52 protein-coding genes, 3 tRNA genes and 1 pseudogene (2 of these 56 only partly in view) are annotated in these 55,739 nt (G+C 69.9%); 32 read left to right on the top strand and 24 right to left on the bottom strand.

Annotated elements, in window-relative coordinates; all coding sequences use genetic code 11:
* Nucleotides 1-1,679, top strand: the 3' portion of a protein-coding gene (gene ppdK / locus ACFWP5_RS01760; protein WP_384148848.1) for a pyruvate, phosphate dikinase. The gene continues 1,042 nt to the left of window position 1, outside the view; 1,679 of the gene's 2,721 nt are visible here — the last part of the coding sequence; its start codon lies beyond the left edge, outside the window; its stop codon occupies nt 1,677-1,679.
* A 132-nt stretch (nt 1,680-1,811) separates the two neighbouring features.
* Here ppdK and ACFWP5_RS01755 read toward each other — a convergent pair whose 3' ends face one another.
* From ACFWP5_RS01755 to ACFWP5_RS01740, 4 genes are all read right to left on the bottom strand, one after another.
* Nucleotides 1,812-2,252: a hypothetical protein gene (locus tag ACFWP5_RS01755; RefSeq protein WP_384148846.1), complete on the bottom strand. Its 441-nt coding sequence runs from the start codon at nt 2,250-2,252 to the stop codon at nt 1,812-1,814.
* A 224-nt stretch (nt 2,253-2,476) separates the two neighbouring features.
* Complete coding sequence (locus tag ACFWP5_RS01750; RefSeq protein WP_384148844.1) at nt 2,477-3,247, bottom strand: GntR family transcriptional regulator; 771 nt, start codon at nt 3,245-3,247, stop codon at nt 2,477-2,479.
* A gap of 34 nt (nt 3,248-3,281) precedes the next feature.
* A complete protein-coding gene (locus tag ACFWP5_RS01745; protein WP_384148842.1) occupies nt 3,282-3,698 on the bottom strand; it encodes a TIGR03668 family PPOX class F420-dependent oxidoreductase in 417 nt (138 codons plus the stop codon).
* A gap of 141 nt (nt 3,699-3,839) precedes the next feature.
* The gene (locus ACFWP5_RS01740; protein ID WP_384148840.1) at nt 3,840-4,304 is read right to left on the bottom strand and encodes an excalibur calcium-binding domain-containing protein; all 465 of its coding nucleotides are present in this window, start codon (nt 4,302-4,304) and stop codon (nt 3,840-3,842) included.
* A 211-nt stretch (nt 4,305-4,515) separates the two neighbouring features.
* Between ACFWP5_RS01740 and ACFWP5_RS01735 the strand changes: the two genes are divergently transcribed.
* The gene (locus ACFWP5_RS01735; protein ID WP_384148838.1) at nt 4,516-5,442 is read left to right on the top strand and encodes an oxidoreductase; all 927 of its coding nucleotides are present in this window, start codon (nt 4,516-4,518) and stop codon (nt 5,440-5,442) included.
* Between the two features lie 34 nt (nt 5,443-5,476).
* On the opposite strand, the gene ACFWP5_RS01730 is transcribed toward ACFWP5_RS01735, so the two are convergent.
* From ACFWP5_RS01730 to ACFWP5_RS01715, 4 genes are all read right to left on the bottom strand, one after another.
* Nucleotides 5,477-6,274 (bottom strand): SDR family NAD(P)-dependent oxidoreductase, encoded by a 798-nt coding sequence (locus ACFWP5_RS01730; RefSeq protein WP_384148836.1) that lies wholly within the window; start codon nt 6,272-6,274, stop codon nt 5,477-5,479.
* A gap of 70 nt (nt 6,275-6,344) precedes the next feature.
* A complete protein-coding gene (locus ACFWP5_RS01725; protein ID WP_384148834.1) occupies nt 6,345-6,929 on the bottom strand; it encodes a TetR/AcrR family transcriptional regulator in 585 nt (194 codons plus the stop codon).
* A 68-nt stretch (nt 6,930-6,997) separates the two neighbouring features.
* Nucleotides 6,998-8,137, bottom strand: coding sequence for an LLM class flavin-dependent oxidoreductase (locus tag ACFWP5_RS01720; RefSeq protein ID WP_384148832.1), 1,140 nt, complete (start codon nt 8,135-8,137; stop codon nt 6,998-7,000).
* Between the two features lie 217 nt (nt 8,138-8,354).
* On the bottom strand, nt 8,355-9,275 hold the full coding sequence (locus ACFWP5_RS01715; RefSeq protein ID WP_384148830.1) for a LysR family transcriptional regulator: 921 nt from the start codon (nt 9,273-9,275) through the stop codon (nt 8,355-8,357).
* Nucleotides 9,276-9,440: 165 nt separating this feature from the next.
* On the opposite strand from ACFWP5_RS01715, the gene ACFWP5_RS01710 reads away from it, so the two are divergent.
* Nucleotides 9,441-10,841 (top strand): M20 family metallopeptidase, encoded by a 1,401-nt coding sequence (locus ACFWP5_RS01710; protein ID WP_384148828.1) that lies wholly within the window; start codon nt 9,441-9,443, stop codon nt 10,839-10,841.
* A gap of 96 nt (nt 10,842-10,937) precedes the next feature.
* Nucleotides 10,938-12,254: an MFS transporter gene (locus ACFWP5_RS01705; protein ID WP_384148826.1), complete on the top strand. Its 1,317-nt coding sequence runs from the start codon at nt 10,938-10,940 to the stop codon at nt 12,252-12,254.
* Nucleotides 12,255-12,279: 25 nt separating this feature from the next.
* On the opposite strand, the gene nirD is transcribed toward ACFWP5_RS01705, so the two are convergent.
* Together nirD and nirB are read right to left on the bottom strand one after the other, a co-directional pair.
* The gene (gene nirD, locus ACFWP5_RS01700) at nt 12,280-12,630 is read right to left on the bottom strand and encodes a nitrite reductase small subunit NirD (RefSeq protein ID WP_384148824.1); all 351 of its coding nucleotides are present in this window, start codon (nt 12,628-12,630) and stop codon (nt 12,280-12,282) included.
* The gene (nirB, locus tag ACFWP5_RS01695) at nt 12,627-15,278 is read right to left on the bottom strand and encodes a nitrite reductase large subunit NirB (protein WP_384148822.1); all 2,652 of its coding nucleotides are present in this window, start codon (nt 15,276-15,278) and stop codon (nt 12,627-12,629) included. Before nirB ends, nirD begins: the two co-directional genes overlap by 4 nt.
* 306 nt (nt 15,279-15,584) lie before the next feature.
* On the opposite strand from nirB, the gene ACFWP5_RS01690 reads away from it, so the two are divergent.
* The 4 genes from ACFWP5_RS01690 (at nt 15,585) to ACFWP5_RS01675 (ending at nt 18,677) form a co-directional block, all read left to right on the top strand.
* On the top strand, nt 15,585-16,142 hold the full coding sequence (locus ACFWP5_RS01690; protein ID WP_384148820.1) for a hypothetical protein: 558 nt from the start codon (nt 15,585-15,587) through the stop codon (nt 16,140-16,142).
* Between the two features lie 9 nt (nt 16,143-16,151).
* Nucleotides 16,152-17,513, top strand: coding sequence for a sensor histidine kinase (locus ACFWP5_RS01685; protein WP_384148818.1), 1,362 nt, complete (start codon nt 16,152-16,154; stop codon nt 17,511-17,513).
* A 50-nt stretch (nt 17,514-17,563) separates the two neighbouring features.
* Entirely contained in the window at nt 17,564-18,211 is a 648-nt protein-coding gene (locus ACFWP5_RS01680) for a LuxR C-terminal-related transcriptional regulator (RefSeq protein WP_384148816.1), read from the top strand.
* Nucleotides 18,212-18,293: 82 nt separating this feature from the next.
* Entirely contained in the window at nt 18,294-18,677 is a 384-nt protein-coding gene (locus tag ACFWP5_RS01675) for a hypothetical protein (RefSeq protein WP_384148814.1), read from the top strand.
* Nucleotides 18,678-18,706: 29 nt separating this feature from the next.
* On the opposite strand, the gene ACFWP5_RS01670 is transcribed toward ACFWP5_RS01675, so the two are convergent.
* Both ACFWP5_RS01670 and ACFWP5_RS01665 read right to left on the bottom strand, forming a co-directional pair.
* Nucleotides 18,707-19,330: a class F sortase gene (locus tag ACFWP5_RS01670; RefSeq protein WP_384148812.1), complete on the bottom strand. Its 624-nt coding sequence runs from the start codon at nt 19,328-19,330 to the stop codon at nt 18,707-18,709.
* 114 nt (nt 19,331-19,444) lie between these two features.
* Nucleotides 19,445-19,963, bottom strand: coding sequence for a hypothetical protein (locus tag ACFWP5_RS01665; RefSeq protein ID WP_384148810.1), 519 nt, complete (start codon nt 19,961-19,963; stop codon nt 19,445-19,447).
* A gap of 297 nt (nt 19,964-20,260) precedes the next feature.
* On the opposite strand from ACFWP5_RS01665, the gene ACFWP5_RS01660 reads away from it, so the two are divergent.
* The 5 genes from ACFWP5_RS01660 to ACFWP5_RS01640 all read left to right on the top strand — a co-directional run bounded on the left by ACFWP5_RS01660 (nt 20,261) and on the right by ACFWP5_RS01640 (nt 25,862).
* Nucleotides 20,261-20,860 carry an NADPH-dependent FMN reductase gene (locus tag ACFWP5_RS01660; RefSeq protein WP_384148808.1) on the top strand — a complete coding sequence of 200 codons (600 nt, stop codon included), beginning with the start codon at nt 20,261-20,263 and terminating at the stop codon, nt 20,858-20,860.
* A gap of 76 nt (nt 20,861-20,936) precedes the next feature.
* The gene (locus ACFWP5_RS01655) at nt 20,937-22,076 is read left to right on the top strand and encodes a hemopexin repeat-containing protein (protein WP_384148806.1); all 1,140 of its coding nucleotides are present in this window, start codon (nt 20,937-20,939) and stop codon (nt 22,074-22,076) included.
* A gap of 80 nt (nt 22,077-22,156) precedes the next feature.
* The gene (locus ACFWP5_RS01650; RefSeq protein ID WP_384148804.1) at nt 22,157-23,620 is read left to right on the top strand and encodes a hypothetical protein; all 1,464 of its coding nucleotides are present in this window, start codon (nt 22,157-22,159) and stop codon (nt 23,618-23,620) included.
* Nucleotides 23,621-23,634: 14 nt separating this feature from the next.
* Nucleotides 23,635-25,236 carry a hypothetical protein gene (locus ACFWP5_RS01645; protein ID WP_384148802.1) on the top strand — a complete coding sequence of 534 codons (1,602 nt, stop codon included), beginning with the start codon at nt 23,635-23,637 and terminating at the stop codon, nt 25,234-25,236.
* Nucleotides 25,230-25,862, top strand: a complete 633-nt coding sequence (locus ACFWP5_RS01640) for a hypothetical protein (protein WP_384148800.1) — start codon at nt 25,230-25,232, stop codon at nt 25,860-25,862. The genes ACFWP5_RS01645 and ACFWP5_RS01640 overlap by 7 nt, the downstream gene beginning before the upstream one ends.
* On the opposite strand, the gene ACFWP5_RS01635 is transcribed toward ACFWP5_RS01640, so the two are convergent.
* Entirely contained in the window at nt 25,859-26,614 is a 756-nt protein-coding gene (locus tag ACFWP5_RS01635) for a TetR/AcrR family transcriptional regulator (protein ID WP_384148797.1), read from the bottom strand. The genes ACFWP5_RS01640 and ACFWP5_RS01635 overlap by 4 nt on opposite strands.
* Nucleotides 26,615-26,764: 150 nt before the next feature.
* Between ACFWP5_RS01635 and ACFWP5_RS01630 the strand changes: the two genes are divergently transcribed.
* Together ACFWP5_RS01630 and ACFWP5_RS01625 are read left to right on the top strand one after the other, a co-directional pair.
* The gene (locus ACFWP5_RS01630; protein WP_384149067.1) at nt 26,765-28,276 is read left to right on the top strand and encodes an MFS transporter; all 1,512 of its coding nucleotides are present in this window, start codon (nt 26,765-26,767) and stop codon (nt 28,274-28,276) included.
* Between the two features lie 527 nt (nt 28,277-28,803).
* Complete coding sequence (locus tag ACFWP5_RS01625; protein ID WP_384148795.1) at nt 28,804-30,072, top strand: MFS transporter; 1,269 nt, start codon at nt 28,804-28,806, stop codon at nt 30,070-30,072.
* Nucleotides 30,073-30,282: 210 nt separating this feature from the next.
* Here the strand turns inward: ACFWP5_RS01625 and ACFWP5_RS01620 are convergent, their stop codons facing one another.
* From ACFWP5_RS01620 to ACFWP5_RS01610, 3 genes and pseudogenes are all read right to left on the bottom strand, one after another.
* Nucleotides 30,283-30,408: a hypothetical protein gene (locus tag ACFWP5_RS01620; protein ID WP_384148793.1), complete on the bottom strand. Its 126-nt coding sequence runs from the start codon at nt 30,406-30,408 to the stop codon at nt 30,283-30,285.
* A gap of 176 nt (nt 30,409-30,584) precedes the next feature.
* A pseudogene (locus ACFWP5_RS01615) lies at nt 30,585-30,710 on the bottom strand (GNAT family N-acetyltransferase); the annotation flags it as partial.
* A gap of 26 nt (nt 30,711-30,736) precedes the next feature.
* On the bottom strand, nt 30,737-32,380 hold the full coding sequence (locus tag ACFWP5_RS01610; protein WP_384148791.1) for a M4 family metallopeptidase: 1,644 nt from the start codon (nt 32,378-32,380) through the stop codon (nt 30,737-30,739).
* Between the two features lie 191 nt (nt 32,381-32,571).
* Here ACFWP5_RS01610 and ACFWP5_RS01605 point away from each other — a divergent pair, with 191 nt between their 5' ends.
* Entirely contained in the window at nt 32,572-32,988 is a 417-nt protein-coding gene (locus ACFWP5_RS01605; protein WP_384148789.1) for a gamma-glutamylcyclotransferase family protein, read from the top strand.
* An 18-nt stretch (nt 32,989-33,006) separates the two neighbouring features.
* On the opposite strand, the gene ACFWP5_RS01600 is transcribed toward ACFWP5_RS01605, so the two are convergent.
* Nucleotides 33,007-33,693, bottom strand: a complete 687-nt coding sequence (locus ACFWP5_RS01600) for a vancomycin high temperature exclusion protein (RefSeq protein ID WP_384148787.1) — start codon at nt 33,691-33,693, stop codon at nt 33,007-33,009.
* Nucleotides 33,694-33,915: 222 nt separating this feature from the next.
* Here ACFWP5_RS01600 and ACFWP5_RS01595 point away from each other — a divergent pair, with 222 nt between their 5' ends.
* The 5 genes from ACFWP5_RS01595 to ACFWP5_RS01575 all read left to right on the top strand — a co-directional run bounded on the left by ACFWP5_RS01595 (nt 33,916) and on the right by ACFWP5_RS01575 (nt 40,964).
* A complete protein-coding gene (locus tag ACFWP5_RS01595) occupies nt 33,916-34,779 on the top strand; it encodes a sirohydrochlorin chelatase (protein ID WP_384148785.1) in 864 nt (287 codons plus the stop codon).
* 147 nt (nt 34,780-34,926) lie between these two features.
* Nucleotides 34,927-36,261 (top strand): deoxyguanosinetriphosphate triphosphohydrolase, encoded by a 1,335-nt coding sequence (locus ACFWP5_RS01590; RefSeq protein WP_384148783.1) that lies wholly within the window; start codon nt 34,927-34,929, stop codon nt 36,259-36,261.
* 93 nt (nt 36,262-36,354) lie between these two features.
* The gene (locus ACFWP5_RS01585; protein ID WP_384148781.1) at nt 36,355-37,620 is read left to right on the top strand and encodes an NAD(P)/FAD-dependent oxidoreductase; all 1,266 of its coding nucleotides are present in this window, start codon (nt 36,355-36,357) and stop codon (nt 37,618-37,620) included.
* Between the two features lie 47 nt (nt 37,621-37,667).
* Nucleotides 37,668-39,572, top strand: a complete 1,905-nt coding sequence (gene dnaG, locus ACFWP5_RS01580) for a DNA primase (RefSeq protein ID WP_384148779.1) — start codon at nt 37,668-37,670, stop codon at nt 39,570-39,572.
* Between the two features lie 81 nt (nt 39,573-39,653).
* Entirely contained in the window at nt 39,654-40,964 is a 1,311-nt protein-coding gene (locus ACFWP5_RS01575) for an RNA polymerase sigma factor (protein ID WP_384148777.1), read from the top strand.
* Nucleotides 40,965-41,216: 252 nt separating this feature from the next.
* Here ACFWP5_RS01575 and ACFWP5_RS01570 read toward each other — a convergent pair whose 3' ends face one another.
* From ACFWP5_RS01570 to ACFWP5_RS01555, 4 genes are all read right to left on the bottom strand, one after another.
* Entirely contained in the window at nt 41,217-43,145 is a 1,929-nt protein-coding gene (locus tag ACFWP5_RS01570; RefSeq protein ID WP_384148775.1) for an ABC transporter ATP-binding protein, read from the bottom strand.
* Nucleotides 43,145-44,878: an ABC transporter ATP-binding protein gene (locus ACFWP5_RS01565; protein ID WP_384148773.1), complete on the bottom strand. Its 1,734-nt coding sequence runs from the start codon at nt 44,876-44,878 to the stop codon at nt 43,145-43,147. Before ACFWP5_RS01565 ends, ACFWP5_RS01570 begins: the two co-directional genes overlap by 1 nt.
* Nucleotides 44,879-45,005: 127 nt before the next feature.
* Nucleotides 45,006-46,463: an FGGY-family carbohydrate kinase gene (locus ACFWP5_RS01560; protein ID WP_384148771.1), complete on the bottom strand. Its 1,458-nt coding sequence runs from the start codon at nt 46,461-46,463 to the stop codon at nt 45,006-45,008.
* A gap of 51 nt (nt 46,464-46,514) precedes the next feature.
* Nucleotides 46,515-46,820, bottom strand: a complete 306-nt coding sequence (locus ACFWP5_RS01555) for a hypothetical protein (protein WP_020684218.1) — start codon at nt 46,818-46,820, stop codon at nt 46,515-46,517.
* A gap of 157 nt (nt 46,821-46,977) precedes the next feature.
* Between ACFWP5_RS01555 and ACFWP5_RS01550 the strand changes: the two genes are divergently transcribed.
* The 8 genes from ACFWP5_RS01550 (at nt 46,978) to ACFWP5_RS01515 (ending at nt 51,601) form a co-directional block, all read left to right on the top strand.
* Nucleotides 46,978-47,050: transfer RNA gene (locus ACFWP5_RS01550), tRNA-Asn, on the top strand.
* Nucleotides 47,051-47,056: 6 nt separating this feature from the next.
* Nucleotides 47,057-47,129 (top strand) — tRNA-Asn (locus ACFWP5_RS01545).
* Nucleotides 47,130-47,307: 178 nt separating this feature from the next.
* Nucleotides 47,308-47,384: transfer RNA gene (locus ACFWP5_RS01540), tRNA-Ile, on the top strand.
* Nucleotides 47,385-47,598: 214 nt separating this feature from the next.
* Complete coding sequence (locus ACFWP5_RS01535; protein WP_384148769.1) at nt 47,599-48,237, top strand: sensor histidine kinase; 639 nt, start codon at nt 47,599-47,601, stop codon at nt 48,235-48,237.
* Nucleotides 48,238-48,448: 211 nt separating this feature from the next.
* Entirely contained in the window at nt 48,449-49,138 is a 690-nt protein-coding gene (locus ACFWP5_RS01530; protein WP_384148767.1) for a DedA family protein, read from the top strand.
* 76 nt (nt 49,139-49,214) lie between these two features.
* A complete protein-coding gene (locus tag ACFWP5_RS01525; protein WP_384148765.1) occupies nt 49,215-50,051 on the top strand; it encodes an undecaprenyl-diphosphate phosphatase in 837 nt (278 codons plus the stop codon).
* Between the two features lie 242 nt (nt 50,052-50,293).
* A complete protein-coding gene (locus ACFWP5_RS01520; RefSeq protein ID WP_384148763.1) occupies nt 50,294-50,671 on the top strand; it encodes a BlaI/MecI/CopY family transcriptional regulator in 378 nt (125 codons plus the stop codon).
* Between the two features lie 3 nt (nt 50,672-50,674).
* Nucleotides 50,675-51,601: a M56 family metallopeptidase gene (locus tag ACFWP5_RS01515; RefSeq protein WP_384148761.1), complete on the top strand. Its 927-nt coding sequence runs from the start codon at nt 50,675-50,677 to the stop codon at nt 51,599-51,601.
* Nucleotides 51,602-51,622: 21 nt separating this feature from the next.
* On the opposite strand, the gene ACFWP5_RS01510 is transcribed toward ACFWP5_RS01515, so the two are convergent.
* The 3 genes from ACFWP5_RS01510 to ACFWP5_RS01500 are packed head-to-tail and all read right to left on the bottom strand — an operon-like array spanning nt 51,623 to nt 54,231.
* Nucleotides 51,623-52,825, bottom strand: coding sequence for an MFS transporter (locus ACFWP5_RS01510; RefSeq protein WP_384148759.1), 1,203 nt, complete (start codon nt 52,823-52,825; stop codon nt 51,623-51,625).
* Nucleotides 52,826-52,855: 30 nt separating this feature from the next.
* Nucleotides 52,856-53,407, bottom strand: coding sequence for a Chromate resistance protein ChrB (locus ACFWP5_RS01505; RefSeq protein WP_384148757.1), 552 nt, complete (start codon nt 53,405-53,407; stop codon nt 52,856-52,858).
* Nucleotides 53,408-53,442: 35 nt separating this feature from the next.
* Nucleotides 53,443-54,231 (bottom strand): phosphatase PAP2 family protein, encoded by a 789-nt coding sequence (locus ACFWP5_RS01500; protein WP_384148755.1) that lies wholly within the window; start codon nt 54,229-54,231, stop codon nt 53,443-53,445.
* 183 nt (nt 54,232-54,414) lie between these two features.
* Here ACFWP5_RS01500 and ACFWP5_RS01495 point away from each other — a divergent pair, with 183 nt between their 5' ends.
* From ACFWP5_RS01495 to ACFWP5_RS01485, 3 genes are all read left to right on the top strand, one after another.
* Nucleotides 54,415-55,071 carry a DedA family protein gene (locus ACFWP5_RS01495; protein WP_384148753.1) on the top strand — a complete coding sequence of 219 codons (657 nt, stop codon included), beginning with the start codon at nt 54,415-54,417 and terminating at the stop codon, nt 55,069-55,071.
* A 108-nt stretch (nt 55,072-55,179) separates the two neighbouring features.
* On the top strand, nt 55,180-55,392 hold the full coding sequence (locus ACFWP5_RS01490; protein WP_384148751.1) for a hypothetical protein: 213 nt from the start codon (nt 55,180-55,182) through the stop codon (nt 55,390-55,392).
* Nucleotides 55,393-55,604: 212 nt separating this feature from the next.
* Nucleotides 55,605-55,739: the 5' portion of a glycosyltransferase gene (locus tag ACFWP5_RS01485; RefSeq protein ID WP_384148749.1), read on the top strand. The gene runs 1,203 nt beyond the window's last position; 135 of the gene's 1,338 nt are visible here — the first part of the coding sequence; its start codon is at nt 55,605-55,607; the stop codon falls past the right edge of the window.

Raw genomic sequence — 55,739 nt, 5'->3', positions numbered from 1 at the left:
CGGCGGGTGCGGCCTTCCGTATCGCGACCCAACTCGTCGACCAGGGGCTGATCGACGAGGCGGAGGCCCTCCAGCGGGTCACCGGCGCCCAGTTGGCGCAGCTGATGTTCCCGCGCTTCGACGACGAGGCGAAGGTCCAGCAAGTCGGCCGGGGCATCGCGGCCTCGCCGGGTGCGGCGGTCGGCAAGGCGGTCTTCGACTCGTACACGGCCGTGAAGTGGTCGCGTTCGGGCGAGAAGGTGATCCTGGTCCGCCGCGAGACGAACCCGGACGACCTCGACGGCATGATCGCGGCGGAGGGGATCCTCACGTCGCGCGGCGGCAAGACGTCGCACGCGGCGGTGGTGGCGCGGGGCATGGGCAAGACGTGCGTCTGCGGTGCCGAGGAGCTGGAGGTCGACACCAAGCGGCGCCGGATGACGGTGCCGGGTGGTCACGTGGTCGAGGAGGGCGACGTGCTCTCCATCGACGGCTCCAGCGGCAAGGTGTACCTGGGCGAGGTCCCGGTCGTCCCGTCGCCCGTCGTGGAGTACTTCGAGGGCCGGATGCACGCGGGTGCCGACGACGCCGACGAGCTGGTCGAGGCGGTCCACCGGATCATCGGATACGCGGACCGAGTACGCCGGTTGCGCGTGCGCGCCAACGCGGACAACGCCGAAGACGCGCTGCGCGCCCGCCGCTTCGGCGCCCAGGGCATCGGCCTCTGCCGTACGGAGCACATGTTCCTCGGCGACCGCCGTGAGTTGGTGGAACGCCTGATCCTGGCCGACACGGACACCGAGCGCGAAGAGTCCCTCAAGGCCCTTCTCCCGCTCCAGAAGGCGGACTTCGTCGAGCTGTTCAAGGCGATGGACGGACTCCCGGTGACGGTCCGCCTGTTGGACCCACCGCTTCACGAATTCCTGCCGGACATCACGGAGTTGTCGGTCCGAGTAGCGCTCGCGGAGTCCCGCCAGGAGTCCCACGAGAACGACCTGCGACTCCTCCAGGCGGTCCACCGCCTGCACGAGCAGAACCCGATGCTGGGGCTGAGGGGTGTGCGACTGGGCCTCGTCATCCCGGGCCTGTTCACGATGCAGGTACGGGCGATCGCCGAGGCGGCGGCCGAACGCAAGGCGGCGAAGGGCGACCCGCGCGCGGAGATCATGATCCCGCTCGTCGGCACGGTCCAGGAGCTGGAGATCGTCCGCGAGGAGGCCGACCAGGTCGTCGCGGAGGTGGAGGCCGCGACGGGCACGTCGCTGAAGCTGTCGATCGGCACGATGATCGAGCTGCCGCGCGCGGCACTGACGGCGGGCCAGATCGCCGAAGCCGCGGAGTTCTTCTCGTTCGGCACGAACGACCTCACCCAGACGGTGTGGGGCTTCAGCCGCGACGACGTCGAGGCTTCGTTCTTCACGGCCTACCTGGAGAAGGGCATCTTCGGCGTCTCCCCCTTCGAGACGATCGACAGGGACGGTGTGGGTTCGCTGGTGAAGCTCGCGGCGAAGGCGGGCCGCGAAACCCGCCCGGACCTGAAGCTGGGCGTCTGCGGCGAACACGGCGGCGACCCTGAATCGGTCCACTTCTTCCACGAGGTGGGACTGGACTACGTGTCGTGCTCGCCGTTCCGGATTCCGGTGGCGCGACTTGAGGCGGGACGGGCGGCTTCCGCGGGGCAGGGGAGCGACCACCGCTGACAGACCCCGGGGCAGCCGTCGGTCATCCTGACCCTCACCGACACGGCGGCGGTTCCGGAGCATGAAAGAGGGCGGCACCCCTGTGCGGGGGGTGCCGCCCTTTTGCGCTGGTTGTCGCGCCATGTCCGTGAGTTATCGGCAGTCGGTGATGGTGTGGCAGTCGCGGCCGCAGCGGGGTGTCAGCAGGATGCCCGCGGATCTCGGAAGGAATACGTCCTGCGTTTGGCGGCATTCGCTGTGCAGGTCCTCGTAGCCGGGACGCTCCGCCAGCGTGCACTCGGCTGAGGGCGGGGGAGCCTCCTTGGCGGTGCCAGGCTTCTTGATGGCCTTTGCGAGAACGGAGTCTGCCGCTACGGACACCCCATACCTGGAACGGGAGTTGGCTTCGGCGACGCCCGCGCTCAATGCCTCCGCCGGACTGGTGGGCACGAGCCGCTCCGGCCGTGCGTCCCACTCCGTGCCGCCGCCGAGCGGCCTGAGTTGCACGTACGGTCCCATGAATCCCATGACCTTGCCGACTCTGTTGGTGGCCGTGTCCTTCACGATGTCGCCCACCTGCGGTGTGTCCGTCATCGTGCCGCCTCGTCGAGCAGGGCCGGTTGTCGTTCGAGGGTTCGCCGTAAAAGGCGCATATCGGCTCCTTCGCGCAGCCGGCGGCACCTCGGGTGTGCGTCGAGGCGCGGCCTTCACTTGTATATCCAAGTTGAAGCGAGCGTAGTGAGATGAGCTTGGATATACAAGTCGCTGTCGAAGGGTCGGTGTCCGAGGCTGTCAAAGCCTGAGGTCAGAGCCCGAGATCAGGGCACGTCGATGACGTACTGGAAGAGATGGCGGTCGCCAGGTACGCGTGAGTCCAGTACTTCGACCACTCGCCCGTCCTCCACGCAAGCGCTGCGCAGTACGCGAGCCAGGGGAACGCCGGGCGGGATGCGCAGTGCGCGGACTTCCGACGGGGTGGGCATGCGAATTTCCAGGTCCTCGACGAAGCGTACGATCCGCTGGCCCACCGGTCCGGCGGGATCCTCGATGAGAGCACTCACGCCGCCGGGGATGCGTCCGGGCTTCTCCACCGGGCTGTCGGCGAACAGCTCCCCCGGGTAGTAGCCGTCCACCAACTGCATGGGCTCGTCGTCGATGAGGAATGCGCGACGCCGGACGATCACCGAGGCATCCACCGACAACCCGAGCCGCTCCGCGACTTCGGCCGGGGCGGGAACCCTCTCCACCGACAGGATCTGCTGCCGCGCACGCTGCCCCTGCGCCGCGGCCTCGGCGGTGAAGTTGCTTACGCCGGTGGAACGCCGCTCGCGGAAGTTGGCCCCGGTCGTCTGCAATCGAACTCTGGGCGGCTGCCGTACGAACACACCCCTGCCCTGTTCGCTGATCAGCAGTCCGTCGGCCTTGAGCAGGGACAACGCTTTGCGCACGGTGACCCGGGTCGTGCCGTACTCGTCCTTGAGCTCGTTCTCCGACTTCAGCTTCTCGCCCGGCGTCAGCCTGCCCGCCGCGATCGCTGCCCGCAGGTCGTCCGCGATCCGTCGGTACGGAGGAAGATCTCGGTCCGGCATGTACGCCACCTCGGGTTCGGCTGTCGCGGCAAGGCTATGTGAAGGCCCAGCCGCTCCACTGCTCGACCCGAATCGCGACCACGGGGCCTCCGGGAGGGGAGTTCCTGTACTGGTCGTACTTGCCGCACAGCAACTCCACCGCGTGGTGCCGTTCCTGTCCGTCCTCCAGCACTTCGCCAAGGCCGTCGGCGCGAGCCCACCACAGCGTCGACCAGTCGTCGGCGTAGTGGTCCACGAGCACTGTCACCGACGGGTTCTCCCTGATGTTGCGCAACCGCCGTAGATTCCATGTGCTCTTGGGCTTGTGGTCGACCGCGAAGTACAAGGCGTCGTCCAGGGCGACGAAGGTGACGGGAACGGCGTGAGGTACCCCGTGGGCATCGGCTGTCGCCAGCCGGGCGACGGGTGACGCGGCAAAACGTTCCCGGGCGACGAGCGGCGAGAGCTTCATGTGGTCCACCGTAGCGAGGCCTCGAAGTGGCTCGGGGGTGACAGGTCGGCGATCGCGCACCGGCGTCCTGTTCTGCCACCCCCCGAACTGGGCGAACTCACCCCGGTGACGAAGACTCAGGCGACGCGGCCTTTGTCCCGGTCACTCGCAGGCGACCCCGTCCCCGTCCCGGTCGAGGTGGGAGTCGTAGCCCGGGTCGCCCGTGTGCAGGGGTGTGACGCCGGCGGCGCGGGCCGCGGTGCAGTTCGTGTAATAGGTGCTGCCGCCGCCGGAGTTGGTGTCGTCGGAACCCGAACCCGAACCGCTGCCTGCGGCGGCCTCGGCGGTGACCGTCTTGGTGACCTTGACGGTCTTGGTCGTGGTGACCGTGGGCGCGGGGGCCGGGGTGGCGGTCTCCGCCGTGGTCGCCGTGATGGTCATCGTCGGCTGGGGCTTGGCCGCTGCGGGCTTCGCGTCGGCCGTCGTGTCGGTTTTCTTGTCCTGGCCGGAGCCGCCCGCGCCGATGCCGATGAAGAAGGCCAGGGCGAGGGCGGGGAGTACGTAGCGCTTGCGGGCCCATCGGGGTGCGGGGCGGACGGGCTGGAACGGCGGCTGCGGCTGGGGCATGGGTGGTGTTGCGTACGGGTGGGTCATCTCGTCCCCCTGTGTCTGGTGAGACACGGACCGTATTGCCCCGGTGAGGGATGTGAAGGAGGAGTGACCATCTTGTGATGGATATGTCGCTCGGTGTGAGCGGAGCGGTGTCGTGTCGGCTCTCGTACGCTGTGACTCCACCCGCTTGCGGACGCTCGCAGACGCTCACCGAGGGAGCCCGATCATGTCCGGCTGGAACGAGAAGGCCGTCCCCGACCAGCGCGGCCGGGTCGCCGTCGTCACCGGGGCCAACAGCGGGCTCGGCTACGTCACCGCGCGGGAGCTGGCCCGCAAGGGTGCCCGGGTCGTGCTCGCCTGCCGGAGTGAGGTGCGCGGGAGTGAGGCCGCCGACCGGATCGTGGCCGAAGTGCCGGGCGCCGAGGCCCAGTTCGGGCGGCTGGATCTCGGGGATCTCGCGTCCGTACGGGAGTTCGCGGCCACTTTTCCGTACGAGCGGCTCGATCTGCTCGTCAACAACGCCGGGGTCATGGCGATGCCGTACGGCACGACGGTGGACGGGTTCGAGACGCAGTTCGGGGTCAACCACCTGGGGCACTTCGCGCTCACCGGGCTGCTGTTGCCGGCGCTGCTCGACGCGCCCGACGCCCGGATCGTCACGCTCTCCAGCTTCATGCACGTGCTCGCCAACATCGACATCGACGACCTCAACAGCGAGCGCCGGTACAGCCGTTGGACCGCGTACTGCCGTTCCAAGACCGCCAACCTGCTCTTCACGCACGAGCTGGCGCGACGGCTCGCGGCGGCCGGTTCGAGTGTGGTCGTGGCCGCCGCCCACCCCGGGTACGCCGCCACCAACCTCCAGACCGCCGGGCCGCAGGCGGAGGGGCGCAGGGGCGCCGAGCGGCTCATGGAGGTCGGCAACCGGGTCCTCGCCCAGTCGGCGGAGTCCGGCGCGCTGCCCTCCCTCTACGCGGCCACCGCCCCCGACGTACGACCTGATTCGTTCTTCGGCCCCCGTATCGCCATGTGGCGCGGGGCACCGGCACCGTCCTGGCGGGCACCCTGGACTCTCAACGACCCGATGGGGCAACGCCTTTGGGCTGCCTCGGAGGCGTTGACGGGAGTCGTGTACGACCAACTCAAGGCGTGAGCACCCGAGTTACCGGCACTCAGGCCCCTGCCATTCACGCCGTCGCGCCGCTGTCCACCACCAGGTCCGTGCCCACCACCGACGCCGCGTCGTCCGAGGCCAAGTAGAGGACGGCGGCGGCCACTTCGGAAGTGGCGGAGATACGGCCCAGGGGGAGCGTGGCCCGTACGCGTTCGGCGCGGTCGGCCTCCGTCTCGCCGGCGCGCAGGGACATCGGGGTGTCGGTGGCGCCGGGGCTGACCACGTTGATACGGACGCCCTCGCGGATGTGGTCCACGGCGGCACCCCTGCTCAGCACGGCGACGGCGGCCTTGGAGGCGGCGTAGGCGGCGGCGCCGGGGCTGCTTGCGTGCACGCCGAAAGTGGACGCCACGTTGACGATCGCGCCGCCGGACGGCTGGGCGCGCATCTGCCGGATCTCTGCCTGGAGCGCGAGGAAGACACCGGTGACGTTGATGTCGAGCTGCGTACGCCAGTCCTCCTCGGTGAGGTCGGCGAGGGGGCGTCCGCCCCGGAAGATCCCCGCGTTGTTGACGGCCACGTCGAGCGATCCGTATCGGTCGACGGCGGCCTGCACCAGGGCGTGGGCGTCAACTGCCTTCGAGACGTCGGCAGTTACCGCGAAGGCCTTACCGCCCCCGCCCTGGGTCCCGACCCCTGCCTCGATCAGTGCCACGGTTTCGTCGAGCGGTTCCCGACGCCGCCCAGCTACGACGACGTTCGCCCCCTCCGCCGCGAACGCGAGGGCGATCGCCCGTCCGATGCCGGAGCCCGCCCCGGTGACGAGGGCGGTCCTGTCGGTAAAGCGGGCGGATGTGTGGCGGCTGGTCATGATCTCCCCTTTTCTTGACCGATCGTTTCAGTATGAGGGTGCGAGAAAGCACCTCGGGTGGAGCGGGGCTTCAGGCGAGCAACGTCAATGCCTGTTCCGCCGCGTCCCGCACCCGCGCCGGGTCCCCGGACGCCCGGCCGACCACCCGCAGCCCCTGCATCAGCACCAGCAGCATGCGCGCGAGGGCGAGCGGATCGCGGTCGGCGGGCAACTCGCCCTGCGCCTGCGCCCGCACCAGCGCCGAGCGCAGCACCGCCTCCAACTGGTCCCAGTTGCGCTCGACCAGCCGGGTCGCGGCCACGTCGTGCGGGGCGAGTTCGGCCGCCGTGTTGGTCACCAGGCAGCCCAGCGCCCGGAGTTGCTCGTTCGCCGCCTCCGCCGCGTACCGCCGTACGATCGCTCGTACGGGCGGCAGCGCGGGGCCCGGCTGGGACAACTCCCGCACCATCGGCGTGAGTCCCGCCCGGTCGTAGCTCTCCAGCGCCTTCAGATACAGCTCGTGCTTGCTGCCGAAGGCCGCGTAGATGCTGGCCCGCCCGATGCCGAGGTGCTCGACGAGGTCGGACACCGACGTCGCCTCGTAGCCGCGTCGCCAGAACAGCTCCAGGGCTGCCCGCAGCGCGGCCTCGGGATCGAACTCCTTGGTCCTGGCCATGCTCCGCAGCCTAGGTTCATCGAGAACGATCGGTCAAGAAAGCCTGTCGATGTGCGCGGGCCCGCCGGTCACGCGAACTCGGGGATCAGCTCGCCCACCCGCCGGATGCTGTCCATGACCCGCTCGTGCGGGATCGCTCCCACCTGCTGGAAGCACATCAGGCGGTCGATGCCCGCGTCCGCGTACGCCCGCAGTTTCTTGCGGCAGGTGTCGGGGCTGCCGACGATCAGAGAGTCCTGCGCCACCAGCGCCTCGAACAGTTCGTCCTCCGGGACGGTCTCGCCCTGGAGGATGCGGCCGATGGCCAGTTGGGCCGCGTTGGGGACCGTGTCGACCTCGTCGCGCAGGAACGCGCCGGTCAGACCGCCGCCGGTCGGGTCGGCCAGGATGCCCTGCTGGATCGTCATCGTCTCGACGAACGCGTCCGCCGCCTCGAAGAAGGTGAGCGCCCGCGCGGTGTACCAGGCCGCCGCCGCTGCGGCGCCGGACCGGAGTGCCTCCTCGTCGGTCTCGGCGCAGTGGACGAACGTGAAGAAGGCGATCTGGTCGTTGACGAAGGCGCCGGCGGGCTGTTCGCAGTCGGCTACGGCCTCCCGGTACAGCTCGACCAGCCGGGCCACCCGGGTCAGCGGCTCCCAGAGGGTGGTGCCCAGGACGCCCACTCCGCGCCGGCCCGCCTCCTCGAAGGACGCAGGACTGGAGGCCGCCTGCCACAGGGGCGGGTGCGGTTGTTGCAGTGGTGCCGGGACGAGTGGCTGGTCGCCGGCGCCCGTCCACAGTCGGGGTATCTCCTCGAAGGCGCGCTGGGTCTGGGCGCGGGCGCCCGCCGGGTCCACGCCGAACATGCGCCACTCCGGTGCCGTGGAACGGGTCAGGCCCAGCTCCACCCGGCCGCCGCTCAACTGGTCAAGCCAGGCGGCCCGTTCGGCGACCCGCCTCGGGTGGTTGATCTCGGCCGGCGCCAGTACCGCCGCGTGGCCGAGCCGTATCCGGGACGTGCGCTGCGACAGCGCCGCCAGCAGCAGCTCAGGCGCCGAGCTGAGGCTGAACTCCGCCGCGCCGTGGTGCTCCACCTGCCACCAGCAGTCGTACCCGAACTCGTCGGCGAGCACGGCCTGTTCGACCGCCTCCGTGATCCGCCGGTGTTCGTGGTCCTCGGTCGCCCACGGCCCGGGGTCCTGGATCTCGCTGAACATGTCGAGCTTCACGTGCCGAACTGCCCTTCTCTCCGGCCGACTTGTGATGGGAAGCGCTCCCACGCGGCCGGATCAGATTGTCAGGGAAGTGTGTTACGGGCGTGACGTCCCACTGTGAGGCTCATGTGTAGACCGTGCGGATCAGGCAGAACGCGCGGATCAGGCAGAACGCGCGGATCATGCGGATCACGCGGATCGTGTGGGCCGAGCCGATCGTGCAGGCCTTGCGTCAGAGGGACCGGTCCCGCCGCAGCGACGCCACCAACAACTCGGTGAACTGCGTCGCCGACCAGGACGGCCGTCGCCCCGTCGCCGTCTGCACCTGCGCCTCGCGCTGCCGGAACACCGGGTGGTCGACGGGGACGTACGACACCCCCTCGGTCGCCGTGTCCCGCTCGCCGTCTCCGAGATCGCCGAGGTCTCCGACGAGGGCGAGGCCGCCCCCGGCGCGCACGAACTCATACTGCGGAGCGAGGCTGTCGCAGACCAGTGCGGGGCGGACCGTGATCCCTTCCAACTGCGCCCCGATGTCGAAGAGTTCACGCTGACTGGTGCCTGGTGAGGCCAGCGCGAGCGGGTACGCGCACAGGTCGGCGAGGCCGATGCGGTCGCGTCCGGCGAGTTCGTGACCGAGGGGGACGATCGCCGCCACCGGGACCACGACCGCACACTCGACGCGGACATCGTGCTGCGGGCCCATCGTGTAGGTGACGGCGACGTCGGCGAGGCCCTCGACCACGCGGCGGGTCGCCTCCTGGCGGGCGACGACGTCCACGCGGAAGGCCACGTCGGGGTGGGCGCGCCGGAAGTCGGCGATCGCCCGCGGCACCAGCCGCCGCGCGAACCCCTCCGAACAGGCGACCGCGACACTGCGCGCCTCCGCCCCCCGTCCTGTCCTCAACTCCTCGACGAGCGTGGTCGATTCGGTCTCGGTGCGGCGCGCGTGGGCCAGCAGCCGGGAGCCGGCCTCGGTCAGGGTCATCCCGCGCGGATGCCGGGCGAACAGCGGAACCCCGATGCCGGACTCCAGCTTGGCGACCTGCCTGCTGATCGCCGACGGTGCGACGTTCAGGGCATGGGCCGCCTCGGTCACCGATCCGGTGCGGGCGACCTCCAGGAAGTAGGCGAGGTTCACCGGCAGGAGTTGCATAGGGGTCCCCTGTGGTCATGCCTGTGGTCACGTAGTGCGTTGCCGAAAGTAGAACGCATCACGTCACAAACGGCAATGGTCGCAGGCCCGGATCCGCCCTACTCTGCTGGGACGACGAGAGCGCACCGCCCGGCCGACCGCCGCCGTCCCTGGAGAAATCTTCCCGTGATCCCTGAGAAACTGGCCCGTAAAGCCGAGGAGTTCGTCGACTCGGGCGCCTTCTTCACCGAGCTGGCCACCATGGTCGCGTACGCCACGGAGAGTTCCCGACCGGAGGGCCGCCTTGCCATTGAGGCATACCTCGACGAGTTCCTGACCCCCGCCCTGACCGCCCTCGGCTGCGAGGTCGCGCGCTACGACAACCCCGATCCGGCGGCCGGCCCGTTCCTGATCGGCACCCGCGTCGAGTCCCCCGACCTCCCGACCGTGCTCGTCTACGGCCACGCGGACGTCGTCGAGGGCCAGGCGGGCCGGTGGAGCGAGGGCCGCGACCCGTGGACGCTGACCGCCGAGGGCGAACGCTGGTACGGGCGCGGCGCCGCCGACAACAAGGGCCAGCACCTGGTCAATCTCACGGCCCTGCGTCTACTCCTCGCCGACCAGGGCTCGTTGGGCTTCAACCTGACCTTCCTGCTGGAGTCCGGCGAGGAGATCGGCTCGCCCGGACTCGCCGAATTCGCGGCGGAACACCGGGAGTTGCTGCGCGCCGACGTGCTCGTCGCCTCGGACGGACCACGCCTGGACGCCACGACCCCGACGCTGTTCCTCGGCGCGCGCGGCGGACTCCAGCTCCAACTCACCGCCGATCTAAGGCCGGACGCCTACCACTCCGGCAACTGGGGCGGCCTGCTGCGCAACCCCGCCACCACCCTCGCCGGTGCCATCGCCACCCTGGTCGACGGCCACGGCCGTATCCGCGTACCGGAGTTGCTGCCGCCCACGATCCCGCAGGAGGTCCGCGAGGCACTCGCCGGCGTCACCGTCGCGGCCTCGGCCGGTGACCCGGTGCCGGACGAGGGCTGGGGCGAGCCCGAACTGACCGCCGCCGAACGGCTCTACGCCTGGAACACCCTCGAAGTCCTCGCCCTCGGCGCGGCCGACGCCGACCGGCCGGTCAACGCGATCCCGGGCAGCGCCCGCGCGGTCCTCCAACTGCGGTACGTCGTCGGCACCGACGCCGGTCAAGCCGCCGACGCCGTCGCCCGGCACCTGGCCGAGCACGGGTATCCGATGGTCGACGTCCGCGTGCTCGGCAGCTTCGCCGCGAGCCGCACCCCGCTCGACGACCCGTGGGTGCGCTGGACCCGGACCACGCTCGAAGAGGTCACGGGCGGCCCGATCGCCGTCCTGCCCAACATCGGCGGCTCCCTGCCCAACGCCGTCTTCACCGACGTCCTCGGCCTGCCGACCCTCTGGCTGCCCCACTCCTACCCCGGCTGCCTCCAACACGCCCCCGACGAGCACCTGTTGGCGTCGATCGCCCGCGAGGGCCTCGTCCTGGCGGCCGGCCTGTTCCACGCGCTCGGCCAACCGCCCGCGGACCGCCCGCTCCCCACCCACGCGTAGCCCCAACTCCCGTACGACCACCGACAACTCCCGAGTCTCGGCACCCGCGCCCCGTCCGGCACACCCCTCCCCGACACCCCGCCGGAAGGACTCCCGATGACCGCTCCGTCCCCCCAGCCCATCCAGTCCACCCATCCCGACGACACCCGGGCGCCGAGCCGCCCCAGCGCACGACGTGCCATCGCGGCGGCCACCATCGGCAACGCGCTCGAATTCTTCGACCTCGCCCTGTACGCGCTGATGGCTTCGTACATCGGCCGCACGTTCTTTCCCGGCGGCAATCCCGGCGTCCAACTGGTGCAGGCCTACGCCGTGTTCGGCGTGACGTATCTGATCCGGCCGCTCGGCGGGCTGCTGCTCGGCGCGTACGCGGACCGCAACGGCCGTAAGAAGGCACTGGTGTTGTCGATCCGCCTGATGGTCCTCGGCACGCTGCTGCTCGCGGTGATGCCCGGCTACGCGACCCTCGGGATCGCGTCGACCCTGGGGATCGTGGTCGCGCGATTGATCCAAGGCTTCGCCGCCGGGGGCGAGTTCGGGGCGGCCACGTCGTTCCTGGTCGAGCAGGACGACCGGCGCAAGAGTTTCCTCGGTAGCTTCCAGTTCGCCAGTCAGGGCCTGTCGACCCTCATGGCGGCGGGCTTCGCGGCGGCCCTGACGGCTCTGCTCTCCGACGCCCAGATGACCTCGTGGGGCTGGCGCGTGCCGTTCGCGTTCGGCCTGCTGATCGGCCCGGTGGGCTATTTCGTACGGCGCTACATGGACGAATCCCCGGCGCTGGCACCGGAGTTGGAGCAGGCCGCGCCGACGCCCTCCCCGATCGTGTCGGTCTTCCGCGACCACTGGGGCGGGCTCTTGATCGCCGGCGGTGCGCTGATCGTTTCGACGGCGCTGAACTTCATGCTCCAGTACCTGCCGACGTACGGCATCGGTCAACTGGGCCTGGACGCCTCGCTGTCGTTCACCGCGCTGCTCATCGCCGGGGCCGTCCTGACCTTCGTCACGCCGCTCGTGGGGCTGTTGGGCGACCGGCACGGCCGGCTGCGCATCATGATCCCGGCCGCCGTGCTGATCGGCGTGAGCGTCGTCCCGCTCTTCCTGTGGCTCAACGCCTCGCCGTCCTTCCTCACCCTCGCGCTGTGCACCACCGTCCTCGCCCTGCTCAAGGCGGTGTACTTCGGCACGCTGCCGTCGGTGATGGCCGACGTCTTCCCGGCCCGGGCCCGCGCGACGGGCCTGTCGTTCAGCTACAACACGACGGTCGCGCTCTTCGGCGGTTTCACGCCGACGATCTCCGCGGCCCTGATCCAGGCGACCGGTTCACCGGTGGCACCGGGCTACTACCTGCTGGCCACGGCCGTGTTGAGCACCGCCGCCCTGACGACCGCGCTGCGCACGCGTCGCATCCGGTGAGGAGGAGAACCCCACGGTTCGCCTGTCAGCGCGCCCGCACCTCGTACGTCGTCACCCGCACCGACGCGTCGTCCAGGCACTCCCCGGAGATCAGGTCGAACCGCTGCTTGAGCAGCGGCGAGGCGACGAACGGGCGGCCCTGGTGGGTGCCGGTCAGGCCGCGGGAGAGGACCGCCGCTCCGCTGAACGGGTCGCGGTTGTCGATGCCGTAGAGGGTGCCGGAGCGGTCGCGGAACAGGGCGACCTGGCGGCCGTCGGGCAGCAGGGCCGCCACTCCGCGGCCGGGGGTCAGGCGGTTGAGGTCGCAGACCGTGAACCAGCCCTCGGCGAGCTGGAGTTGGACCTTCAGGTCGGTCGTCTCGAGGGCCAGGGTCATCGCTGGGCGCTTCCTTCCAGGACGTCTGCGGGCTGCTGGGGCCGCATGCCGATGGTGAGCAGCGGCAGGTCGGGCTTGATCTGGTCGCGCTCGGGGACGAAGCCGACGACCGGGTCCGGGGTGTCGGGCGCGTTCACGAAGGACACGAACCGGGCCAGCTTCTCGGGGTCGTTGATGGTCGTGGCCCACTCGTCGCGGTAACCGGCGACATGCGCGGCCATCAGCGACTCCAACTCCCCGCAGATGCCGAGCGAGTCCGCCACGACCACGTCCCGTACGTGGTCCAGGCCACCCGGAATCCGCTCCAGCCACACGCTCGTGCGCTCCAGCCGGTCGGCCGTACGGATGTAGAACATCAGGAACCGGTCGATCAGGCGCACCAGTTCGGCGTCGCTCAAGTCCTGGGCCAGCAGGTCCGCGTGGCGTGGGGTCGCGCCGCCGTTGCCGCCGACGTACAGGTTCCAGCCGTTGGCGGTGGCGATGATCCCGAAGTCCTTCGACTGGGCCTCGGCGCACTCGCGGGCGCAGCCGGAGACCGCCGACTTGAGCTTGTGCGGGGAGCGCAGACCCCGGTAGCGCAGCTCCAGGTCGATCGCCATCCGGACCGAGTCCTGGACGCCGTAGCGGCACCAGGTCTGCCCCACACAGGACTTGACGGTGCGCAGCGCCTTTCCGTACGCGTGCCCGGACTCGAAGCCAGCGTCCACCAACCGGGCCCAGATCAGCGGGAGTTGCTCCACCCGCGCGCCGAACAGGTCGATGCGCTGGCCGCCGGTGATCTTCGTGTAGAGGCCGAAGTCGCGGGCCACCTCGCCGATCACGATGAGCTTCTCCGGGGTGATCTCGCCGCCGGGGATGCGCGGCACGATCGAGTACGAGCCGTTCTTCTGGAGGTTGGCGAGGAAGTGGTCGTTGCTGTCCTGGAGCGCTGCCTGTTCGCCGTCCAGGACATAGCCGCTCGCGCCGATCGTCGGGGCGAGGGACGCGATGATCGAGCCGACCGTCGGCTTGCAGATCTCGCAGCCGTCGCCACCCCGGGCGCCTTCACGGCCGTAGCGATCCAGCATGTCCTGGTAGGAGTTGACGCGCAGCGCGAGGGCGATCTCGTACAACTCCTCGCGGGTCTGCGCGAAGCAGCCGCACAGGCCCTTGTCGACCTCGACGCCGTTCGCCTCCAGTTCGGAGGTGACCAGCTGGCCGAGCACCTTGACGCAACTCCCGCAGCCCGTACCGGCCTTGGTGCACTTCTTCACTTCGGGCACGCTCGTGCAGGAGTGGTCCGTCACCGCGCCCCGGATCGCGCCCTTGGTCACGTTGTGGCAGGAGCAGATGACGGCGGCGTCGGGAAGCGCGGAGGGACCGAGCTGGACGGCGCCCCCGGAACCGGCCGGCAGCACCAACTGCTCGGGGGAGACGGGCGGTACGGACCCCGTGAACGCGCGCAGCGTGCCGTAGGCGTCCGCGTCGCCGACCAGGATGCCGCCCAGCAGTTCGCCGCCCCGGCCGATCACCAGCTTCTTGTACGTGCCCGCCCGCGCGTCGGAGTAGATGACGTCGAGGCAGTCCGCGGTGGCGCCGTGCGCGTCGCCGAAGGACGCCACGTCAACGCCGAGCAGCTTCAGCTTGGTCGACAAGTCCGCGCCCGTGAACGCCGATTCGTCCCGCGCGATGGTCGCGGCGGCCGTCTCCGCCTGCTCGTAACCGGGCGCCACCAGGCCGTACACCCGGCCGTCCGCCGCGAGCGCGCACTCGCCGATCGCGAACACGTGCGGGTCGGCGACCGTACGGCACTGCTCGTCGACCGCGATGCCACCGCGCTCGCCGACCGACAGACCGCAGTCGCGGGCGAGTTGGTCACGGGGGCGGACACCGGCGCTGAACACCACCATGTCCGTCGCGAGTTGGGAACCGTCCGACAGCTTCATGCCGGTGACCGCGCCGTCCGCGCCGGTCACGATCTCCTGGGTGCCCACGCCCGTGTGGACGGTCAGGCCCATGTCCTCGATGGTGCGCAGGAGCGCGGCACCGCCGCCCTCGTCGATCTGTACCGGCATCAGGCGCGGTGCGAACTCCACGATGTGGCTGGTGAGTCCGAGCCCCTTCAGCGCGCCCGCGGCCTCCAGGCCGAGCAGGCCGCCGCCGACCACCGCACCGACCACCGCGCCGGTCGTCGCACGGGCTGTCGCACCGGTCGTCGCCTTCGACTTCGCGTACGCCTCGATCGCGAGCAGGTCCTCGATCGTGCGGTAGACGAAACAGCCCTCGGCGTCCTTGCCCGGGACCGGCGGCACGAACGGGTACGAGCCGGTGGCGAGGACGAGCGTGTCGTACTCAAGTGACAGTCCGGAGCGGGCGGTTACCGTCTTCGACGCGCGGTCGATCGTCTCCGCCGGGTCGCCGACGTGCAGCTCGATCCCGTGGTCCTTGATGAACTCCGCGTCCGTGAGCGAGAGTTCCTCGGGTGTGCGGCCCGAGAAGTACGAGGTGAGCTGGACGCGGTCGTAGGCGGGTCGCGGTTCCTCGCACAGTACGACCACGCGGTGCGTGGCGGTCAGGCCGCGCTCGGCGAGCGCTTCGAGGAAGCGCTGACCGACCATGCCGTGGCCGACGAGCACGATGGTGGGCACCACACGCGGATTCGAGGTCATGCCAGGAGCCTGCGACGCCGGTGTTACCCGACCGCATCCCAGCTGTTTCCCGCGAGGAACGCTGCCCTCAGCGGGAGCGCGCGGGGGGTGTGAGGGTTCCGGGTGCGCGCCGGGGGCGGAGTGTGAGGCCGGGGCGGGTCCGCGCAGGTTCGGTTAACCGAACCCCCGGGTTCCGTGCAGGCACCATCGTGTACAGCGGGCGGCGGCGGAAAGCTGGAGACATCGGTTCACAGCAGTTCACACGGGCTGCGCCGACTCACGTACACCGACTCCACGTACGTCGACTCATGTGCAGGGGGATGCACCATGACCACCACCCGCGATCTGCCCAACCGACCGCCGGCCCGACACCCCGCCCCGGCGGACACGCTGTCCGTACGCGCCTGGCACCTCGTCCGCGCACCGTTCACCGCCACCACCTGGCGCCGCACCGCCTACGCGCTCCTCGCCCTCCCGGTCGGCCTGGCCTGCGTCCCGGTCGCCCTCCTCGGCGCCCCCACGGCCCGCTGGCAACGGGGTCTCGTCCACCGCTTCCTCGGTAACGGCGGCACCGATGGCACCGGCGGCATCGACCTGAAGGGCCCGCCCCGCGCCGGCGGCCTGCCTCACGCCCTGCTCGCCACGCCCCTCAACCTGGTCACGGCGTTCATCACGCTCTACGGCTGGGCGATCGTCCCCATGAACCTCGGCTGGCCGCTCCGCGCAGGCGACGACTACTCCGGCGCCTGGGGCGGGCCCACCTTCGCCGGAGCCTGGGCCTTCCACGCAGTGCTCGGCGGCATCGGCTTCCTGCTGCTGATGCCGTGGGCGGTGCGGGGCCTGACCGCCGTACAGCTCCGCGTGGCCAGGTCACTTCTCTCCTAGGTTGATCCCATGCCGAGCCTCCGCTCCCGCTTCCGCTCCCTCGTCACCGCCACCTTCGGCCGCCCTGCCCTTGCCGCCGTCCTCTACGGCGTGATCGCCTTCCCGCTCGCCCTCGTCGGCTTCTTCCTCACCCTCGTCGGGCTGGCGTTCGGCGGGGCGCTGTCGGTGACCACGCTCGGCCTGTGGCTGCTGGCGGCGACCGTGCGCGGCGCGCTGGCGCTGGGCGCGCTGCAACGGGGCCTCGCCCGACGGCTGCTCGGCCTGGACATCGAGCAGCCGGGCGGGTCGGGCGCGCCGGGTGCGGAAGTCGGCGGCGGCAGCGGCAGCGGCGTGAGCGGGAGCAGCGCCACCGCAATCCTCGGCTGGCGCCGCGGCATCCTGCTGGACCGGACCGGCTGGCGGGCCGTCGGCTGCACCCTGTTGACACCGTTCACAGCCGTTTTCGCGTACGTCGCCGTCGTCATCGGATACATCTACGGCGTCCTGTTCACACTGCACCCGCTGCTCAAGCGCTGGAACTACAACACGGTTCACACCACCGACGGCACCACGCACCACGACTCCACACACCACGTGTCACTGGAGTTCTTCGGTTACCAGCTCGACTCCTGGCCGCGCTGGTTGATTCCGTTCACAGCCGGTTTGCTGTTGCTGGCCGTCGCACCCCTTCTCCTGCGTTACGCCCTCGGCCCGCACCGCGCCCTGTTGACCGTGCTGCTCGGCCCCGATGCCGCGACCCGTCGTATCCGCACCCTGGAGGAGACCCGCGCCCGAGCCGTCGACGACGCCGCCGCCACCCTCCGCCGTATCGAACGCGACCTGCACGACGGAACCCAGGCCCGCCTGGTAGCCCTGGCCATGCACCTCACCGTGATCCGTGAACTGGTCACCGCAGGCGCCGCCCCCGACCGCGTCCTCGCCGTCGTCGACACCGCCCGGGGCAACGCCACCCAGGCCATCACCGACCTGCGCCACCTGGTCAAGGGCATCCACCCGCCCGTACTCGACGAGGGTCTGCACGCCGCCCTCACCACCCTCGCCGCCGACAGCGCCCTCCCCGTCACCCTCACCACCGACATCGGCACCCGCCCCACCCCGGCCGTCGAGACCATCGCCTACTTCTGCGCCGCCGAACTCCTCGCCAACGCCACGAAACACGCCCGCGCCACGTCCGCCGCCGTCGACGTCACCGCCCGCGACGGCCTCCTGCGCCTGCGCGTCACCGACGACGGACAGGGCGGCGCGATGATCGGCGCAGGTTCCGGACTCACCGGCCTGCTGGCCCGGGTCCGCACGGTCGACGGCACACTGACCTGCGACAGCCCGCACGGAGGCCCTACGGTGGTCACGGTCGAACTACCCCACACCTGACCTGACCTGACCTGACCTGACCTGACCCGACCTGAACGGAGCGGATCGGCATGCGCGTCGTCATCGCCGAGGACTCGGCCCTCCTGCGCGACGGCCTGGTCCAACTGCTCCAGCTACGGGACGTAGAGGTGGCCGCGGCGGTAGGCGACGCCGAAGCGCTCCTCACCGCGGTGGCGGCACACACCCCGGACGTGGCCGTCGTGGACATCCGCCTCCCGCCCACCCAGACGGACGAGGGCGTACGCGCGGCCGTACAACTGCGCGACCGGCACCCCGAGACCGGCGTCCTGCTGTTCTCGCAGTACGTCGAGACGACCCACGCGGCCCAACTCCTCGGAAACCCGGCCGGGTTCGGATACCTCCTCAAGGAACGGGTCGTGGACATCGGGGAGTTCGTCGGCGCGCTGGAACGCATCGCGGCCGGCGGCACCGCACTCGACCCCGAGGTGGTCGCCCAACTCTTCGGCGCCGCCCGCCGATCCACCGCCCTCGACACCCTCACCCCGCGCGAACGCGAGGTCCTCGCCCTGATGGCGGAGGGCCGCACGAACCACGCCATCGCCGCCGCCTTCACGGTCTCGGAACGAGCCGTGGAGAAGCACGTGGCCAACATCTTCGCGAAGCTCGACCTGCCTCCCTCGGAGACGGGAAACCGCCGCGTGCTGGCGGTACTTCGGTACCTGGAGAACGGCCGCTGAAGTTCGGAACGCGATGCCCGATTCAGTTGCCGCTCACTGCTCCGCGGCGGATCCTGTGTGCTCGGCCGACGAGGGGGATGCCGTGGGACTCGTTCTGTTCCCGGGGGACGACGACACCAGCAGCCCGGACGTGTCCTGGTCCTGCACCGGCTTCGCCGTGTTCCGGAGATGGTTGGCGCAGGCGGAAGGGTTCGATCTCGACGAGATGCACGGCTTCGGCGGACAACGCTCCTGGAGCGATGTCCTCACGTCGCTCGCACCGTTTCTCGATCACCCCGATGGCGGTGGCCTCGATCTCTCGCCGGTCCAGTGCGCCGCGATGCTGCCGCGCCTCCAGGAGATCGCTGACCAGTTCCAGGAGCGAGGCCCGGACCCGCTCGTCCAACGGCACAGGACCGACGCCCGAAACCTGGCGGGCGTCCTGCGGTTCTGCATCGACAAGGACGTCGATCTCCTCTTCAGCTGAACCCCGTCTTCAGCTGAACCCCGCCGGCCCTACCGGCTACCGCTCAGATGCGCGAAGACCACCACGTTCCCCTGATACCCCGTCGACCGCGAATACCCGCCCCCACACGTGATCACCCTCAACTCGGGCCGCCGCGCAGCCCCGTACACCTTCTGATCGGGAAAGTGGCTCGCCTGGTACACCTCGACCGCGTCCACCGTGAACAGCGCGACGCTGCCGTCCAGCCGGTCCAGCTCGATGGTGTTGCCCTTCTTCAGGGCGCCGAGGTCGTAGAAGACGGCGGGGCCGTCGGCGTTGTCGACGTGGCCCGCGACGATCGCCGTGCCGGTCTCACCGGGGGTGGTGCCGGCCTCGTACCAGCCGGCGAGGTTCTTCCTCGCGGCCGGGGGCACGTCCAGGCTGCCGGTGCCCGTCAGTTTGAGGCCCATCAGCGGGGCGTTCACATGGATGGCCGGGATGCGGATGTGATCCGGCGGCGACGGCGGCAGCGCGCGGGCCGCGGTGCGCGCGGCGACCGGGTCGGGCCGGGCCTCGGCGGCGGACGGCTGCGGCGGGGCATGCGTCTCACTGCCGTTGGTCAGCAGCCACGCGCCCGAGCACAGGGCGACCACGGTGACGGCCCCTATCGCGGTGTTGCCGTATCTACGACGCATGGTGAACCCCTCTCCAGTAACTGGCCCCGCGCCCCCCTCCGGGCCACGAGGGGCGTCGGACCCGGAGGGGGAGGGGACATGCGGTACCGGCGGACGGACAGCGGAGGGTGTCCGTCAGAACCTGTCGCCTCTCGCCCGGCGATGCAGGAGCCAGGTACCGCCCGCGGCGGCGACGGCGAGAGCCGCCACGCCGGCCGCGGTCTGCACGGGGTCGGGGCCCAAGGCGCCGCCGACCCCCGTCTTCACACTTCCTCGCGGCTGCACCTGCTGCCGCATCGAGGCCAGCGTCACCATCAGATCGCCGCTGACCTGTCGGCCGTCCGTGCACTTCGCGACGATCTCGTACGTCCCCGGCTGCGCACTCGGCGGCACCTTGAACTGCCCGATCGCATCGCCCTCGTGCGCGCTCGGCGCCAGCATGAACGTGCCGGCGCCCACCGCGCTGGCATCACCGGCGGCCGTACCGTTGTCGCCGCACGCCGCCGTGTTCACCGTGACGTCGCCGCCCGGCACGGCGCTCGACGGGAACACCTCCAGACGGCCTCTCTCGCCGCCGTACGCCGGCGCGGTCGCGAGACCCGCGGCGGTGACGGCGAGCGCGGTGCCGGTCAGCAGACGGGCGGTACGTCGCATCGGTGCTCCTCCGAGCTGTGGTTGGCTGCCCTTCCGAGGTAAGTGGCACCGGGCCCGGCCCGCTTCCTGAGCGAGCGTCAGAATTGCGGTGAATGGGTGTCAGAAAGGGCCTCCGGCGCCCTGTCTCACCGCTGTTTCAGCAGGTCATAGGGGTACGGCCAACCCGTCCCGGAGAAGAACCCGAAGAGCGCAAGCCGCGCGTGTGAACGGGTGACCGGGCATCACCGGGCAGCGCAGGCAAGGCCGGGGCCGGCCGGGCTTGACCTCAAGAATGGTTGAGGTACCAGGCTGCCCCGCATGGATACCGACACCACCCCCATGCGCCCTCTGACCGTGACCGTCGTCATCGGCAGCAACCGCCACGGCCGCTTCGGCCCCGTCGTCGCCGACTGGCTCCTCACCCACGTCCGCGACCACCCCGGCCTCACCCTCCAGGTCGTCGACGTCGCCGACACCGACCACCTGCCCACGACCCTCGCCCCGACCCCGGAGGCGACCACCGCACTCGCCGGCATCACGCCCAAGCTGGCCGGAGCGGACGCCTTCGTCGTCCTCACCCCCGAGTACAACCACTCCTTCCCGGCCGGCCTCAAGAACCTCATCGACTGGCACTTCACCGAGTGGCGCGCCAAGCCCGTCGCCCTCGTCTCCTACGGCGGCCTCGCGGGCGGCCTGCGCGCGGTGGAACACCTGCGCCAGGTCTTCGCCGAACTCCACGCCGTCACGGTCCGCGACACCGTCTCCTTCCACAACGCGGGCGCGTCCTTCGACGACCGGGGCCTCCTCAAGGACCCCTCGGCCCCGGACGCGGCGGCGAAGGCGATGCTGGACCAACTGGTGTGGTGGGGCCGCGCGTTGAAGGACGCGAGGAGGGTCAGGCCGTACGACTCCCTCTGACGGCGCCACTCGATTCACCCGAACGGGAATCTGCCCCACGCCATAACAGCCGCCCCGGCGGAGCATGCATCCCGGCATGAGTGTGGACAAGGCGTACTTCACCGTCGGGGCCACCGTGTCCACGTACGACATCGACGCGGACGCGGCCGACCCGGCGCAGGACCGGCAACTCGGCGCGGCCTGGGGCGGGTTGCCGTCCGGCTGGGAGGAGGGCATCGACGCGGCGGTCGATCTGGGCCAGGCCCATCTCTACGTGTTCCGGGGCACGGAGTACGTACGCGTCCCGTTCGCCACCCAGACCGTCGACGACGGCTACCCGCTGACCACCCGCGACAACTGGTCCGGCCTCTCCTTCGACACCGTCGACGCGGTCATGAACTGGTCCGACGGCAAACTCTACTTCTTCAGCGGCACGCAGTACGTCCGCTACGACATCCCCGCCGACCGCCAGGACCCCGGTTACCCCAAGCCGATCGCCGACGGCTGGACGGGAGTCACCGCCGACTGGATCGGCGACGGCATCGACGGCGCGCTCAACCCCGGCAACGGACGGGCGTACTTCTTCAAGGGCGCCGAGTACGTGGGCATCGACTGGCACACCAAGAAGCAGGAGGACGGCTACCCGCTCACCATCACCGACCAGTGGCCCGGCCTCACCGGCCCCTACGACGCGATCTGGTCGAACGCGGCCACGGCACCACCGACCGGGGGCGGCTCGTCCAAGGCGGCCCAATTCCGGCAGTCCTACGGCGAGTTCGCCACCGCCAGTGAAACGGCGACCGGCGTCCCCGCGCTGGTCACGCTCGGCCAGGCGGCGCTGGAATCCGGCTGGGGCACGGCCGCGCCCGGCAACAACTTCTTCGGCATCAAGGCGAAGGCGACCGACCCACCCGAGACCCGTCAACTCCTCAGGACCCAGGAGGTGTTGGACCGCCCCGACGTGCAGTTCCCCGAGGTCGTCTCCGTGACACAGCGCCCCGACGGCAAGTATCTGTACGTCGTCCGCGACTGGTTCCGCGTCTACGCGACCCCCGAGGAGTCCTTCACGGCCCACGGCAACTACCTGCGGAACAACGCCCGTTACGCGCCCGCGTTCGAGCACACCGACGACCCGTACGCCTTCGCGCGGGCGGTCGCGGACGCGGGGTACGCGACCGCGACGAACTACTACGACTCCCTCGCGTCCGTGATGCGGAGCATCGGGGCCGCCACCTGAGACCACCGGTGATTCACTTATCCGGGTGAATGCCTACAAGTCGCCGTATAGGTGTCATATGACCCGGGCAGGACGAGGTCATGGGATACCAACTGGGGGATCTGGGGCGGACGTTCCGCGACCAGATGTACAACGTGCTCACCGGCGGCGACGGCAGCGTCCCGCCCGCCAAGTCCAGCTTCATCACCTGGTGCATGCCGGGACTGCCGTACCAGGAGGCGGACTTCGCGTTCGCCGCGCAGGGCATCGGTACCGGTGCCACGGCGGCGGAGGACAAGCTCCTGCTCCAGCAGGCGTACAACTTCTCCTCGCTCATCGACTTCATCCCGGACGTGACCTCGGCGTACTCGTCGGGCCGCCAGGACGGGGTGTGGCGCAACGCGAGCGGTGCCCGGCTGAGCGAGATCTACGGCCAGATCCTCAAGTTCTCCAAGGTCGTCGACGACCAGCTCACCGACGACCAGAAGGCCAAACTGGACCGGTTCCGCGGGCTGTTGCGGGTGACGCGCACGGTGAAGGACATCGTCACCGAGCAGGAGAAGCAGGTCACCGAGGACAGCCCCATGCTCAAGGCCTACAAGGCGTGCATGCAGGCGTACGTCACCGCGGCCCTGTCGTACAACAACAAGCGCATCGCCGCACAGGCCGCCGTGGGGGAGGCCGGCAAGCAGGCGGTCGCGGACTGGGCGGCCAACGCGCAGCTGTACTCGATGCAGGCGGCCGCCGCGATGGACGACTGGACGTCGAGCGGGTACCGCAACGAGGTCGAGGAGATCAACGCCTACATCGACCAGACCACCGAGAAGTCGATGCTGCTGTGGAAGCGCAACCTGGAGCGCTTCTACGAGGAGGCGAACACCAACGCGCTGGGCCCGGGCCAGTCCTTCTACTACACGACGGTCGTCCCCGGTGACTTCGCCACCTCCAACGGCTGGACCGCGTACTCGATGTACCACCAGATGGTGGACTCCCACAGCCACTACGAGACCACGTCCTGGTCGGCGGGCGGCGGCCTGAACTTCGGGCTGTGGAGCGCGAGTTCGGGCGTCACCTCCAACTCCCAGGACTACAGCGAGAACTACCGGATCGACGACTTCGCGATGTCCTTCGAGATGGCGCAGGTGCAGGTCGTACGGCCGTGGTTCTACCCGGAGTTCCTGGAGAACCGCGGCTGGGACCTGCGCAAGGGGCAGGGCTGGAACTACGACCAGATGCCGTCCGACGGCGGCAACCCGCCCGAGGGCCGCTTCATCGGCTATCCGCTCCAGGCCCTGTTCATCAGGAACCTCACCATCCACTCCGCCTCGCTGGCACAGGCGTTGCAGACCCACCAGAGCTCCGTGTCGGTCAACGCCAGTGTCGGCTGGGGCCCGTTCACCGTGAAGGGCAGCTACAGCCACTCCGAGTCGGACCAGCACTTCCACTCCGAGAACGACGGCGCGACCATCACCGTCCCCGGCATGCAGATCATCGGCTTCGTCAACCACCTGCTGGACAAGACACCCAACCTGCTCGACGGCCTCGACCCGGACCAACTGGTTTAGGGCGGCGGCGAGTTATGAGCGACATCGAAGCGGTCGACAGCGATGCGGCGGTCGGCATCGAAGCGGTATGGTCCGCGTCCCCGGTGGACGCGGCGGCCATGTTCGGCCTCGGCGCGTACTTCCGCAGCCTGCTCACCGACCCCGACCACCTGGTCGCCGTACCGGTGACGCCGGTGGTCCACCAGGACAGCATGTTCCGCTTCGGCGGCGCCCTGGACTCGGCCCGGGCCACGGTCTGGGCCGAGTTCTGCGAACTCGTCAACAGGGTCCCCACCCAACCTATTTGGGCACCCCCGGCCACCACGCACCTGTGGGGCATCTACGGCGAGGTACTCGCCGCCGACCTGGCCCGCTCCACCCTCACCCCCGAGGAACACCAGCGCTACGACACGGCAGTCGACTACCTCTACGACGTCGGCGCCGACGGAGTCTTCGTCCCCTCACCCGCCCTGCGCGACTACCGAACTGCCCGCCAGGCCTGGCTCCGGGCCGACACGGACTACCACCAGGCGGAACAAGCGGCGGCCATGTCGACCGACCCGGCAGCGCGCGACCACTGGACCCACGTCGACGAACCCCGGCTTCGCCAGGCCAGGGACGACGCGATGGACGCCTGGCAGACCGCAGGCCACAAGGCCGAGGTCGAGGACGCCCTGCGCGAGACCTCCGAACTCGCCTCGAAGGCACCCTCCAGCATCTGGAAACGGCACCGCGACACCTTCAACCCCAACCTCCCCGACCAGTACACGACCGCCCCCAACGGCACCCGTTTCGCGCCCACTTACTACTCACCGGACGGCGCCCTGGACGACCCCTGGTCGAGAGTCGTGCTCCCGGAGGAGATGCTCCGCACCCTGGCCGCCCAGGCGCCCCCGGAACTCAAGTCGGCGTTCGGCGACCGCGCCACCGACGACACGGTCTTCTCCCTCGCCTTCGAATACCGGGTGGTGTCCGTCGTCCGCCCCTGGCTGGACCCGCCGATGGAACTCTTCGGGTCCCGCGCCTGGCGCCTCTCGACGGGCGTCGCCCCGCTGAGCGACGGCGCCACCCCGCCGCACGGCCGCTGCCCGGCGTACGTCGAATCGGTCGCCCTGGCCCGCAACATCGAGTTGATCCGCCAGGCCGTCGGCTACACGGAGACCCCGGGCGAGACCACCCTCCACGGCACCTGGACCCTGGACCTCGACAACGGCATCGCGGGCGGCGACATGAACACCGCCGACCTCTGGTGGGAGTGGATGACGGAGACGACCGCCCAGTTGGTGCCCAGCTCCCACGCCGGAATCGTCAACCTCGGCCAGGTCGACTACGACGACTTCGACGGCCACCGCCTCTCGACCCTCACCTACGGCACGACACCGCTCAGCGGCAACCCGAACGCGAGCAACCAACTGGTCACCGGGGACGTGTTCGCCGTACGGACGACGGAGGGCCGGTTCGCCAAGGTGCTGGTGGTCCAGTACGGCTACGACCTCCAACTGCGCTGGGTGGCCTACCAGCAGGCCGGCTCGGCGATGCAGAGCAGTGTCACCGCGCCGGACGACGTGTTCCTCGCCGGGTTCGTGTGCCGACAGCTGCCGAAGAGCCCCGATCCGGACCCGGCGCTGACATGGTGAACCCCGAACTCGCCGTCCATGGCTTCGTGTTGCTGGGTACGGACACTGTGTACGCCGTCCACACGCCCACGTTCACCGCCCCCTGCGACTTCCAGGCCGCCCTGCGGGTCACCCTGGACACGGACACCTACCGCACGGCCCGGAAGCGCTACGGCACGTCGGCACTGTTCACGGTCAGCCCACGGACCCTCCTCCTCGAGGACCTTGAGCCGGGCGCGTCCTTCCCCGCAGACCTGTACTTCGGCCGCTTCGGGAGGGACGGCGAGTTGTTGGGGGAGACGAGGATCGAGATCGAGGAGAGGGTGTACTTCGGGCACGTGGGCGAACCTCCGGCCGGGCCCCTCGCGTTGCGGTACGTCCTCTTCGGCCGCGAACAGCTCTACCTGGCCCACGCCCTCACCGGTCCACCGGACTTCGACCAGATCCTGACCGCTCAACTCGCGGGGGAGTGGCTGGCGTTGGGCGTCGCGGGGGAGGCGGCAGCGCGCACGGTGACGATCCCGAACCGGCCGGACGACCTGGCAGGCCGCCTGCGACCGGGCGAGCAATTCACGGCTGAGGGCACGGAGTTGCAGGTGCTGGCCGAGGTGTACCTGGAGACGGCAGACCTGGCGGAAGAGGCCTAACGCGTCAGCCGCAGCGACAGCCCGTCGAGGACGACATCGAGGCCGTAGGTGAACTTGCTGTCGCGCAGGGCCACCGGGTCGGTGATCGTGGCGGCCGACTCGGCGTAGGAACCGGCGAGATGGGCGTGGCCGGCCGCTGCCTGCTGGGCGGCCGGCATCAGCCGGGCGATGAACTCGGCCTCGCTCTCCCCGGATCGCGCGACAGTGGTGAGCCAGGCGGCCTCGGTCGTGCTCATCCCGATCGTGTACGACAGCACGGCGTCGATCGCGCCGCTCGGCTCGGGGAATCCGACGGTTGTGAACAGTGCGGCGAGCCGTTCGGTGAAGGACATGAGGTTGGGGCCGAGGTAGGCGAGGCCGGCCTGTCCGAGCACCGAGGACAGCCAACGGTGCCGTAGCGCGGTCGTACGGAAGGAGGCGGCGGCCTCGGTGACGGCGGCGCGCCAGTCGGCGGCGTCCGCGTCCGGGACGTGGATCTCGGCGGCGACCTCGTCGACGGCCAGTTCCATCAGCTCGTCCTTGGTCGCGACATGCCGGTAGAGGGAGGTCGCGCCGGCGTTGAGGCGCGCGCCGAGCTTGCGCATGCTCAGGGCCTCGATGCCGTCGGCGTCCAGCATCGCGATCGCCTCGCGGACGATCGCGTCCCGGCTGAGCGCGGGCTGGTCGGGCGAGCGCTGCTCACGGGCCCACACGGAGGGGATGGGGTTCGGCGTCGGCGTGGACTTCGTCGTCGGCTTCGTCCTGGCGGCCATGGGCGCTCCTTCATGCCTTCCTGCGTACGTCGTTCGCATCCAGCGTACAGAGTTCAAGGGTTGCGCACACCGTTCCGTCGTGCGTACAGTGTGCGCATCGAAGGAACGGTGTACGCAAGGAGTCGCTCGATGACTGTGAAGGGAAGCCCCATGGAGACCCGAAACCCCCGGCGCTGGTGGATCCTCGTCGTGCTGTGCCTCAGCTCGCTGGTGCTGGTGGTCGACAGCATGGTGCTGACCGTGGCGGTCCCGTCGATGACCGAGAGCATCGGGGCGAGCGCCCAGGACACCCAGTGGATCCTCGACTCCTACATCCTGGTCTTCGCCGGCCTGCTGCTGACCTCCGGCAGCCTCGGTGACCGCTTCGGCCGCCGGAAGGTGATGCTGATCGGCCTGGTGCTGTTCGGGGCGGCCTCACTGGCGGCGACGTTCTGCGCGAACCCCGGCGAGGTGATCGCCGTACGGGTGGCGATGGGGGTGGGCGGCGCGCTGATCATGCCGTCGACGCTCTCGATCCTCATCACGGTCTTCGACGCGGACGAACGCGGCAAGGCGATGGCTGCGTGGGGTTCGGTGTCGATGCTCGCCCTGGTCGGCAGTCCGGTGCTCGGCGGCGTACTGATCGACCACTTCTCGTGGCACTCCATCTTCTTCCTCAACGTGCCGGTCGTGGCGCTCGCCCTGGTGGCCGGTGTGACGCTGATGCCGGAGTCCAAGGGCCCCTGGCAGAAGCCGGATCCGCTGGGCGCGGTGCTGTCGGCGGTCGGTATGACGGCCCTGATCTGGTGGATCATCGAGATCCCGCAGCACGGCGCGTTCGAGGGCCGAGCGCTGGTCACCCTGGTCGTGGCGGTGGTGGGGCTGGCCGGGTTCGTGATCTGGGAGAACGTGACGCCGACCCCGATGGTCCCCCTGGTCCTCTTCAAGAGCCGTAATTTCAGCGGGGGTTCGCTCTCCCTGACGCTGGTCCAGATAGGCAACGGCGGCCTGCTGCTGGTCCTCACGCAGTACCTGCAGTTCGTGCTCGGTTACTCGCCGGTGAAGGCGGGAATGGCCTTCGTCCCGCTGGCGGTCACCGCGCTGGTCGGCAACGCGGCGGGTGCCAAGTTCACGACGAGGTACGGCCACCGCTACCTGATCCTGGCGGGCATGCTGGTGATGGCCTCCTCCTTCGCTCTGCTCACGACGGTCACGGCCGACACGGGCTTCACCGTCCCGGCGGTCGCTCTCGGCCTCCTGGGCCTGGGCGCGGGCCTCGCGATGCCGGCGGCGGTGGGCGCGCTGATGGGCACCATCCCCGAGGACAAGGCGGGCGTCGGCTCGGCCCTCAACGACACGATCCAGCAAGCCGGTACGGCCCTGGGCATCGCGATCCTCGGCTCCCTCCTGTCGAGCGGCTTCGCGGACGAGATGCCTTCCGGTACGTCCGATGAGGCTCGCCACTCGATCGGCGGGGCGCTGGCGGCGGCGCACGGGGACGCGGGGTTGGTCCGGGCGGCCCGGGAGGCGTTCACGAACGCCATGTCAACGACCTTTATGGTCAGCGCGGTTGGGGTCGTGGCGGCGGCGGTGCTGGCGGCGGTGGTGATGCGGGACGGGAAGCGGGAAGAGCCGGTGACCGAGGCCCAAGAGGAGTCGGCGGAGCGGGAGTTGGCCGCCTGACCCGGGCGGACCTCAACTCGCCCGGCGGACAAGGCCGTTGCCCACTGCGGGCGACGGCCTTGTCGTGTTGCCGTAGGCAGGTGTCGGTCGAGGTCGGATGTGCGGATTGCGCTCGTAGGAACGCGCGGTGTCGGGAAAATCCTCTGGAATGACGTTGCTCATGAAATCCCGCCACAGGACACGGAGCAGGTAGCTCTCCACGGGACCTTCGAAGAGGTCGTACCGCGTCCGCGGCCGATGACCGTGAGGACGGCCCACCGACGGTCGTCCTCACGGGGGATCAGGAAGCACATGTCGGCGTCACCCTGACTTCACGCCCACGCCGGCTCCAGGATGTACGCAACCGTCTCCAGGAGACGCACGCTACTGCTCCCAGCATTTGACACCTCCACCGAGGATGGCCGCGGCGCTGGCAACGGCTCCCGGATAGCCGGCCCAGTATCCTGCGCGAAGTATGGACTGGAGGTTCCGGTCGGCGGCGGAGAACCAACACCAATGATCACCGGAGTCACCAGGGAGCCCGCGGCATGACCGGCACCACGGAGGCCCTTGGCGGCTCGGCTGCAGTCGACGATGCGGCACGAAGTGTCACGCGCCCGTTCTACGTGTACGCCGTGCTCTCCAACACGCTGTTCCAGCGCGGCGTATTCGTCATCTTCCTTTATCAGCGCGGCTTCTCCGTCGGGCAAGTGGCCCTACTGCAGACACTGCTCTACCTGGTCAGCGGACTTGCGGAGTTGCCGACGGGAGTCATCGCCGACCGAATCGGCAGGCGTGCCAGCATCGTGATCGGCCAGGTGCTGATAGCTGGATGCCTGCTCGGTCAGGTGGCGTTCTCCAACTACTGGGTGTTCCTGGCGCTGTTCCTCGGGCAGGGCGTGGGCATGGCATGTGTGTCCGGTTCGGACACCGCCCTGCTGTACGACCTGCTCGTGCGTCGTGGTGCAACGGCCGGCTACGTCAAGATCAAGTCCCGGTTCACCATGCTCGGGACGGTCACCTCGGGAGCCGCCATCGTCCTCGGCGGCCAACTGCAGCAGATTTCCTGGGGAGTCGTCTACGTCGGTTCGGCGGCGTGCCTCGTCCTGGCCATGGTGGTGCTGATGTCAGGGGTGCCCGAGATCCGCGGCGCGGACGCGGTGGACGAACAGGACGGAGCCGAGGAGCACGGCGACGCCACGGCATGGCGGGCGATGCTTCGGGTCGCCACGCCGGCGCTCGTGACGCTTGTCGTGGTGTCCGGATTGATGCATGCGACGTTGACGCCGTACATCATTTTTACGCAGAAGACCCTCTCCGATCAGGGAGCGGGCACCGCGTTGGTCAGCGTGGTCATAGCGGCGGGATTCTTCGCCGGCGGGCTCACTCCGCTGCTGTCGGACCGCGCGGACCGGCGCATCGGGTATCGGGTCATCGTCCCGGTGTCGCTCCTGACGCTCGCCGTGGCGCTCGGCCTCAGCGGCCTCGGCCTTGTCCGGGTCACCATCGCCGCGTTCCTGGCCCTGGTCGGGATTCCCGAGATCACCGCCGTGATCGTGGACAACGTGTTCAACGAGGCCGTGCCGTCGCGCCACCGGGCGAGCCTGCTGTCGATGATCGCATTCGTGGAGTCGGCGCTCATCGGCATCGGCTATCTCGTCCTCGGCGCGCTCATGGACGGGCTGGGCTCCAGTGTGGGCATGGCCACCTACGCCGCGGTCCCCCTGCTGGCGTGTCTCCTGTGGCTCCCGGTGCTCTTCCGAGGGGCACGGGTGACCACCGAGACCAAGAAGCCCGCCGACCAAAAGGCGTCCTGAAACAGACCATCTCGCGCAACGTCCTGCCCGATGGCAGAGGCGCTGCTCGTTGACATGGCGCTCCCAGCCGGCGACGGACCTGTCATCGCGACGATCAGCGCCAAACGGGACGGGAAGAATCGCGCCACTGAGAAAACCTCATGGAGCACCATGCCCGATTCACCGGTCGCCGGAAGCGCTGCCAAGAGTCTGAGGTCCGTCCCTTTCTGCCTACTTGCTGATGATGGTCTGGTCGATGTCGAGCCAGCCGTCCTTGGCGGTGATCCGAACCCCGGAGGCGATGAGGTCGGACGGGTTCGTGTATTCCGCCCTGTTGGTCTCCGAGCTGGGCGGCAACGCCGTACCGCACGGCTGTCTGCGGGACCGCCTGTTCCGCGTCGAACTCACCCTCACCGAACGCGCCGTACGCATCGCGGTGTCCGACCCGAAGGGCGAGTTACGGCCGAGCCTCCGCGAGGTCACCGAGGACGACCTGTTCGGGCGTGTGCGAGTTGGACGTCGTACGGCACCACTCACACGGCCCGCTCCACGCAGACCAGTTGATCCCGCTCGTCCCATGACTCGGTGACGGCGAAGCCGAACCGTTCGTACAGGGCGATGGCCCCGGTCCGCCGTTTCCACACCGACAACCGCACGGCGTTGGACGACCCGGCCGCTCGGAACGTCACCCCACGTCGACCGCACTCCACGCCGCGCCCACCGCGCCGTACTCCGAACTCCCCGCCCCGTAGAGGTCCTTCGCCGCGTTGAGCGTCGCCGTACGGGCCCCGGCGTAGTTCGTCGAGGACGTCATGTAGACCGTCAACGCCCGGTACCAGATCGCCCCGAGCTTGTCCCGGCCGATGCCGCTCACCGAAGTACCGTTGCAGGTGGGGGAGTTGTAGCTGACGCCGTTGATGGTCTTCGCGCCGCTGCCTTCCGCGAGGAGATACGCGAAGTGGTTCGCGATGCCCGACGAGTAGTGGACGTCCAGATTCCCCACCGACGAATTCCAACAGTCCGCCGAATTACCGTCCTTGGACGGCTGGTCCATGAACCGCAGTGCCGCCTTGCCGAAGCCGGAGCGGACGATCTTCTCGCCGATCAAGTAGTCCCCGAGATCGGAGGAGTTGTTGGCGTACCACTCCACCAGGGTGCCCATGATGTCGGAGGTCGCCTCGTTGAGCCCGCCGGACTCGCCCGAGTACGTCAGCGCCGCCGTCTTGGACGTCACGCCGTGCGTCATCTCGTGCCCGGCGACATCCAGCGCCACCAGCGGACCGAGCTGCGTCCCGTCACCGTCGCCGTACGTCATGCAGAAGCAACTGTCGTCCCAGAAGGCGTTGTTGTAGCCGTTTCCGTAGTGGACGCGGTTGTACGAGCCCTTGCCGTCGCCCGCGATGCCGTTCCGGCCGTGGACGTTCCTGTAGTAGTCCCAGGTCTCGTTCGTGCCGTACTGCGCGTCGACCGCCGCCGACGAACGGTCCGAACTCGCCCCCGTGCCCCAGTGGTTGTCGGCGTCCGTGAATACCGTGGACGGCGCACGGCTGATGCAGATGCCGAGGATGCACAGGTCGGTCTTGTTCGCCGCGTCACCGGTGTACGTCCCGCCGCGCGTCGCGTCCGTCAACTGGTACGTCGATCCCGACAGCGTCGTCTGCAAGGGCACCGTGCCGCTGTACAGCGACTTACCGTCACCCGTCGCCGTCTCCACGCTGTCCCAGGCGTCGATCTGGGCGCCGGTGCGGGCGTCGGTCAGCACCGTGCGGGCGACCGGGTTGCCGAGCGAGTCCTTGGCGGCCACGTTGGTGCGCCAGGCGAGCTTCGGGGTGCCGTGCAGGGCGTCGACTATCAGCTGGGGCTTGGCGGTTACCCCCTTCAGCACCTCGCCGAGATTCACCGCCCGCAGCGCGTTCACCGCCAGGTCCGCCGCCTTGGGTGCGGCCACCTTCGGCGTCACGGACGACAGGGATATGGAACTCCGGGTCGCGCGGTCGGCACTCCGATAGTTGCCGTTCGGGGCCAGGTGGACCACGAAGTCGCCGCCGAGCACGGGGAGTTGGCGGTACGTACGGTCGTAGCGGACGTGCTGGGTGCCGTCCGCGTCGACGATCACGTCGCGAACGGACGTGTCCTCAGCGGCCGTAAGGCCCAAGCCCGCGGCGTGGGCCACCAGCGCGGAGGCGGCGTTCGCGATCGCGCCGGCCCGGGTCGGCCGGTCGGCCGCGTGGGCGGTGGGGGCGAGGGTGGCGGCCAACAGGGTCGCGGCACCGGCCGCGACACCGGCCGTGGCGAGACGGGAACCTCGGATGTGCCGTGTCCGACTCATCGGTCTCCTCAGGAACGCAAGTGGGGGGCGTGGGGGCTGCGTTGATGTTGAATGAGATTTAAGGGGGCATGACATGCCGTGTCCAGAGCGCGTACATCGCCTGATGTGAGGGGTGAGAATCGGTTCTGCGGGGCTTCCGTAGAGACCGCAGAGGTCAGTGGAGACCTCAGAAGGAGGAAAGAAGGAGAACGATGACGAGCCTCCCCTTCTTCGTCTACGGCACCCTCCGCCCCGGCGAGCCCAACCACGACCTCTTCCTGCGCGGCCGCACGGACTCCGAGGAACGGGCACGACTCCACGACGCAGCCCTCTACGACGGCCCCGGCTACCCGTACGCAGTCGAGGCCCCCGGCTCGGTGGTCGTCGGCGAACTCGTCACCGCACGCCCCGAGGCCTACCCCCAACTCCTCATGGCCCTGGACCGGCTTGAGGACTACGCCCCCGGCGACCCGCGCAACCTCTACGAGCGCGTCGAACGCCGGGTGACCCGGGACGCCGACGGCACGGCCGTACGCGCCTGGGTGTACCTGGCCGCCCCCTCCGTCACCGCCCGCCTCCGCACCCACGGCGAGCTGATCGAGGGCGGCGACTGGCCGGGCCGCCGCTGAACCGTCGCCGAACGGGGCTCAGTTGGCGGCGGCGAGCGCCCGGGTGACCCCTGTCTCCTTCGGCCCGAGGAAGTGCGGATCGGGATGGAACATCACGTCCAGCGCCGCCTTGCCCGCCGCGAAGACCTCGCGGGTGCCGCCGTAGTACCAGGTCGCGTCGTGCGTGTCGTCGACACCGACGCCGTACGAGTCGACGCCCGCCGCGTCGCACAGCGCGACCGCCCGCCGGATGTGGAAGTTCTGGCTGATGAGCACGGCCTTGTCGACGCCGAAGATCTTCTTGGCGCGGACACAGGAGTCCCAGGTGTCGAAACCGGCGTAATCGGTCACCACGCGCGCGCGTGGCACCCCGTGCTTCGCCAGATAGACGCGCATCGCGTCCGGCTCGTCGTAGTCCTTGCGGCTGTTGTCGCCGGTCACCAGGACGACCTTCACCCGGCCCTCCCGGTACAGCGTCGCCGCCGCGTCCAGCCGGTGCGCGAGATACGGCGACGGCTCGCCGTCCCACAGCCCGGCGCCGAAGACCACGGCCACATCGGTGCGCGGCGCGTCCTGAAGGGTCCTGAGCCGATCGGCTGTCGACACCCACAGCCAGGTCGCCGGAAGCAGCGCGAGGACACAGCCCAGGGCCACCCCCTGCACGAGCTGCCGCCATCCCGCACGCGTGCGTGGCAGTCGCGGTCGGCGAAGTCTCGGGCGACGCATCAGACGTATCAAAGGGGGCCCCTCCGCGTTCGGTGTCGACAGTCACAGACGCTCTGTAACGCGCTCCGGTTCGCCGCCCGCAGTGTGACCGGCTTCACTGCGAGTCAGGAAACCGCAGGTCACGTCGCCTCACACACCCCCCGCACCCCACCGTGAACCCCCGGAAAACCTCCGTCATTCCGGTGCAACGGGACGGCAACCTCCCACCGCCACCATCACTCCATGACGGCGTCGAACCACCCTCGCGACGAGTCCACCCTCGACAGTACGGCGCATCTCATGGACCGGATCAGCAGCCAGCTCGCCGACCAGCTCAGCCTCGTCTCCCTGAACGGCACCAGGCGACCCGTCCCGCCCGCGCTCGTCCTGGTGGCCCACGGCAGCCGCGACCCACGCGCCCTGAGCACCGTACGGGCCCTCGTGGCACGCGTCCGAGACCTGCGCCCCGGCCTCCCCGTCCACCTGGGCCACATCGAACTGAACGAGCCCCGCCTCCCGGACACCCTCACCCAACTGGCCACCGCGGAAGCCGTCCTGGTCCCCCTCCTCCTGGCCCGCGGCTACCACGTCAAGCAGGACATCCCGGAGATGGCCGCGAAGGCCCGGGCACGCACGCGCGTGGCGGCCCCTTTGGGCCCGCACCCCCTCCTCGTAGAGACCCTCTACGACCGCCTGGTGGAGGCTGGTTGGCGCACGAGGATGGACACCCAGACCCGGCGAGCAAGCGCCGTGGTACTGGCAGCGGCAGGCTCCCGCGACCCGGAGTCAAAGCTGGACACCCACCGCACGGCCCAGCTCCTCGCGGACCGCCTGGGTGTCCCCGTAGTCCCCGCCTACGCCTCGGCGGCGACCCCCACGGTCTCCGAGGCGGTCCGCGCCCTGACAGCCCGAGGCCGCCACAGGGTGGCAGTGGCGTCCTGCTTCACGGCCCCGGGCCGCTTTGCGACCCAGTGCGCGGAAGAGGCCCCCTGGATCGCGTCGACCCCACTGGGAGCCCACCCCGCGATGGCCCGCCTGGTACTCCACCGCTACGACCAGGCACTCGCGACCCCGGTGGCGACGAAACCGGAGTTGGCGTCGGCTTAAAACGCGGCCAAGGGCGGTTGCCCAAGGGGCGCGGGGAACTGCGCGACCGGCCACAACGCACCCGCACTCGCCCCCAAGCCGCACCAGGCAAACGCATACGCGCCCCGCAACTCCCGAATTGTCACTGCTGCCGCTTACTGTCGAACCATGGAAGGCACCGCAGGTACGCGCACCGCAGCACCTCACCCCTACGACCCGACGTCAGTCGCCCGCTGGGCAACCGAGCCCGACAAACGCCCCGGCCGCACCGCCTTCCAGCGCGACCGCGCCCGCGTACTGCACTCCGCCGCCCTACGCCGCCTCGCAGGCAAAACCCAGGTGGTCACTCCAGGAACCCGCAGTCAGGCCTGGGACGCCAGCCCCCGCACCCGCCTCACCCACTCCCTGGAGTGCGCCCAGGTAGGCCGTGAACTCGGCGCAGCCCTCGGCTGCGACCCCGACCTCGTCGAAGCGGCCTGCCTCTCCCACGACCTCGGCCACCCGCCCTTCGGCCACAACGGCGAACAGGCACTGAACGAATTCGCCGACGACTGCGGCGGCTTCGAGGGCAACGCCCAGTCCCTGAGGCTCCTCACCCGCATCGAACCGAAGCGCTTCGTAAGAAGCGACACGACAGGCGAGATGGTGAGCGTCGGCCTCAACCTCACCCGTGCCGCCCTCGACGCCGCCACCAAGTACCCCTGGCCGCGCGGAGGGCACCCCACCGACCCCAAGTCCCCCAAGTTCGGCGTCTACGACGACGACAGACCCGTGTTCGACTGGGTCCGCAAGGGCGCCCCCGGCACGCGCACGTGCTTCGAGGCCCAGGTCATGGACTGGTCGGACGACGTGGCGTACTCGGTGCACGACGTCGAGGACGGCCTGCACGCGGGCCACATCGACCCGAACTGCCTGCACGCCGAACCGGAACGCCAAGAGATCTTCAAGGTGGCCATCGGCCGCTACGTCCCCGCGGACACGGCCCCCGACGAACTTGCCGAGGCGCTGGACCGGCTCCAGAACCAGCCGTGGTGGCCGCACGGCTACGACGGTTCGGCCGTCGCGCAGGCCCGCCTCAAGGACGCCACCAGCCAGCTCATCGGCCGCTTCTGCCTGGCCGCCGAGTCCGCCACGCGCGCGGCGTACGGCACCGGCCGCCTCACCCGCTACGACGCCGAACTCGTCGTACCGCACGAGGCACGGCTGGAGTGCGCGGTCCTCAAGGCGGTCGCCGACCGGTACGTCATGCAGCGTGCCGAGCAGGAGCGCATCCGCGCCGACGAGCGCGTCGTGGTCGCCGAACTCGCCGAGGTGCTCACGACGCGCGCGCCCGACGGTCTGGAGCCGCAGTTCCGCGCCCAGTTCGACGAGGCGCCCGACGACCGCGCGCGCAAGCGTGTGATCGTCGATCAGATCGCCTCACTGACGGACGCTTCGGCGCGGTCCCTTCACGCTTACCTCACGTCCATCGGGCACAGTGACGCGAAACAAGCCCGAATGTGACCCTCCGTGGCCTGATCGGGCCACACCCCCTTCCCCCATCACACTGCGTGCGGGACGCTCGCATATGGCGGCACCATAACGAGGAGGCATCAAGTGGTCGACGCGGATCAGACGTTCGTCATCATCGGAGGAGGCCTGGCCGGCGCCAAGGCGGCCGAGACGCTCCGAGCGGAGGGCTTCACCGGCCGCGTGATACTGATCTGCGACGAACGCGACCACCCGTACGAGCGCCCGCCGCTGTCCAAGGGCTACCTCCTCGGTAAGGAGGAGCGCGACAGCGTCTTCGTACACGAACCCGCCTGGTACGCGCAGAACGACATCGAGCTGCACCTCGGCCAGACCGTCGACGCCATCGACCGTACGGCGAAGACGGTGCGCTTCGGAGACGACGGCACCCTTGTCCGCTACGACAAGTTGCTCATCGCCACCGGCTCCGAGCCCCGTCGCCTCGACATCCCGGGCACGGACCTCGCGGGCGTCCACCATCTGCGCCGCCTCTCGCACGCCGAGCGCCTCAAGAACGTCCTGGCGTCCCTGGGCCGGGACAACGGCCATCTGGTGATCGCCGGCGGCGGCTGGATCGGCCTGGAGGTCGCGGCGGCGGCCCGGGAGTACGGCGCCGAGGTCACCGTCGTGGAACCGTCCCAGACCCCGTTGCACGGCGTCCTCGGCCCCGAACTGGGCCAGCTCTTCGCCGACCTGCACGCCGAGCACGGCGTCCGATTCCACTTCGGCGTCCGGCTCACCGAGATCGTCGGCCAGGACGGCATGGTGCTGGCCGCCCGCACCGACGACGGCGAGGAGCACCCCGCGCACGACGTCCTCGCGGCCATCGGCGCGGCCCCGCGCACCGGGCTCGCCGAGGCGGCCGGCCTGGAGCTGGCCGACCGCGCGCACGGCGGCGGCATCGCCGTCGACGAACGGCTGCGCACCTCCGACCCCGACATCTACGCGGCCGGTGACGTGGCCGCCTTCCACCACGCCCTCTTCGACACCCGGCTGCGGGTGGAGCACTGGGCGAACGCCCTCAACGGCGGCCCGGCGGCGGCCCGCGCGATGCTCGGCAAGGACATCACCTACGACCGCGTGCCCTATTTCTTCTCCGACCAGTACGACATGGGTCTGGAGTACTCCGGCTGGGCGCCCCCGGGCTCCTACGACGAAGTGGTGATCCGGGGAGACGCGGGCAAGCGCGAGTTCATCGCCTTCTGGCTGAAGGAGGGCCGCGTGCTGGCCGGGATGAACGTGAATGTGTGGGACGTCACAGAGCCCATCCAGCAGCTGATCCGCTCCAGGACCCAGGTGAACACCGAGGCGTTGGCGGACCCACACGTTCCGCTGGACAGCTTGAGCTCCTAGAGGTCCTGGGCGTCACTGGTGTCAGTCCGGCCCCGTAGAATTCACGCGTGGCAGGACGGATCAACGACGAGGACGTGAAGGCGGTTCGGGACGCGGTCCCGATCGACGCCGTGGTGTCCGAGTACCTCCAGTTGCGCAACGCGGGCGGCGGAAACCTGAAAGGCCTCTGCCCCTTCCACGACGAGAAGTCGCCGTCCTTCCAGGTCAGCCCCAGCAAGGGACTCTTCCACTGCTTCGGCTGCCAGGAGGGCGGCGACACCATCACGTTCGTGATGAAGGTCGACCACCTCACCTTCTCGGAGTCGGTCGAGCGCCTGGCCGCCCAGGCCGGCATCACGCTGCGGTACGAGGAGGGCGGGTACAACCCCGCCAATCAGCGCGGCGAGCGCATCCGCCTGGTCGAGGCCCACAAGGTCGCCGCCGATTTCTACGTGGAGCAGCTCGCCGTCAGCCCCGAGGCGGACACCGGCCGCAAGTTCCTCGCCGAGCGCGGCTTCGACCAGTCCGCCGCCGAGCACTTCTCCGTCGGCTACAGCCCGCAGGGCTGGGACCACCTCACCAAATACCTCCGCGGCAAGGGCTTCAGCGACAAGGAGATCCTTCTCTCCGGCCTCGCCCAGGAGGGCCGCCGCGGCCCCATCGACCGCTTCCGCGGCCGCCTGATGTGGCCGATCCGCGACATCGGCGGCGAGGTCGTCGGCTTCGGCGCGAGGAAGCTCTACGAGTCGGACAACGGCCCGAAGTACCTCAACACGCCCGACACCGCGATCTACAAGAAGTCGCAGGTCCTCTACGGCATCGACCTCGCGAAGAAGGACATCGCCAAGTCCAGCCGCGCGGTCGTCGTCGAGGGCTACACGGACGTCATGGCCTGCCACCTCGCCGGAGTCACCACCGCCATCGCCACCTGCGGCACGGCCTTCGGCGGCGACCACATCAAGATCCTCCGCAGGCTGCTGATGGACAACGGCAGCGCGCGCGTGATCTTCACCTTCGACGGCGACGCGGCCGGCCAGAAGGCGGCCCTGCGCGCCTTCGAGGACGACCAGAAGTTCGCCGCCGAGACGTACATCGCGATCGCCCCGGACAACATGGACCCCTGCGAGCTGCGCCTCGCCAAGGGCGACGCGGCGGTCGCCGACCTGGCCGAACCCCGCACCCCGCTCTTCGAGTTCGCGCTCCGCCAGATCGTCGTCCGCTACGACCTCGACACCCCCGCAGGCCGCGCCTCCGCCCTGGACGAGGCCGCCCCCATCGTCGCCCGCATCAAGAACACCGGCGCCCAGCACGAGGTCGCCGTCCAGCTCGCCGGCATGCTCGGCATCATGGACACCCAGTTCGTGGTCAAGCGGGTTGCCCAGCTGGCCCGTTGGGCCCGCGACCGCGGCGGCAAGGGCCCGGCACCGACGCGCGGCGCCGACCGGCAGCAGTACGACACCACCCCCCGCACCGCCACCGGAGGCCCCGCCCTCACCCTCCGCAACCCGGTCTTCGCCACCGAACGCGAACTCCTCAAACTCGCGCTCCAGCGCCCCGAGTTGGTCTCCCCGGCCTTCGACGCGTACGGCGTCGACGAGTTCACCGCCCCGCCCTACGCGGCCGTACGCGAGGCGATCATCGAGGCGGGCGGCGCCGAGTACGGCCTCCGGGACGCCCAGGACTATCTGGTCCGGGTCCGTGAGGCGGCACCGGACGACGCGGTCCGCGCGATGGTCACCGAGCTGGCCGTCGAGGCGATCCTGCGCCGCACGGTCGACGAGAACTACGCGGGCGAGCAGCTGGTCACCGTCCGCCGAAGAGCCGTGGTACGCCGGATCGGCGACATCCAGGGCGCGCTCACCCGCCTCGGCAGCCACGGAGACTCGGCCGAACTGGCCGCCGTACAGAACGAGTTGTGGGTACTTCAGCAGTACGACCAGGCACTCCAGGTGCGCGGCGCCACAGCGCTCTGAGCGCGTAGTTACGGAACGGACTCAAAAAGTCACCGCACGCCCCTCGTGGCGGCGATGTGTCGTACTCCACACTGGGTTCCGGTGCCTGAGTCCTCGGAGCGCGGCCGATCCGTCCCCAGCGGGTCCCACACCCCCGCGGTTCCGCTCATCGAGTACGGGACGGACAGCGGTGAGGCCGCCGACTCCGCCCCCGAAGTACCGCTGCCGCACTCCTTGGCAGCGATCATCCTGGAGGTCGCCCCCGTGCAGACCCAGACCCTCGACCAGACCGAGACCAGCACGACGGACGGCGCGGAACCGGAAGCGGAGACCGATGTCCTCGCGACCGTCCCCCCGCAGAGCCGTGCCGCGCACCACCCCGAAACCGCGGAGCCGGAACGCCCGCCCGAGCTCGAAGAACCGACGGCCGAAGCGGTGGAGACCGCCGAGGCCCCCGAGCCCGACGTACGGCCCCGCAGCCGGGTCGCCGCCGACAACGGCGCACCCTCCTCGGACCTGTTCCGCCAGTATCTGCGCGAGATCGGCCGCATCCCCCTGCTCACCGCGGCCGAGGAGGTCGAACTGGCCCGCGGTGTGGAGGCCGGCCTGTTCGCCGAGGAGAAGCTCGGCGGCGCCACCGACCTGGACAGCCAACTCGCCCTCGACCTGGACAAGTTGGTCGTCATGGGTCGGATGGCCAAGCGCCGCCTGATCGAGGCGAACCTGCGGCTCGTGGTGTCCGTCGCCAAGCGGTACGTCGGGCGCGGGCTGACCATGCTCGACCTCGTCCAGGAGGGAAACCTGGGCCTGATCAGGGCAGTTGAGAAATTCGACTACGCCCGCGGCTACAAGTTCTCGACGTACGCGACCTGGTGGATCCGCCAGGCCATGTCCCGCGCCCTCGCCGACCAGGCCCGCACCATCCGCGTCCCGGTGCATGTCGTCGAGCTGATCAACCGCGTCGTCCGCGTCCAGCGGCGGATGCTCCAGGAGCGCGGCTACGAGCCGACCCCGGAAGAGGTGGCCGACCACCTCGACCTCGCCCCCGAACGCGTCAGCGAGGTCCTGCGCCTGGCCCAGGAACCGGTCTCGTTGCACGCGCCGGTGGGGGAGGAGGACGACGTTGCCCTCGGCGACCTGATCGAGGACGGCGATGCCACGAGCCCCGTGGAGTCGGCCGCGTTCATCCTCCTCAGGCAGCACCTGGAGGCCGTCCTGTCGACGCTGGGGGAGCGCGAGCGCAAGGTCGTACAGCTCAGGTACGGCCTGGCGGACGGGCGTCCGCGCACGCTGGAGGAGATCGGGCGGATCTTCGGGGTGACCCGGGAGCGGATACGGCAGATCGAGTCCAAGACCCTGAACAAGCTGCGGGACCACGCTTTTGCGGATCAGCTGAGGGGCTATCTGGACTGATGCCGGGCGCGGGTCCGGTGGGGGTTGGTCGCGCCCCGCGGCGGAGCCGCATATTCGACACAGCCCCGCGCCCCTGAAGACTTGGGCGCGCCCTGTTCTTTCAGGGGCTCCCCGCGCCCCTGAAAAGACCTCAGCCGAGGGGCTTTCAGGGGCGCGGGGCTGTGTACATTTGCGGCTCCGCCGCGGGGCGCGACCAGCCACGACGGACCGTCACACACATGACGGCCCCTCGTGGCACTCTCTATGGATCTTTTAGTCCACCTCGGCAACGGCCTGCGCGAACTGGGCCTTGTACAGCCGGGCGTAAGCCCCATCCGCAGCCAACAGATCCGCGTGCGCGCCCTGTTCGACGATCGAGCCGTTCTCCATGACCAGGATCGTGTCCGCGTCCCGGATCGTGGAGAGCCGGTGCGCGATCACGAACGACGTGCGGCCATGGGCCAGTTTGGCCATGGCCTTCTGGATCAGTACCTCGGTGCGGGTGTCGACCGAAGACGTCGCCTCGTCGAGGACGAGGATCGTCGGGTCGGACAGGAACGCCCGCGCGATGGTGATGAGCTGCTTCTCACCGGCGCTGACCCCCGTGCCCTCGTCGTCGATGACGGTGTCGTAGCCGTCGGGCAGCGTGCGGACGAACCGGTCGGCGTGCGCCGCCCGCGCCGCCTCCTCGATCTCGCCCCGGGTGACCTCGCGAGAGGACCCGTACGCGATGTTCTCGGCGATCGATCCGCCGAACAGCCAGGTGTCCTGGAGCACCATGCCGATGCCGGACCGGAGTTCGTCCCGGGACATCCACGCGATGTCGACGCCGTCGAGGGTGATGCGCCCGCCGGAGACCTCGTAGAACCGCATGAGGAGGTTGACGAGGGTGGTCTTGCCGGCGCCGGTCGGGCCGACGATCGCGACCGTGTGGCCCGGTGCCACCGTCAGCGAGAGGTCCTCGATGAGCGGCTTGTCGGGGTCGTAGCGGAAGGAGACGTGCTCCAGGGCGACCAGGCCGCGGAGTTCCGCGGGGCGCTCGCCCGGCATCGGGTCGGCCTGCTGCTCCTCGGCGTCGAGGAGTTCGAAGACCCGCTCGGCGGAGGCGACGCCGGACTGCACCAGGTTCGCCATCGACGCGACCTGTGTCAGCGGCATCGAGAACTGGCGCGAGTACTGGACGAAGGCCTGCACGTCACCGATGGACAGCGAGCCGGACGCGACCCGCAGGCCGCCGACGACCGCGACCAGCACGTAGTTGAGGTTCGAGACGAACATCATCAGCGGCTGCATGACCCCGCTGTTGAACTGCGCCTTGAAGCCCGCCTCGTACAGCGCGTCGTTCTGCTCGGCGAACAGCTTCGCCGACTCGTCCTGCCGCCCGAACACCTTCACCAGGTTGTGCCCGGTGTACATCTCCTCGACGTGCGCGTTGAGCTTGCCCGTCGAGCGCCACTGCTGCACGAAGTGCGGCTGCGAGCGCTTGCCGATGCGCGTGGCGACGAGGAACGACAGCGGCACGGTCACCAGCGCGACCAGCGCGAGGATCCACGACACCCAGAACATCATCGCGAGCACACCGATGATCGTGAGCAGCGAGTTGATCAGCTGGCCCATCGACTGCTGGAGCGTCTGCCCGATGTTGTCGATGTCGTTGGTCGCGCGGGAGAGCACCTCACCGCGCTGCCGCTTGTCGAAGTACGACAGCGGGAGGCGCGACATCTTCGTCTGCACGTCCTCGCGCAGCCGGAACATGGTCCGGTTGACCGCCCGGTTGACCATCCGGGTCGCCACCGCCATCAGCAGCCCGGCCACCAGGAACGTGCCCAGCGCGAGCAGCAGCACATGACCCACCGAGGTGAAGTCGATGCCCTTGCCCGGGGTGAAGTCCGTGCTCTTCAGCATGTCCGCGACCGAGCCCTGGCCCCGGTCGCGCATCGCCTGGAGGGCCTGAGCCTTGGTCGTCCCGGCCGGCATCTGCCGCCCGATGATGCCCGCGAACACCAGGTCGGTGGCGTTGCCGAGGATCTTCGGTCCCACCACGTTCAGCCCGACGCTGATCACCACGCACACCAGCAGGAGACCGATGGTCAGCCGCTCCGGCCTGAACTGGCCGATGAGCCGCTTGCCGGACACCTTGAAGTCCATCGAACGGGCGTCGGGGCCCGTCCCGGCCATCATCCGCCCCATGGGCCCGGCCATCAGGCAGCCTCCGCTTCCGTCAACTGGGAGAGCACGATCTCCCGATACGTCTCGTTGTCCGCCATCAGCTCGTGATGGCGCCCCTCCCCCACGACCCGACCCTCGTCGAGTACGACGATCCGGTCGGCGTCCCTGATCGTCGCCACCCGCTGCGCCACGATCACCACGGTCGCCTCGGCGGTCTCCTGCGAGAGCGCCGCCCGCAGCGCCGCGTCGGTCGCGTAGTCGAGGGCGGAGAAGGAGTCGTCGAAGAGGTAGATCTCCGGCCGCTGCACCAGTGTCCGGGCGATCGCGAGCCGCTGCCGCTGACCGCCGGATACGTTCGTGCCGCCCTGGGCGATGGGGGAGTCGAGCCCGTTCTCCAGCCCCTCGACGAAGCCCTTGGCCTGCGCCACCTCCAGCGCGTGCCACAACTCCTCGTCGGTCGCGTCCGGGTTGCCGTAGCGAAGGTTGGTCGCGACCGTGCCCGCGAAGAGGTACGGCTTCTGCGGGACCAGGCCGACCGTCTTGGCCAGCAGCACCGGGTCGATGGTCGACACGTCGACACCGTCGACGAGGACCTCGCCGTCGGTCGTGTCAACCAGTCGGGGGACCAGACTCAGAAGGGTGGACTTTCCGCTGCCGGTCGAGCCGATCACGGCCGTCGTCTCGCCCGGTCGGGCCACCAGGTCGATGGACTTCAGTACGGGTTCCTCGGCGCCCGGGTAGCAGAAGCCGACCCCGCGGACCTCCAGGTGCCCGTGCCGGCGCAGCTCGGTGACGGGCGCGAGCGGCGGCACGACACTGCTCTCCGTGTCGAGGACCTCCTCGATGCGCTCGGCACAGACCTCCGCGCGCGGCACCATCATGAACATGAAGGTGGCCATCATCACGGACATCACGATCTGCATCAGATAGGCGAGGAACGCGGTCAGATCGCCGATCTGCATCCCGCCGCTGGCGATCCTGTGCGCGCCGAACCACACGACGGCGATCGACGACAGGTTCACCGTGGTCATGACCACCGGGAACATCAGCGCGAGCAGGTTGCCGGTCTTCAGCTGCATCTCGGTGAGATCGCTGTTGGCCTTGCGGAACCGGTCCTTCTCGTACTCGTCCCGGACGAAGGCACGGATGACACGGTTGCCGGTGATCTGCTCACGCAGCACCCGGTTCACCGAGTCCAGCCGCACCTGCATCGACCGGAACAGCGGCCGCAGCCGGCGCACGATCAGCGTCACGCAGATGGTGAGCGTCGGCACCACGGCGATCAGCACCCCGGACAGCGGCACGTCAAGACCGAGCGCCAGGATGATCCCGCCGACGCACATGATCGGCGCCGACACGAGCAGGGTGAACGTCATCAGGGTCAGCATCTGGACCTGCTGGACGTCATTGGTCGTACGGGTGATCAGCGAGGGCGCGCCGAAGTGGCCGACCTCGCGGGCCGAGAACGACTGCACCCGGTCGAAGATGGCACCCCGGATGTCCCGGCCGACGGCCGCCGCGGTGCGCGCGCCGTAGTAGACGGCTCCCGTGTTGCACACGACCTGGACCAGCGAGATCCCGATCATCAGGGCGCCGAACGACAGGATGTAACCGGTGTCACCCTTCACGACACCGTTGTCGATGATGTGCGCGTTCAGGGTGGGCAGGTAGAGGGTGGCGCAGGTCTGCAGGAACTGCAGCAGCACCAGCAGGACGATGGGTTTCCTGTAGGGCCTGAGATAGGTCCGCAGAAGTCGTATGAGCACGCTGGGTCTCTCGGAGTCGGCGGTGAGGGGCGGGCGGTGTGCCCCTCGCCCCTATCGTCGGACACTCCCCCCGCGTTACCTCAACTGATTAAGCCAACAGCAGTGCCCCACGCACCCTTATGAACCCTTACGAGCGGAACGCGCCCGGATGGGTCTGTTCCCGCACGGACACGAACTGCTGACGCACAGCCTGCCCCACGGCCAGTTCGTCGCCCGGCTCGAAGACCTGGGCGACCGGTCCCTGCCAGGGCGGGGGGTTGCGCGGGTCGAGGGTGCCCTGGGAGACACCGAGCGCCCAGGCGGCCTGCCGGGCGGCGCCGATCGCGGCGTAGTCGGCGGGCTGCGGTACGACGATCTGGGTCCCGAAGAGCGCGGGCGCCGCGGCCTGCACGGCGGGCAGCTCGGCGGCCGACCCGAGCAGGAAGAGCCGCCGCACGGCCACACCCCGCCCGCGCAGCACGTCCAGCGCGTCCGCGAGCCCGCACAGCATGCCCTCGAACGCGGCCCGCGCCAGATGCTCCGCCTTCATCGACTCCCGCCGCAGCCCGGCCAGCGTCCCGGCGGTGTGCGGCAGATTCGGCGTCCGCTCACCTTCCAGATACGGCAGGAACACGAGCCCGTGCGCCCCCGGCGTCGACTTCATCGCCAGCTCGGACAGACTCTCCAGATCGGGCAGCCCGAGCAGCTCGGCGGCGCCGCGCAGGGTCCGTACGGCATTGAGTGTGGTGACGACCGGCAGATGCATCCCGGTCGCGTCGGCCAGCGAGGTGATCATCCCGCTCTGATCGACGAGCGCCTCGTGGTGCACGGCCATCACGGAGCCGGAGGCGCCGAGCGACACGACCGCGTCCCCGAACCCGATCCCGAGCCCGAAGGCCGCGGCCATGGTCTCTCCGGTACCGGCGGAGATCAGCAGCCCTTCCGGAGTCGTACCGGCCGCGTCGGAGGGACCGATCACCTCGGGCAGCATGGCCTGGTGACCGAGGGCCAGCTCGATGAGATCGGGCCGGTAACCACCACTGGCGGCGGACCAGTACCCGGTCCCGGAGGCACCGCCCCGATCGGTGGTTCTCCTGACCGGCCGCCCAAGAAGCTGCCACACGAGCCAGTCATGAGCCTGCAACAACACAGTCGTACGCCGCGCGTTGTCGGGCTCGGTCTTGTTCAGCCAGCGGAGCTTGGTGACGGGCTGCGCGGCCTGCGGTACGGAACCCACCGCCTGCGCCCACGCCTCGCGCCCGCCGAGGGCGTCGATCAGATCGGCCGCCGCGACCTGCGCCCGCTTGTCACCGCCGACCATCGCGGGCCGCACGGTGTTGCCCTGCGAGTCCAACGGCACGAGCGCGTTCTGCTGCGCGGACACCCCAATGGCCTGCACGCCTTCGAGCAGCCCCCCGCCGGCCGCCTCGCCCAGCGACAGCAGCCAGGCCTGTGGATCGACATCGGAGGGCCGCCCGCCGCCCTCGGTCTCGGTTTCGACCGGATGCGGCGCATATCCCTGCCTGAGCACGGACCCCGTGTCCGTGTCGCAGACGACGATACGAGTGAAATCGGGCGAACTGTCCAACCCGGCGACTATCCCCATGGCGGAAATTCTGCCGTACGGCGGGAGGTGACGGCGCCGGGTCGGGACTCCCTATGTGTTGCTGGTGCCCCAGTCGTCCTCGCCCGTGCCGTTCGCGTTGCGCTCACGCAGGGACCGTACGCGCTGGGCGACGGAGTCGGGGACCCGGTCGCCGACCTTGTCACTGACCGCGTGGTACGCCTTGCCCGCGTACTGGCGGCCCTGCTGCGCCGCCGTCTCGGCGGTGTTGCGGACGGCCGGATTCTGCGCGACCTGACGTGCCGACTTCTTCAACTGCTCGTAGCGCTCGCGTCCGGCCCGCGTGCCCAGCACGTAACCCAGAGCCAGTCCTACGACGAACGTGAGCTTGTAGCGCATGACGGCCACCCTTCCCTTGCGTAGGTCTCCGGCGCGGCATCGGTGCCGGGGGAACCGATTGGCGGAGCACCCCCCTGCTTGCGCTAATGTATGTGTCGCAGCGAGCACACGCCCCCTGGCGAATACCCAGGGAGGTACGTTCGATGCAACGAGGCATTCCCCTGTAGCTCAATTGGCAGAGCAGCCGGCTGTTAACCGGCAGGTTACTGGTTCGAGTCCAGTCGGGGGAGCTTCGGTCTTCCGTAGCTCAATTGGCAGAGCAGCCGGCTGTTAACCGGCAGGTTACTGGTTCGAGTCCAGTCGGGAGAGCACAGTGAGAACGCAGTGAAGAGGACCCCGTTGGGGTCCTTTTTCATGCCCCCCGGAACCGCTCGTGGCAGGCCGCAGTCCTCATGGTCGTGCGAAGTCGACCATCCGAAGCAGGAGATCGTATGAGCGGCTATGCTGCGGCAGACGGCGCGTACAAATGTGCGCGACGCGCCGTAATGGGGCGGTAGCTCAGCCGGTTAGAGCAGCGGACTCATAATCCGTCGGCCGTGGGTTCGAGTCCCACCCGCCCCACCATGCGCCGGTTTTAACCTGCGGAAACGTTCCTCGTGAAGTGTTGGATCGTCAACTTCCGCTCAACGGACTGAATCCGCTGCTCGTGAGTTTGGGGCGTGATGCATCCCATCTTGCTTGGGCCCCTCTGACCTGCGGTGATGCGAGCAGCCAAGGTTGCTGTTGGCCGGCTCTGCGGTCTCTGTCGGGCCTGAGTTGAAGATCGAGTGGACGTGCAGTGGACGAGCATTGCTTCATCGCCGACGCCAGCCACGAACTGCGTACCCCGCTCGCCCTGCTGCGCGCCGAACTCGACGTCGCCCTGCACCGCCCCCGCACCGCGGCCGAACTCACCGACACCCTCCGCGCGGTCGACGCCGAAGTGCAGCGACTGGTCGACCTGTCCAACGCCCTCCTGGACCTGGAGGAGTTCGGCAGTACGCAGCACATCACCCGCACCCCGGTGGACCTGGCCGACCTGGTGCACGCCACCGTGGACCGCCACCGGGACGCTGCCGAGCGCGACCACCGCACCCTGAGCGCCGACATCACCCCCGCCACCGTTTCCGTGGACGCCCGCTGGATCAGGCCCGCCCTCGGCAACCTCCTCGGCAACGCCCTGCGTCACGGCGCCGGCGCCATCCACCTCACCGCCGCCGTCCGTGACGGGCGGCTCCGTCTCGCCGTAGCCGACGACGGGACGGGCTTCCTGCCGCAGGCCTTCGTACGCTTCAGCCGGGCGGAAGCCAGCCGGACGACCCCGGGATCCGGGCTCGGCCTGGCCTTCGTCGCCGCCGTCGCGGCGGCCCACGACGGCATGGCGCGGGCCGAGAACACCGAGCGCGGCACCGTCGTGACCATCGAGATCCCCTGCTGACCGCCGTTCACCCGGGAACTTGCCGACCCGCCCACGGGGCGGAGGCAAGAAGTTCACCTGCGCGGGCTTGGCGCGCTGTTGGCCGGTCCTCTACAGTCACAGCGAACTTCTACGCGATGTAGAAGTCGCCTCTGCTCTCGGCACGTCTCTCTCCGGCCGCCCGCTCACGGCAGCGGGGCCGGGACCGGCCACTTCGGCACACAAGGACCCCATGCCCTCCCACCTGTGGGCCGCCCTACCGCACACCGCGGCGCTGGCCCTGAACCCGCTCGACACCACGTCCCTGCTCACCAGCCTCGGCGCGCTCGGCGTGTTCGCGGTGCTCTTCGCCGAAACCGGGCTGCTGATCGGCTTCTTCCTGCCCGGCGACTCCCTCCTGTTCACCGCCGGCCTGCTGTGCACCACCACGACCGCGGGCGTGCACCTCTCCCTGCCCGCGGTACTGGCGGCCGCCGCGGCCGGGGCGCTGCTCGGCGCGCAGACCGGATACCTCATCGGCCGAAGGGCCGGACGCCCACTGCTGGAACGCAGCCGCAACATCAATCTGCGGCGCGGCGCCGCGCGGGCGGAGGAGCTGCTGGCCCGCTACGGCCACGGCAAGGCCATCGTGCTGGCCCGTTTCGTGCCCGTGGTGCGCACCGTCCTCAACCCGCTCGCCGGGGCTCTCGGCGTCCCGGCGCGTACCTTCACCGTCTGGCAGGTCGCCGGCGGGCTGCTGTGGTCGCTCGGGGTCACCTTGGCCGGCTACCTGCTGGGCTCCACCGTCCCGAGCGTCGACAAGTACCTGCTGCCCGCCGTCGCGCTGATGGTCATCGTCTCGCTCATTCCCGTCGTCCTGGAGCTGCGCCGCCACCGCCGTAGCGCCACAGCCTCTCCGCAGCCCCCGGGGCCCTTCGCGTGACCGGGCACCCCCGCAACTCCCGTCGGTACGGCGTCACCGCTCCAGTGACTCTTCGAATAGTGCAGGGACAGGACCAATGAGTGCGATCAGTGTCGGACAGGCCGCTGTACTCGGTGTCGTGGAGGGACTGACCGAGTTCCTTCCGGTCTCCTCCACCGGCCACCTCAAGATCACCGAGGGGCTGATGCACATCCCGGTCGACGACACCGCCGTCGTCGGCTTCACTGCCGTCATCCAGGTCGGGGCCATCGCCGCCGTCCTCCTCTACTTCTTCAAGGACATCGTGCGCTTCGCCGGCGCCTGGGTGCGCGGCATCACCCACCGCGAGGCCCGCCAGAGCCACGACTACAAGTTCGCCTGGTGGGTCCTCTACGCCACCATCCCGATCGTGATCGTCGGCCTGGCGGCCAAACCCCTTATCGAAGGCTCGCTGGCCTCCCTGTGGGTGGTGGCCGGCAGCCTGATCGTCGGCAGCGGCTACATGTGGGTGGCCGACCAGATGGGACGCCACAAACGCGGCGAGGACGACGTCACGGTCAAGGACGCGATGATCGTCGGCTGTTCCCAGATCCTCGCCCTGCTCTTCCCCGGCTTCTCGCGCTCCGGCGCCACCATCTCAACCGCCCTCATTCGCGACCTGGACCGGGTCGCCGCCACCCGGCTCTCCTTCTTCCTCGGCATCCCCGCCCTGACCGGCGCCGGACTGTACGAACTCAAGGACGCCCTCGGCACCGGCGCGGGCGCCGCCCCGCTGGCTGTGGGAACGCTGGTGTCGTTCGTGGTCGCGTACGCGTCGATCGCCTGGCTGCTGAAGTTCGTCGCCAAGCACTCTTTCAACGCGTTCGTGGTCTACCGGATCATCATCGGGCTGGTGCTCTTCGGCCTGCTGGCCGCGAACGTCCTCAGCGCGTAGCACCTGACCGACCCGCCCTGCCGCTGCCGCACGGCCGGATGCCGAACCGCGCGCCCGCGGCTGCACGGCCCGCCGCCTGGCGGACGGGCTGCATGGCCCGCCGCCTGGCGGACGGGCTGCATGGCCCGCCGCCTGGCGGACATCAGCTGGACTTCATACTTGCCATAGCGCCGGATCCAACCTCTACATCTCGTAGTAGTTTGGATGTCCAGGCCCATCCGTGTGCGGAAGGAGCGACCGGAGTGAGCGATCAGGGACCGGCGGGCCGACGGGCGCCCGGAGAGCTGGAGGGCGAGGTGCTCTCGGCCCTGTGGTCTGCCGGCGAGCCGTTGGCGGCGGGGGCGGTACGTGAGCTGTTGCACGGAGATCCCGCTATTACCACGGTGCTGACGATCCTTACCCGCCTGCACGGCAAGGGCCAGGTGACCCGCGAGCGGGCGGGGCGCGCCTACCTCTACTCTCCGGTGCAGGATGAGGCGGCGCACACGGCGGCCGGGATGCGGGCGCTGCTGGAAAAGGGCAGTGACCGGGCCGCGGTGCTCGCCCGGTTCGTCTCCGAGCTGGGGGCGGAGGACGAGCGGGTGCTGGACCAGTTCCTGCACGGACACCAGGAGGATTGACGCGTGCGGATCGACGTGTACGTGCCGCTGCTGCTGAGCACGCTGTTCGGCGTGGCAGCACCGTGGGCCGTCCGCAGACTGCCGCCCCGGGCCGCCACGTGGCTGCTGACCTGCACCGCGGTGGTGGCGGCGGGTACCTGGGCAACGGCGCTGGCACTGCTGGCCTTCACCCTCGTGGGCCAGATCCCGCTGGTGGCCTCCCAAGGGCCGTGGTCGGCCGGAGTGCTGGCCGCGAACGATCCGGTGCACCGCTCGGTGGCGCTGGTCTGCGCTCTGGTGCTGCTGGCGTCCGTGGCGGGGCTGACGGTGGTGTCCTGGCGGCGGGTGCGCGTACTGGTCGACAGCTGGCGCGAATGCCGGGAGCTTGTGGTTGCCGGGGATCTGGCCGTGGTCGACGATCCGGTGCCGACCGCGTTCGCCCTGCCCGGGATGCCGGGCAGGATCGTGGTCTCCTCCGGCATGCTGCGGGCTCTGTCCGGCGATGAACGGCGCGCCCTGCTCGCGCACGAACGAGCGCATCTGCGTCATCGCCACCATCTGTTCCTGCTCGTGCTCCAACTGGCGGCGGCCGTCCATCCGCTGCTGCGCCCACTCGCTCGGGAGGGGGCCTTCACGGTGGAACGGTGGGCGGACGAGGAAGCAGCCGCTGAGGTCGCGGACCGTACGCTGGTGGCCCAGGCCGTCGCCCGCGCGGCCCTGGCCACGAAAAGGGCACCACAGCGGGCTCTTGCGGCCACCGGCGGCCCGGTCCCACGGCGCGTGCAAGCCCTGCTGGCCCCGCCCGCGCCCGTCCGGCGGAGCCCGGTGCTGGCTTGTGCCGCGTTGGCGCTGGTCTGCTTCGTGAGCCTGGCCGAGGCCGCCCACGACACCGAGCGGCTCTTCGAGCACGCCATGCACACCAGCGCCGCCACCCACCAGCAGCCGCGCTGAGACCCGCCGGAGGGACCGGCCCTAGTCGCGAGCGGCGGGGACGTCGATGCGCCGACCGGTCCGCGGGCGGGCCAGTGTCAGGACCGGGGCGGCGGCAAGAAGCAGCGCGAGGGCCGCGTATCCGGCCGTGAGGGTCGATGCCGCGGCCACGGCGGCGACCAGCAACGGACCGCCCGCATCGCCGAGTTCGCGGCCGAGTTCCGCGGCGCCCATGGTCTGGCCCATCCGCTCCTGCGGGGTGGCCGCGGCCAGGGCGGTGAAGGCGACCGGGGTGATCACGCCCGTTCCGGCACCGATGCCCACAGCGGCCAGCAGCACCCCGGCGATGCCTGGCAGCATCGCCGCGGCCAGCCCCGCGGCGGTCAGGGTGAGCCCGGCGGTGATGCCGGTGGCGGCGGTGATCCGTCCGGCGTCCAGGGCGCGGCCCGCCCGGGGCTGAACGAGAGCGGCGCAGGCGGCCAGTACGGAGACGGCCGCGCCGGTGGCGACCGGGCCCAGACCGGCCGCAGCGCCGGAGACGGGCAGGAAACCGACCCCGACCGACAGCGCGGCAGTGGCGGCGGCCAGCGCGGCGGTCGGCCGCAGGAAGCTGCCCTCGCCCAGGCGGCGGGCGAGGTCGAGCACGGTCTGCCGGGCCCGGGGCAGCGGCGGTACGGCCGGGACCACCGCGAAGGCCCACACCGCCACGGCCAGAGCCAGCACCGCCATGACGGTGAACAGCAGCCGCAGCCCGCCCAGCGCGATCACGGCGCCGCCCAGCAGTGGGCCCGCCGTATAGCCCATGCTCTTGAAGAAGCCGTACGAACCGAACGCCCGGCCCCGCTTGCCCTGCGGATGCAGCCGGGCGACCAGCGCGGACGCGGCCGGGGAGAACGCGGAGGCCGCCGCCCCCTGGCCGAGCCGGGCCGCCCACAGCAGACCGGTGTTGTCGGCCACGACGAAGCAGACGGAGGCGGCGGCGAAGCCGAGCAGCCCGCCGAGCAGCACCGGGCGGGCACCGATCCGGTCCGCCAGTGTCCCGAACACCGGCTTGAGCAGCACCTCCGCCCCGTCGTACAGGGCCAGCAGGCCTCCCAGCATCAAGAGGGAGTCGACATGCCCTTCGGTGTACCGGCCGAGGCCGGCGGCTATGCCGTGCGCGCCGAAGGCGGTGGTGAAGCCGGCCGCGTACAGCGGCCACGTGCGCCACCTGGCGACGGTGGCTTCGGGGGTCTGCGATGTCATGGCTGCGGTCTCCTCCGCTCCCGGGCCCGGTCAGGGCTGGTGCAGCGCCCGGAAGACCTGCTCGGCGTAGTCCTCGTAGGCATCGGCACACTCCTTCAGCCGCTGCCCGGCCCGGCCGGACTCGGGCGCCCCGAACACGTCGCGGGCCTTGAGGTCGCGGTGCCAGCGGCGCAGCCGTTCCAGGCTCTGTTCTTCCTCTTCGAGCTCGGCGAGGGTGAACTTCTGGTTGCGGATCTCCTTGGCCAGCTCGGCGTCGTACTTGTCGCAGTCGGCCAGGAACTCGGACCAGTCCTCCTGCCGGACGGCGGTGAACATCGCCTCGAAGCGGGCGTGGTCGTCCTCGCTGCGGCCGGTGGCCTCCAGGACAATCGCTTCGCCCGCGGCACGCTCGGTCAACCGCAGCGCGCGCTCCAGCCCCTCGGCGAACACCGGGACGTCGGGCACCGCCCAGACGCCCTGGCCCAGGGACAGGGCACCGACCCGGCTCAGCTCGCGCCACACCGCCACGCGGTGCCGGGACGGGCCCGAGGGCAGCCTGACCAGCAGTACCACCCACCGCACGCGCCCTTCCCCACTTGTCACACTGGAGATTGTATCCGGCGTTACATTCAGGTGCGTTACGGCGTGAGTTGCTGCCTCGTCTTGCCATCAGCCGGACGCCCGGGGAGCGGCTCCGGTGCGTCCTGCGTCGCCGCGGTGTGAACCTCGCCATCCGTGCCGGGGTCCACGGCGGCCGGCGGCCCGAGGGGGCCGAAACGGTCGAGGAACGGGATCAGGTGCAGTCGCGGCAGCAGCCAGGCGTGCCAGATGCCGGTCAGGCAGATGATCGCGGAGCTGCTGACCAGTACGGAGCCCAGGACGTCAATGGGATAGTGCGCGCCGATGTACAGCCGGGAGAACGCGATGAGCGCGACAGCGGCGGCGCCGCCGAGAGCCGTCGGCCGCTGCCAGCGGGTGCCGCGGGCCAGGAAGTACGCGGCGATCACGGCGGAGACGGTGAAGGCGACGTGCCCGCTGGGGAAGCTGTTGGAGCCGGTCTCCGGGTCCAGGGAGTAGACCGCCGGGGGCCGATGGCGGGCGACGATCACCTTGGCGATCTCCGCACTGTTCCAGCCGACGGCGACCACCAGGAAGGTGGAGGCCGCGTCGACCGGGCGGTGACGGCGCAGGAGCAGCCAGCCACACCACAGCGCCAGGATGACCAGCCCGCCGACCGGGGAGACGATGTCGCTGACCCCCAGCATGACCGTGTTCAGCCAGCCGGTGCGGGTGTCGTTCTGCAGGGCGCGGTCCAGGCGCAGTTCGTCGGGCTGTAGCAGACTCGTGTGTGCGGCGATCAGCCCGAGGGCGATCGCCGGCGCGAAGACGATGAGCGCGTTGCGCAGCCAGTGGCGCACCTGGGGCATGGGGTGGTCCTTACGCGAGATGCGGCGGGGCTCTGGCGGCCGCCGCGTCTCGCGCCGACAGTGACGCGAGGCCAGTTCATGACGTACGGGTGAACTCCCGGCGACCACCCAGTCAATCTACTACACGTTGTAGAATTATCCTCCGGAGCGCGCGCCGCGCGTTCGGCGAAGGGGAGTGGGGGCATGCACGCGATCACCGACTGGCTGGCCGGACTGTCCGGCCCGGTGGTCTACGCCGTCGTGGCAGCTCTGGTCTTCTGCGAGGACGCCCTCTTCTTCGGCTTCGTCCTTCCCGGGGAGACCGCCGTGGTGCTGGGCGGGGTCCTGGCCAGTCAGCACCACGTCTCCGTGTACTGGCTCGCCCTGGCCGTGGTGCTCGCGGCGATCGCCGGCGACTCGGTGGGATACGAGGTAGGCCACCACTTCGGGCCCCGGATCCTGGCCACCCGTCCGCTGCGCCGACACCAGGACCGGATCGCCGACGCCCAGGCGCTGATCCGCCGCCGGGGGCCCGCAGCGGTCTTCCTCGGCCGCTTCATCGCCTTCTTCCGCGCGATGATGCCCGCCCTGGCCGGTGCCTCACGCATGCGCTACCGCACATTCCTGCTCTTCAACGCCCTGGGCGGCCTCGTCTGGGGCGTCGGCTTCACCCTGCTCGGCTACTTCGCCGGCTCCGCCTACACCCGGGTCGAGCACACCGTCGGCCGGGCCCTCGCACTCGTGCTGGCCGCCGTCGTGATCGCCGCCCTGGTGGCCTGGCAGCTGCGCCGGCGCCGCGCCCATCGGGAGGCCGGTGACTCCAGCCACTCGGTGGCGGGTGACCGGCGCGACGCCCCTTGAGGCCCGGTCCGGCTGGATGCCGCCCTCGGCGATGCCCTCGCGCCTTGGGTTTCTACGTCATGTAGTAGGTTGCGCCGACCCCCCGTCCCGTCGGCCGGAGTCCGAGTGATGCCCTCGTCGAGTCCGCACGTCTTCACCTCGGGCGCCTCGGGCATGGCGTTCGCGGTCCAGGTCGTCGCGGTGCTGACCCTCGCCGCCGCACTGCTGGTCGGTGCGGCACTCGGCGTGCGCGAAGTGCGCCGGCGGGTGGGGATCGCGGGGTACGTGTTCGCGCTGGCGCTGTCTCTTCTCGCGCTGGTCACCGCCTACGCGGCCAGGTGACGGACACGCCGCCCGCCCCCTGGGGTGCCGGAATTCCGGGAAGGGCATTCCCTAACTTCTACGTGATGTAGTAGCTTCTGCCTCGGCCCCGAGTCCCCGCCTGGTCACCGCAGATCATCGCGGGACGGAGGCACCTCACGCGCTCGGCGTGCAGATCGCGGGCGGCCCTGGAGCATCAGCCGCCGTGCACTCATCCCAGGAGTTGATCGGCCGTGTCCTACCGCGACAACCCGGCGGACAAGCACGCGTATCCGCCGCCCGCCGCGACCGGGCACGGCCTTCGCCACCCGCGTATCGCCATCGTCTCGGCGAGCGTGGGCGCCGGGCACGACGGCGCCGCCACCGAG

The sequence above is a fragment of the Streptomyces sp. NPDC058469 genome (genome assembly GCF_042721125.1).
Classification (GTDB): domain Bacteria; phylum Actinomycetota; class Actinomycetes; order Streptomycetales; family Streptomycetaceae; genus Streptomyces.
This window is presented reverse-complemented; position numbering and strand designations above follow the sequence as displayed.

What these genes read in the sequence shown, in the direction of transcription:
- ACFWP5_RS01605 (WP_384148789.1), top strand. Translation starts at nt 32,572, where the DNA reads ATGACGAGCCTCCCCTTCTTCGTCTACGGCACCCTCCGCCCCGGCGAG.
- ACFWP5_RS01690 (WP_384148820.1), top strand. Translation starts at nt 15,585, where the DNA reads ATGACCACCACCCGCGATCTGCCCAACCGACCGCCGGCCCGACACCCC.
- ACFWP5_RS01660 (WP_384148808.1), top strand. Translation starts at nt 20,261, where the DNA reads ATGGATACCGACACCACCCCCATGCGCCCTCTGACCGTGACCGTCGTC.
- ACFWP5_RS01665 (WP_384148810.1), bottom strand. Translation starts at nt 19,963, where the DNA reads ATGCGACGTACCGCCCGTCTGCTGACCGGCACCGCGCTCGCCGTCACC.
- ACFWP5_RS01725 (WP_384148834.1), bottom strand. Translation starts at nt 6,929, where the DNA reads ATGGCCAGGACCAAGGAGTTCGATCCCGAGGCCGCGCTGCGGGCAGCC.
- ACFWP5_RS01730 (WP_384148836.1), bottom strand. Translation starts at nt 6,274, where the DNA reads ATGACCAGCCGCCACACATCCGCCCGCTTTACCGACAGGACCGCCCTC.
- ACFWP5_RS01740 (WP_384148840.1), bottom strand. Translation starts at nt 4,304, where the DNA reads ATGCCCCAGCCGCAGCCGCCGTTCCAGCCCGTCCGCCCCGCACCCCGA.
- nirB (WP_384148822.1), bottom strand. Translation starts at nt 15,278, where the DNA reads ATGACCTCGAATCCGCGTGTGGTGCCCACCATCGTGCTCGTCGGCCAC.
- ACFWP5_RS01645 (WP_384148802.1), top strand. Translation starts at nt 23,635, where the DNA reads ATGAGCGACATCGAAGCGGTCGACAGCGATGCGGCGGTCGGCATCGAA.
- ACFWP5_RS01655 (WP_384148806.1), top strand. Translation starts at nt 20,937, where the DNA reads ATGAGTGTGGACAAGGCGTACTTCACCGTCGGGGCCACCGTGTCCACG.
- ACFWP5_RS01625 (WP_384148795.1), top strand. Translation starts at nt 28,804, where the DNA reads ATGACCGGCACCACGGAGGCCCTTGGCGGCTCGGCTGCAGTCGACGAT.
- ACFWP5_RS01735 (WP_384148838.1), top strand. Translation starts at nt 4,516, where the DNA reads ATGTCCGGCTGGAACGAGAAGGCCGTCCCCGACCAGCGCGGCCGGGTC.
- ACFWP5_RS01590 (WP_384148783.1), top strand. Translation starts at nt 34,927, where the DNA reads ATGGAAGGCACCGCAGGTACGCGCACCGCAGCACCTCACCCCTACGAC.
- ACFWP5_RS01715 (WP_384148830.1), bottom strand. Translation starts at nt 9,275, where the DNA reads ATGCAACTCCTGCCGGTGAACCTCGCCTACTTCCTGGAGGTCGCCCGC.
- ACFWP5_RS01555 (WP_020684218.1), bottom strand. Translation starts at nt 46,820, where the DNA reads ATGCGCTACAAGCTCACGTTCGTCGTAGGACTGGCTCTGGGTTACGTG.
- ACFWP5_RS01495 (WP_384148753.1), top strand. Translation starts at nt 54,415, where the DNA reads ATGCACGCGATCACCGACTGGCTGGCCGGACTGTCCGGCCCGGTGGTC.
- ACFWP5_RS01635 (WP_384148797.1), bottom strand. Translation starts at nt 26,614, where the DNA reads ATGGCCGCCAGGACGAAGCCGACGACGAAGTCCACGCCGACGCCGAAC.
- ACFWP5_RS01600 (WP_384148787.1), bottom strand. Translation starts at nt 33,693, where the DNA reads ATGCGTCGCCCGAGACTTCGCCGACCGCGACTGCCACGCACGCGTGCG.
- ACFWP5_RS01610 (WP_384148791.1), bottom strand. Translation starts at nt 32,380, where the DNA reads ATGAGTCGGACACGGCACATCCGAGGTTCCCGTCTCGCCACGGCCGGT.
- ACFWP5_RS01560 (WP_384148771.1), bottom strand. Translation starts at nt 46,463, where the DNA reads ATGGGGATAGTCGCCGGGTTGGACAGTTCGCCCGATTTCACTCGTATC.
- ACFWP5_RS01530 (WP_384148767.1), top strand. Translation starts at nt 48,449, where the DNA reads ATGCCCTCCCACCTGTGGGCCGCCCTACCGCACACCGCGGCGCTGGCC.
- ACFWP5_RS01685 (WP_384148818.1), top strand. Translation starts at nt 16,152, where the DNA reads ATGCCGAGCCTCCGCTCCCGCTTCCGCTCCCTCGTCACCGCCACCTTC.
- ACFWP5_RS01640 (WP_384148800.1), top strand. Translation starts at nt 25,230, where the DNA reads ATGGTGAACCCCGAACTCGCCGTCCATGGCTTCGTGTTGCTGGGTACG.
- ACFWP5_RS01705 (WP_384148826.1), top strand. Translation starts at nt 10,938, where the DNA reads ATGACCGCTCCGTCCCCCCAGCCCATCCAGTCCACCCATCCCGACGAC.
- ACFWP5_RS01510 (WP_384148759.1), bottom strand. Translation starts at nt 52,825, where the DNA reads ATGACATCGCAGACCCCCGAAGCCACCGTCGCCAGGTGGCGCACGTGG.
- ACFWP5_RS01650 (WP_384148804.1), top strand. Translation starts at nt 22,157, where the DNA reads ATGGGATACCAACTGGGGGATCTGGGGCGGACGTTCCGCGACCAGATG.
- ACFWP5_RS01680 (WP_384148816.1), top strand. Translation starts at nt 17,564, where the DNA reads ATGCGCGTCGTCATCGCCGAGGACTCGGCCCTCCTGCGCGACGGCCTG.
- ACFWP5_RS01525 (WP_384148765.1), top strand. Translation starts at nt 49,215, where the DNA reads ATGAGTGCGATCAGTGTCGGACAGGCCGCTGTACTCGGTGTCGTGGAG.
- ACFWP5_RS01570 (WP_384148775.1), bottom strand. Translation starts at nt 43,145, where the DNA reads ATGGCCGGGCCCATGGGGCGGATGATGGCCGGGACGGGCCCCGACGCC.
- ACFWP5_RS01750 (WP_384148844.1), bottom strand. Translation starts at nt 3,247, where the DNA reads ATGCCGGACCGAGATCTTCCTCCGTACCGACGGATCGCGGACGACCTG.
- ACFWP5_RS01500 (WP_384148755.1), bottom strand. Translation starts at nt 54,231, where the DNA reads ATGCCCCAGGTGCGCCACTGGCTGCGCAACGCGCTCATCGTCTTCGCG.
- ACFWP5_RS01595 (WP_384148785.1), top strand. Translation starts at nt 33,916, where the DNA reads ATGACGGCGTCGAACCACCCTCGCGACGAGTCCACCCTCGACAGTACG.
- ACFWP5_RS01630 (WP_384149067.1), top strand. Translation starts at nt 26,765, where the DNA reads ATGGAGACCCGAAACCCCCGGCGCTGGTGGATCCTCGTCGTGCTGTGC.
- nirD (WP_384148824.1), bottom strand. Translation starts at nt 12,630, where the DNA reads ATGACCCTGGCCCTCGAGACGACCGACCTGAAGGTCCAACTCCAGCTC.
- ACFWP5_RS01670 (WP_384148812.1), bottom strand. Translation starts at nt 19,330, where the DNA reads ATGCGTCGTAGATACGGCAACACCGCGATAGGGGCCGTCACCGTGGTC.
- ACFWP5_RS01490 (WP_384148751.1), top strand. Translation starts at nt 55,180, where the DNA reads ATGCCCTCGTCGAGTCCGCACGTCTTCACCTCGGGCGCCTCGGGCATG.
- ACFWP5_RS01745 (WP_384148842.1), bottom strand. Translation starts at nt 3,698, where the DNA reads ATGAAGCTCTCGCCGCTCGTCGCCCGGGAACGTTTTGCCGCGTCACCC.
- ACFWP5_RS01755 (WP_384148846.1), bottom strand. Translation starts at nt 2,252, where the DNA reads ATGACGGACACACCGCAGGTGGGCGACATCGTGAAGGACACGGCCACC.